Source organism: Mesorhizobium sp. M1142 (genome assembly GCF_040318565.1).
Classification (GTDB): Bacteria; Pseudomonadota; Alphaproteobacteria; order Rhizobiales; family Rhizobiaceae; genus Mesorhizobium.
Window position 1 is genome coordinate 54121 of sequence record NZ_JAMYMK010000010.1, and the last position, 57671, is coordinate 111791.

The 57671-nt window shown below is 61.6% G+C and carries 53 protein-coding genes, 1 tRNA gene and 1 pseudogene (2 of these 55 only partly in view); 32 read left to right on the forward strand and 23 right to left on the reverse strand.

From position 1 onward, the window contains the following. From eno to NKH42_RS17880, 10 genes are all read left to right on the forward strand, one after another. Positions 1–1172 carry the 3' portion of a phosphopyruvate hydratase gene (gene eno, locus NKH42_RS17835; protein ID WP_352507421.1) on the forward strand. 103 nt of this gene lie to the left of the window's left edge, so 1172 of the gene's 1275 nt are visible here — the last part of the coding sequence; the start codon falls outside the window, past its left edge; the stop codon is at positions 1170–1172. Positions 1173–1306: 134 nt separating this feature from the next. After that, on the forward strand, positions 1307–1627 hold the full coding sequence (locus NKH42_RS17840) for an FtsB family cell division protein (protein ID WP_352507420.1): 321 nt from the start codon (positions 1307–1309) through the stop codon (positions 1625–1627). 171 nt (positions 1628–1798) lie between these two features. Beyond that, a complete protein-coding gene (gene pdhA, locus NKH42_RS17845; protein WP_352507419.1) occupies positions 1799–2839 on the forward strand; it encodes a pyruvate dehydrogenase (acetyl-transferring) E1 component subunit alpha in 1041 nt (346 codons plus the stop codon). A gap of 15 nt (positions 2840–2854) precedes the next feature. Next, positions 2855–4258 (forward strand): pyruvate dehydrogenase complex E1 component subunit beta, encoded by a 1404-nt coding sequence (locus NKH42_RS17850; RefSeq protein WP_352507418.1) that lies wholly within the window; start codon positions 2855–2857, stop codon positions 4256–4258. Positions 4259–4275: 17 nt separating this feature from the next. Further along, positions 4276–5652, forward strand: coding sequence for a pyruvate dehydrogenase complex dihydrolipoamide acetyltransferase (locus tag NKH42_RS17855; RefSeq protein WP_352507417.1), 1377 nt, complete (start codon positions 4276–4278; stop codon positions 5650–5652). Between the two features lie 137 nt (positions 5653–5789). After that, positions 5790–6428, forward strand: a complete 639-nt coding sequence (locus NKH42_RS17860) for an SGNH/GDSL hydrolase family protein (protein ID WP_352507416.1) — start codon at positions 5790–5792, stop codon at positions 6426–6428. An 11-nt stretch (positions 6429–6439) separates the two neighbouring features. Beyond that, the gene (gene lpdA / locus NKH42_RS17865) at positions 6440–7885 is read left to right on the forward strand and encodes a dihydrolipoyl dehydrogenase (RefSeq protein ID WP_352507415.1); all 1446 of its coding nucleotides are present in this window, start codon (positions 6440–6442) and stop codon (positions 7883–7885) included. A gap of 98 nt (positions 7886–7983) precedes the next feature. Further along, positions 7984–8241 carry a GlsB/YeaQ/YmgE family stress response membrane protein gene (locus NKH42_RS17870; protein WP_023675081.1) on the forward strand — a complete coding sequence of 86 codons (258 nt, stop codon included), beginning with the start codon at positions 7984–7986 and terminating at the stop codon, positions 8239–8241. Between the two features lie 137 nt (positions 8242–8378). Next, the gene (gene lipA, locus NKH42_RS17875; RefSeq protein ID WP_352507414.1) at positions 8379–9344 is read left to right on the forward strand and encodes a lipoyl synthase; all 966 of its coding nucleotides are present in this window, start codon (positions 8379–8381) and stop codon (positions 9342–9344) included. A 12-nt stretch (positions 9345–9356) separates the two neighbouring features. Next, positions 9357–9818 (forward strand): type II toxin-antitoxin system RatA family toxin, encoded by a 462-nt coding sequence (locus NKH42_RS17880; RefSeq protein WP_352689293.1) that lies wholly within the window; start codon positions 9357–9359, stop codon positions 9816–9818. Here the strand turns inward: NKH42_RS17880 and NKH42_RS17885 are convergent. Both NKH42_RS17885 and NKH42_RS17890 read right to left on the reverse strand, forming a co-directional pair. Continuing rightward, positions 9794–10303: a CinA family protein gene (locus NKH42_RS17885; protein WP_352507412.1), complete on the reverse strand. Its 510-nt coding sequence runs from the start codon at positions 10301–10303 to the stop codon at positions 9794–9796. The genes NKH42_RS17880 and NKH42_RS17885 overlap by 25 nt on opposite strands. Beyond that, positions 10300–11520, reverse strand: coding sequence for a bifunctional 2-C-methyl-D-erythritol 4-phosphate cytidylyltransferase/2-C-methyl-D-erythritol 2,4-cyclodiphosphate synthase (locus NKH42_RS17890; protein WP_352507411.1), 1221 nt, complete (start codon positions 11518–11520; stop codon positions 10300–10302). Before NKH42_RS17890 ends, NKH42_RS17885 begins: the two co-directional genes overlap by 4 nt. Positions 11521–11700: 180 nt before the next feature. Here NKH42_RS17890 and dusB point away from each other — a divergent pair, with 180 nt between their 5' ends. The 8 genes from dusB to hflX all read left to right on the forward strand — a co-directional run bounded on the left by dusB (position 11701) and on the right by hflX (position 21836). After that, positions 11701–12729, forward strand: coding sequence for a tRNA dihydrouridine synthase DusB (dusB, locus tag NKH42_RS17895; RefSeq protein ID WP_352689294.1), 1029 nt, complete (start codon positions 11701–11703; stop codon positions 12727–12729). Continuing rightward, a complete protein-coding gene (locus NKH42_RS17900; protein WP_352507408.1) occupies positions 12726–13868 on the forward strand; it encodes a two-component system sensor histidine kinase NtrB in 1143 nt (380 codons plus the stop codon). Before dusB ends, NKH42_RS17900 begins: the two co-directional genes overlap by 4 nt. Beyond that, a complete protein-coding gene (gene ntrC / locus NKH42_RS17905) occupies positions 13865–15325 on the forward strand; it encodes a nitrogen regulation protein NR(I) (protein ID WP_352974332.1) in 1461 nt (486 codons plus the stop codon). The genes NKH42_RS17900 and ntrC overlap by 4 nt, the downstream gene beginning before the upstream one ends. Positions 15326–15453: 128 nt before the next feature. Further along, on the forward strand, positions 15454–17748 hold the full coding sequence (locus NKH42_RS17910) for a sensor histidine kinase NtrY-like (RefSeq protein WP_352689296.1): 2295 nt from the start codon (positions 15454–15456) through the stop codon (positions 17746–17748). Continuing rightward, positions 17738–19099 (forward strand): nitrogen assimilation response regulator NtrX, encoded by a 1362-nt coding sequence (gene ntrX / locus NKH42_RS17915; RefSeq protein WP_352689297.1) that lies wholly within the window; start codon positions 17738–17740, stop codon positions 19097–19099. The genes NKH42_RS17910 and ntrX overlap by 11 nt, the downstream gene beginning before the upstream one ends. Positions 19100–19189: 90 nt before the next feature. Continuing rightward, entirely contained in the window at positions 19190–20053 is an 864-nt protein-coding gene (locus tag NKH42_RS17920) for a D-amino-acid transaminase (protein WP_352689299.1), read from the forward strand. Positions 20054–20198: 145 nt separating this feature from the next. Next, complete coding sequence (hfq, locus tag NKH42_RS17925) at positions 20199–20444, forward strand: RNA chaperone Hfq (protein WP_006202172.1); 246 nt, start codon at positions 20199–20201, stop codon at positions 20442–20444. Next, positions 20445–21836, forward strand: a complete 1392-nt coding sequence (hflX, locus tag NKH42_RS17930; RefSeq protein WP_352689300.1) for a GTPase HflX — start codon at positions 20445–20447, stop codon at positions 21834–21836. Between the two features lie 6 nt (positions 21837–21842). Here hflX and mazG read toward each other — a convergent pair whose 3' ends face one another. Further along, entirely contained in the window at positions 21843–22667 is an 825-nt protein-coding gene (mazG, locus tag NKH42_RS17935) for a nucleoside triphosphate pyrophosphohydrolase (RefSeq protein WP_352689302.1), read from the reverse strand. 136 nt (positions 22668–22803) lie between these two features. Continuing rightward, positions 22804–23988 (reverse strand): amino acid aminotransferase, encoded by a 1185-nt coding sequence (locus tag NKH42_RS17940; RefSeq protein WP_352689304.1) that lies wholly within the window; start codon positions 23986–23988, stop codon positions 22804–22806. Positions 23989–24199: 211 nt separating this feature from the next. Here NKH42_RS17940 and NKH42_RS17945 point away from each other — a divergent pair, with 211 nt between their 5' ends. The 4 genes from NKH42_RS17945 to NKH42_RS17960 are packed head-to-tail and all read left to right on the forward strand — an operon-like array spanning position 24200 to position 26822. After that, positions 24200–24730: a sigma-70 family RNA polymerase sigma factor gene (locus NKH42_RS17945; protein ID WP_352876799.1), complete on the forward strand. Its 531-nt coding sequence runs from the start codon at positions 24200–24202 to the stop codon at positions 24728–24730. Continuing rightward, positions 24730–25503 (forward strand): anti-sigma factor family protein, encoded by a 774-nt coding sequence (locus NKH42_RS17950; protein WP_352736446.1) that lies wholly within the window; start codon positions 24730–24732, stop codon positions 25501–25503. The genes NKH42_RS17945 and NKH42_RS17950 overlap by 1 nt, the downstream gene beginning before the upstream one ends. Positions 25504–25527: 24 nt before the next feature. Beyond that, positions 25528–26235: a Bax inhibitor-1/YccA family protein gene (locus tag NKH42_RS17955; protein WP_254817208.1), complete on the forward strand. Its 708-nt coding sequence runs from the start codon at positions 25528–25530 to the stop codon at positions 26233–26235. A 32-nt stretch (positions 26236–26267) separates the two neighbouring features. Further along, positions 26268–26822 carry a DUF2076 domain-containing protein gene (locus tag NKH42_RS17960; protein ID WP_352689307.1) on the forward strand — a complete coding sequence of 185 codons (555 nt, stop codon included), beginning with the start codon at positions 26268–26270 and terminating at the stop codon, positions 26820–26822. 102 nt (positions 26823–26924) lie between these two features. Here NKH42_RS17960 and NKH42_RS17965 read toward each other — a convergent pair whose 3' ends face one another. The 10 genes from NKH42_RS17965 to NKH42_RS18010 all read right to left on the reverse strand — a co-directional run bounded on the left by NKH42_RS17965 (position 26925) and on the right by NKH42_RS18010 (position 37522). Beyond that, the gene (locus NKH42_RS17965; RefSeq protein ID WP_352689308.1) at positions 26925–27515 is read right to left on the reverse strand and encodes a hypothetical protein; all 591 of its coding nucleotides are present in this window, start codon (positions 27513–27515) and stop codon (positions 26925–26927) included. A 94-nt stretch (positions 27516–27609) separates the two neighbouring features. After that, the gene (locus NKH42_RS17970) at positions 27610–28512 is read right to left on the reverse strand and encodes an agmatinase (protein WP_352689309.1); all 903 of its coding nucleotides are present in this window, start codon (positions 28510–28512) and stop codon (positions 27610–27612) included. 252 nt (positions 28513–28764) lie between these two features. Further along, positions 28765–29583 carry an MBL fold metallo-hydrolase gene (locus tag NKH42_RS17975; RefSeq protein ID WP_352478841.1) on the reverse strand — a complete coding sequence of 273 codons (819 nt, stop codon included), beginning with the start codon at positions 29581–29583 and terminating at the stop codon, positions 28765–28767. Between the two features lie 3 nt (positions 29584–29586). After that, entirely contained in the window at positions 29587–30381 is a 795-nt protein-coding gene (locus NKH42_RS17980) for a TatD family hydrolase (protein WP_352689311.1), read from the reverse strand. After that, a complete protein-coding gene (metG, locus tag NKH42_RS17985) occupies positions 30381–31967 on the reverse strand; it encodes a methionine--tRNA ligase (RefSeq protein ID WP_352689351.1) in 1587 nt (528 codons plus the stop codon). Before metG ends, NKH42_RS17980 begins: the two co-directional genes overlap by 1 nt. Before the next feature lie 120 nt (positions 31968–32087). Continuing rightward, complete coding sequence (locus tag NKH42_RS17990) at positions 32088–33143, reverse strand: DNA polymerase III subunit delta' (RefSeq protein ID WP_352974333.1); 1056 nt, start codon at positions 33141–33143, stop codon at positions 32088–32090. Beyond that, entirely contained in the window at positions 33140–33814 is a 675-nt protein-coding gene (gene tmk / locus NKH42_RS17995) for a dTMP kinase (protein ID WP_352689313.1), read from the reverse strand. Before tmk ends, NKH42_RS17990 begins: the two co-directional genes overlap by 4 nt. 64 nt (positions 33815–33878) lie before the next feature. Further along, on the reverse strand, positions 33879–35012 hold the full coding sequence (locus NKH42_RS18000; RefSeq protein ID WP_352689353.1) for a D-alanyl-D-alanine carboxypeptidase family protein: 1134 nt from the start codon (positions 35010–35012) through the stop codon (positions 33879–33881). A gap of 130 nt (positions 35013–35142) precedes the next feature. Beyond that, the gene (locus tag NKH42_RS18005; protein ID WP_352689315.1) at positions 35143–36366 is read right to left on the reverse strand and encodes a septal ring lytic transglycosylase RlpA family protein; all 1224 of its coding nucleotides are present in this window, start codon (positions 36364–36366) and stop codon (positions 35143–35145) included. A 271-nt stretch (positions 36367–36637) separates the two neighbouring features. Next, positions 36638–37522: a GNAT family N-acetyltransferase gene (locus NKH42_RS18010; protein ID WP_254817218.1), complete on the reverse strand. Its 885-nt coding sequence runs from the start codon at positions 37520–37522 to the stop codon at positions 36638–36640. 307 nt (positions 37523–37829) lie between these two features. On the opposite strand from NKH42_RS18010, the gene NKH42_RS18015 reads away from it, so the two are divergent. From NKH42_RS18015 to rimO, 4 genes and pseudogenes are all read left to right on the forward strand, one after another. Next, a tRNA-Ser gene (locus NKH42_RS18015) sits at positions 37830–37919 on the forward strand. A 168-nt stretch (positions 37920–38087) separates the two neighbouring features. Then, positions 38088–38243 (forward strand): annotated as a pseudogene (locus tag NKH42_RS18020) (DUF930 domain-containing protein); the annotation flags it as partial. A gap of 171 nt (positions 38244–38414) precedes the next feature. Next, on the forward strand, positions 38415–39074 hold the full coding sequence (locus NKH42_RS18025; RefSeq protein ID WP_352689318.1) for a TerC family protein: 660 nt from the start codon (positions 38415–38417) through the stop codon (positions 39072–39074). A 149-nt stretch (positions 39075–39223) separates the two neighbouring features. Further along, the gene (gene rimO / locus NKH42_RS18030) at positions 39224–40537 is read left to right on the forward strand and encodes a 30S ribosomal protein S12 methylthiotransferase RimO (RefSeq protein WP_352508442.1); all 1314 of its coding nucleotides are present in this window, start codon (positions 39224–39226) and stop codon (positions 40535–40537) included. Between the two features lie 61 nt (positions 40538–40598). Here the strand turns inward: rimO and NKH42_RS18035 are convergent, their stop codons facing one another. The 8 genes from NKH42_RS18035 to NKH42_RS18070 all read right to left on the reverse strand — a co-directional run bounded on the left by NKH42_RS18035 (position 40599) and on the right by NKH42_RS18070 (position 48493). Continuing rightward, positions 40599–41666, reverse strand: coding sequence for a BMP family ABC transporter substrate-binding protein (locus NKH42_RS18035; protein WP_352508441.1), 1068 nt, complete (start codon positions 41664–41666; stop codon positions 40599–40601). 47 nt (positions 41667–41713) lie between these two features. After that, positions 41714–42634, reverse strand: a complete 921-nt coding sequence (locus NKH42_RS18040; RefSeq protein ID WP_352508440.1) for an ABC transporter permease — start codon at positions 42632–42634, stop codon at positions 41714–41716. After that, on the reverse strand, positions 42634–43746 hold the full coding sequence (locus NKH42_RS18045; protein ID WP_352478850.1) for an ABC transporter permease: 1113 nt from the start codon (positions 43744–43746) through the stop codon (positions 42634–42636). Before NKH42_RS18045 ends, NKH42_RS18040 begins: the two co-directional genes overlap by 1 nt. Next, positions 43743–45335 carry an ABC transporter ATP-binding protein gene (locus NKH42_RS18050; RefSeq protein ID WP_502896087.1) on the reverse strand — a complete coding sequence of 531 codons (1593 nt, stop codon included), beginning with the start codon at positions 45333–45335 and terminating at the stop codon, positions 43743–43745. Before NKH42_RS18050 ends, NKH42_RS18045 begins: the two co-directional genes overlap by 4 nt. A gap of 152 nt (positions 45336–45487) precedes the next feature. After that, positions 45488–46465 carry a quinone oxidoreductase family protein gene (locus NKH42_RS18055; RefSeq protein WP_352508438.1) on the reverse strand — a complete coding sequence of 326 codons (978 nt, stop codon included), beginning with the start codon at positions 46463–46465 and terminating at the stop codon, positions 45488–45490. Between the two features lie 18 nt (positions 46466–46483). Further along, complete coding sequence (gene pcsA, locus NKH42_RS18060; protein WP_502893794.1) at positions 46484–47260, reverse strand: phosphatidylcholine synthase; 777 nt, start codon at positions 47258–47260, stop codon at positions 46484–46486. Positions 47261–47295: 35 nt separating this feature from the next. Further along, on the reverse strand, positions 47296–47910 hold the full coding sequence (locus NKH42_RS18065) for a DUF1326 domain-containing protein (protein WP_352508437.1): 615 nt from the start codon (positions 47908–47910) through the stop codon (positions 47296–47298). Positions 47911–47923: 13 nt separating this feature from the next. After that, positions 47924–48493, reverse strand: a complete 570-nt coding sequence (locus NKH42_RS18070; RefSeq protein WP_352751720.1) for a DUF2182 domain-containing protein — start codon at positions 48491–48493, stop codon at positions 47924–47926. A 428-nt stretch (positions 48494–48921) separates the two neighbouring features. On the opposite strand from NKH42_RS18070, the gene NKH42_RS18075 reads away from it, so the two are divergent. Together NKH42_RS18075 and hspQ are read left to right on the forward strand one after the other, a co-directional pair. After that, the gene (locus NKH42_RS18075; protein WP_352508435.1) at positions 48922–50130 is read left to right on the forward strand and encodes a UbiH/UbiF family hydroxylase; all 1209 of its coding nucleotides are present in this window, start codon (positions 48922–48924) and stop codon (positions 50128–50130) included. A gap of 220 nt (positions 50131–50350) precedes the next feature. Continuing rightward, complete coding sequence (gene hspQ, locus NKH42_RS18080) at positions 50351–50674, forward strand: heat shock protein HspQ (protein WP_023675043.1); 324 nt, start codon at positions 50351–50353, stop codon at positions 50672–50674. Positions 50675–50795: 121 nt separating this feature from the next. On the opposite strand, the gene NKH42_RS18085 is transcribed toward hspQ, so the two are convergent. Continuing rightward, positions 50796–51425, reverse strand: a complete 630-nt coding sequence (locus NKH42_RS18085) for an invasion associated locus B family protein (RefSeq protein WP_352478856.1) — start codon at positions 51423–51425, stop codon at positions 50796–50798. Between the two features lie 231 nt (positions 51426–51656). Between NKH42_RS18085 and NKH42_RS18090 the strand changes: the two genes are divergently transcribed. The 4 genes from NKH42_RS18090 to mgtE all read left to right on the forward strand — a co-directional run. Continuing rightward, positions 51657–53477, forward strand: coding sequence for an extracellular solute-binding protein (locus NKH42_RS18090; protein ID WP_352974335.1), 1821 nt, complete (start codon positions 51657–51659; stop codon positions 53475–53477). Positions 53478–53500: 23 nt separating this feature from the next. After that, positions 53501–54178, forward strand: a complete 678-nt coding sequence (locus NKH42_RS18095; RefSeq protein WP_254817233.1) for a DsbA family oxidoreductase — start codon at positions 53501–53503, stop codon at positions 54176–54178. A gap of 709 nt (positions 54179–54887) precedes the next feature. After that, entirely contained in the window at positions 54888–56777 is a 1890-nt protein-coding gene (locus NKH42_RS18100; protein WP_352478859.1) for an ABC transporter ATP-binding protein/permease, read from the forward strand. Between the two features lie 271 nt (positions 56778–57048). Continuing rightward, positions 57049–57671 carry the 5' portion of a magnesium transporter gene (mgtE, locus tag NKH42_RS18105; protein WP_352689323.1) on the forward strand. The gene runs 742 nt beyond the window's last position, so 623 of the gene's 1365 nt are visible here — the first part of the coding sequence; the start codon lies at positions 57049–57051; its stop codon lies off the right edge, out of view.

The following is a 57671-nucleotide window of genomic DNA, read 5'->3' on the forward strand; positions in this document are numbered from 1 at the left end:
CCGCGGTGCCGTCCGGTGCCTCTACCGGCGCGCATGAGGCGGTCGAACTGCGCGATGGCGGCCCCCGCTATCTCGGCAAGGGCGTGCTCACGGCGGTCGAGGCGGTGAACGGCGAGCTGTTCGAGGCGATCGGCGGCATGGAGGCAGAGAATCAGATCCATATCGACCAGACCATGATCGAGCTCGATGGTACGGCCAACAAGAGCCGGCTCGGCGCCAATGCCATCCTCGGCGTGTCGCTGGCGGTGGCCAAGGCCGCGGCCGAAGCGGCCGACCTGCCGCTCTACCGTTATGTCGGCGGTACCAAGGCCCATGTGCTGCCGGTGCCTATGATGAATATCATCAATGGCGGCGCGCATGCCGACAACCCGATCGATTTCCAGGAATTCATGATCCTGCCGATCGGCGCGCCGACGCTGCGCGACGGCGTGCGCTGGGGCTCGGAGATCTTTCATACGCTGCGAAAGAAGCTGAAGGACGCCGGCCATAACACCAACGTCGGCGACGAGGGCGGCTTTGCTCCCAACCTGAAGAGTGCGCCGGCCGCGCTCGACTTTATCATGGAATCGATCGAGCAGGCTGGCTTCAAGCCTGGCGAGGAGGTTGCGCTAGGTCTCGACTGCGCGGCGACCGAATTCTTCAAGGATGGCAACTACGTCTATGAAGGCGAGAGGAAAACCCGCGACCCGAAGGCACAGGCCAGATATCTGGCCAAACTTGCTGCCGACTACCCGATCATCACCATTGAGGACGGCCTGGCGGAGGATGACTGGGACGGTTGGAAAATACTGACCGATCTCATCGGCAAGCAAACGCAGCTGGTTGGCGACGATCTGTTCGTCACCAACACGGCGCGGCTGCGCGACGGCATCCGCATGGGTGTCGCCAATTCGATCCTGGTCAAGGTCAACCAGATCGGCTCGCTTACCGAAACGCTCGACGCCGTCGAGACCGCGCACAAGGCCGGCTATACCGCGGTGATGTCGCACCGCTCGGGCGAGACCGAGGATTCGACCATCGCCGACCTCGCCGTTGCCACCAATTGCGGGCAGATCAAGACGGGCTCGCTGTCGCGCTCGGATCGCATGGCCAAGTACAACCAGCTCATCCGCATTGAGGAGGAGCTCGGCAAGCAGGCGCAATATGCCGGCAAGTCGATCGTGAAAAGCTGATTTCGAGAGAAAATCCGTGGCGGCGAGGGCGGGGACATTCCCGCCCTTTTTTGCTTCCTGGCTCTGAATCCAACAGGCTGTAACCGTCCATTAAGCACAATCGGGCGACAAAGGCGGCGTAGAGGATTCGGACCATGTGGACACGCCAGCACAAGCAAAGAAACACCGGCCGGCTGATCATCCCCTCGCTCTGCGTGGTGTTCCTGACTTATTTCGGTTTCCATGCCTATCATGGCGAGTTCGGCATCTATTCCAAGTATCAGCTCGAAGCTGAGACTGCCGAATTGCAGGGCAGGCTCGATACCGTCAAGGCACGTCGGATCGATCTCGAGCGCCGCGTTCAGCTGATGCATGAGGGCACGCTGGAGAAGGACATGCTGGACGAGCAAGCGCGCAAGGCGCTTAATCTGTCTCACGCCGACGAGATCACCATCATGTTGCCGGTCGCAAGATAATCCGATTTCAGTTAATCGGCGATATTTGCAATGATTTTAATTGCTTAGATGCATGACAGCCATGCGTTTTCGGCATGGCGAAAGCCTTCCCTGCATGTTAGCCTGCCTCAAATCGGTGGGAGAACTGATCTCCCTCGCTGTCCGCCAAGAGACGCCAACAGGGAGTGATGCATGGCCACCGCCACCAGAAAAGCGCCTGCCAAATCCAAATCAGACGGTAAAACGCCGGGCCTTTCCACCCCGAAGCCTGTTGAATTCACCAAAGACCAGGAGCTTGCCGCCTACCGGCACATGCTGCTCATCCGCCGCTTCGAGGAAAAGGCCGGCCAGCTTTACGGCATGGGCTTCATCGGCGGTTTCTGCCACCTCTACATCGGCCAGGAAGCGGTCGTTACCGGCATGAAGATGGCGCTGATCGATGGCGACCAGATGATCACCGCCTATCGCGACCATGGTCATATGCTGGCCATGGAGTTGTCACCGCGCGGCGTCATGGCCGAACTGACCGGGCGCCGTAGCGGCCTGTCGAGAGGCAAGGGCGGCTCCATGCACATGTTCTCCAAGGAGAAGCATTTTTACGGCGGCCACGGCATCGTCGGCGCGCAAGTGTCGCTCGGCACCGGCATTGCCTTCGCCAACCGCTATCGCGGCAACAACAATGTGACGCTGACCTATTTCGGCGATGGCGCCGCGAACCAGGGCCAGGTCTACGAAAGCTTCAACATGGCCTCGCTGTGGAAGCTTCCGGTGATCTACATCATCGAGAACAACCGCTACGCCATGGGCACCTCGGTCTCGCGCTCTTCGGCCGAGACGGATTTCTCGCACCGCGGCGCCTCCTTCAAGATTCCAGGCATCCAGGTCGACGGCATGGATGTGCGCGCCGTTAAGGCCGCCGGCGACCTCGCCGCCGAATGGTGCCGCGCCGGCAACGGGCCGCTCATTCTCGAAATGCAGACCTATCGTTACCGCGGCCATTCGATGTCGGATCCGGCAAAATACCGCTCCAAGGAAGAAGTGCAGAAAATGCGCTCCGAACGTGACCCGATCGAGCAGGTCAAGGCGCGGCTGCTCGACAAGAAATGGGCAAGCGAGGACGAACTCAAGGCCATCGACAAGGAAGTCCGCGACGTCGTCGCCGACGCCGCGGAATTTGCCCAGAACGACGCGGAGCCGGATCCGTCCGAGCTCTGGACCGACATCGTACTTTAACGAGAGGGCAAGGACATGCCGATCGAAATTCTCATGCCCGCCCTCTCGCCGACCATGGAAGAGGGTAATGTTTCCAAATGGTTGAAGAAAGAGGGCGACAAGGTCGCGGCGGGTGACGCCATTGCCGAGATTGAGACCGACAAGGCAACGATGGAAGTCGAAGCCGTGGACGACGGCACGCTTGCCAAGATCGTGGTTCCTGCCGGCACCGAGGGTGTCAAAGTCAACACGCTGATCGCCGTGCTGGCCGTCGATGGCGAAGACATCGACGAGGCAGGCGAAGGTATCGGCGAGGAGGCTGTTGAGTCGCAAGCGGAAGCGCCCGCGGCTGCTCCGCCCCCCGCGGCTGCTCCGGCCAAGAACGAAGCGGCAGCACCTGTTGCCGCCTCGCCCAAGCTGGAAATTGCCGCCGATCCCGACATCCCGGCCGGCACCGAAATGGTCTCGACCACAGTGCGTGAAGCCTTGCGCGATGCAATGGCGGAGGAAATGCGCCGCGACGGCGACGTCTTCGTCATGGGCGAGGAAGTCGCCGAGTACCAGGGCGCCTACAAGATCACGCAAGGCCTGTTGCAGGAATTCGGTCCGAGACGCGTGGTCGACACGCCGATCACCGAGCACGGCTTTGCCGGCGTTGGTGTTGGCGCGGCGATGGCCGGCCTGAAGCCGATCGTCGAATTCATGACCTTCAACTTCGCCATGCAGGCGATCGACCAGATCATCAATTCAGCCGCCAAGACGCTCTATATGTCCGGCGGCCAGATGGGCGCCCCGATCGTCTTTCGCGGCCCGAACGGCGCTGCTGCCCGCGTCGCCGCGCAGCATTCGCAGTGCTATGCCGCCTGGTACAGCCATATTCCCGGCTTGAAGGTGGTGATGCCTTATACCGCCGCCGACGCCAAGGGTCTGCTCAAGGCGGCGATCCGCGACCCGAACCCGGTCATCTTCCTCGAGAACGAAATCCTTTACGGCCACTCCTTCGACGTGCCGAAGATGGACGATTTCGTGCTGCCGATCGGCAAGGCGCGCATTCACAAATCCGGCAAGGACGTGACCATCGTCTCGTTCGGCATCGGCATGACCTACGCGATTAAGGCCGAGGCGGAGTTGCGTGGCATGGGCATCGATGCCGAGATAATCGACTTGCGCACCATCCGCCCGCTCGACTTCGACACGATCATCGCCTCGGTCAAAAAGACCAATCGCCTGGTGGTGGTCGAGGAAGGCTTTCCGCAGAACTCGGTCGGCGACCATATCGCCAATCAGGTCTCGCAGCGTGCCTTCGATTTCCTCGACGCACCGGTCATCACCATTGCCGGCAAGGACGTGCCGATGCCCTATGCAGCGAACCTCGAAAAGCTGGCGTTGCCCAATGTCGGCGAGGTCGTCGAGGCGGTCAAAGCCGTCACATATCGCTGAGCAGGGCGGAGGACAAAATGCCTATCAACATCACCATGCCGGCGCTGTCGCCCACAATGGAAGAGGGCAACCTTTCCAAGTGGCTGGTCAAGGAAGGCGACAAGGTCTCGCCGGGAGACGTGATTGCCGAGATCGAGACCGACAAGGCAACGATGGAAGTCGAAGCCGTCGACGAAGGCACGGTCGCCAAGCTGGTGGTTCCGGCGGGCACTGAAGGCGTCAAGGTCAATGCGCTGATCGCGGTGCTGGCGGCTGAGGGGGAGGATGCGGCGGCCGCCGCGAAAAGCGGTGACGGCGCTGCGCCGGCAAAGGCTGAGGCTCCGAAAGCGGACGCCTCCAAAGCTGAAACACCAAAGCCCGAAGCGCCGAAGCAGGAGCCTGCCGCACCTGCAGCTAAGGCGGAAGCGGCGCCGGCCGCCAACGGCCATGCAAACGGTGAGCGCATCTTCGCCTCGCCGCTGGCCCGGCGCATTGCCAGCGAAGCTGGTATAGATGTCGCGGCGCTGACCGGCTCCGGCCCTCACGGCCGCGTGGTAAAGGCCGACGTCGATGCCGCGATTTCCAGTGGCGGCGCCAAGGCGGCACCAGCAGCAAAAGCGGCGCCCGCCGGCGCTGCGGCACCTGCGACCGCAGCACCCAAGGCGATGCCGGACGAGCAGGTGCTCAAACTGTTTGCCGAAGGCTCCTACGAGCTGATCCCGCACGACAATATGCGCAAGACCATTGCGCGGCGGCTGGTCGAGGCCAAGACCACCATTCCGCATTTCTATCTGACGCTCGACTGCGAACTCGATGCACTTCTGGCCCTGCGCACACAGATCAATGCGGCCGCCCCGGTGAAGAAGACCGAGAAGGGCGAAACGCCGGCCTACAAGCTGTCGGTCAACGACATGGTCATCAAGGCTCTGGCCATGGCGCTGATGGCGGTTCCGGACGCCAATGCGTCGTGGACAGAAAACGCCATGATCAAGCACAAGCACGCCGATGTCGGCGTTGCCGTGTCGATCCCCGGCGGCCTCATCACCCCCATCATCCGGCGTGCCGACGAAAAGACGATGTCCGTCATCTCCAACGAGATGAAGGATCTTGCCGGCCGCGCCCGCAGCCGCAAGCTGAAGCCGGAAGAATATCAGGGCGGTACCACGGCGGTGTCCAATCTCGGCATGTTCGGCGTCAAGGATTTTTCTGCCGTCATCAACCCGCCGCATGCGACGATCCTGGCGGTCGGCGCCGGCGAGCAACGCGCGGTGGTGAAGAACGGCGAGATCAAGATCGCAACAATCATGTCGGTGACGCTGTCGACCGATCACCGCGCAGTCGACGGTGCGCTCGGCGCCGAGCTGCTCGTCGCCTTCAAGCGCATGATCGAAAATCCGATGGGCATGCTGGTCTAAGCAGGGAACAGGGCGGTGCGGAAATTCTACACCAGCCTTTTCGCCTCCATCCAATCCGGCTCGTAAACGATTATCGTACATTGGCTGTTCGGGCGGTAGCGATTGCGGATAGGTCTTTGTTGGAGGGGGGAAAACGCATGAAAACGGTCCTCTGCTATGGCGATTCGCTGACCTGGGGCTATGACGCGGCAAGCCTCGGCCGGCACCCGCTGGAAGATCGCTGGCCGAGCGTGCTGCAGGCGGCATTGGGCAGCGGCGTCGAGGTCGTTGCCGAAGGCCTGAATGGCCGAACCACCGCCTTCGACGATCACTTGGCCGGGGCGGACCGCAATGGCGCAAGGCTGTTGCCAACAATCCTGACGACGCACGCACCGATCGATCTGATCGTCGTCATGCTCGGCGCCAACGATATGAAGCCGTGGATTCACGGCAATCCTGTCGCGGCAAAGCAAGGCATGCAACGCCTGATCGATATCGTGCGCGGTCACGATTACCCGTTCAATTGGCCGGCGCCGCAGATCCTGATCGTCGCGCCGCCCGTAGTCAGCCGCACGGAAAACGCCGAGTTCAAGGAAATGTTCGCTGGCGGCGATGACGCGTCAAAGCGGCTGGCGCCGCAATATTCCGCCCTTGCCGACGAGGCCGGCTGTGGCTTCTTCGATGCCGGCACGGTGGCCAAAACCACGCCGCTCGACGGCGTCCATCTCGATGCCGAAAACACGCGGAACGTCGGGCAAGCGCTGGCGCCGCTCGTGCGCCTCATGTTGGAATTGTGAAGGAGAAAGCCGTGGCTGAGAACTACGACGTCATCATCATCGGCTCCGGCCCCGGCGGCTATGTCACTGCAGTGCGTTCGGCCCAGCTTGGCTTCAAGACGGCGATCGTCGAGCGCGAGCACTTGGGCGGCATCTGCCTCAACTGGGGCTGCATTCCGACCAAAGCGCTGCTGCGCTCCGCCGAGATCATGCACTATTCGGATCATCTGAAGGACTACGGCCTGAAGATCGATGGCAAGGTCGGCGTCGACACAGCCGCCGTCGTCGATCGCTCGCGAAAGGTCTCGCTGCGGCTCAACGGCGGCGTCGGCTTCCTGATGAAGAAGAACAAGGTCGACGTCATCTGGGGCGAAGCCAAGCTGACCAAACCTGGCGAGATCGTCGTGTCGAAATCGTCGAAGAAGCCGATGGAGCCGCAGCCGCCGGCGCCCAAGGGCGTCAAGGGCGAGGGCACCTATAGCGCCAAGCACATCATCCTGGCGACCGGCGCCAGGCCGCGCGCCCTGCCCGGCATCGAGCCTGACGGCAAGTTGATCTGGACCTATTTCGAGGCGATGGTGCCGAAAGAGATGCCGAAATCGCTGCTGGTGATGGGCTCGGGCGCCATCGGCATCGAGTTCGCCTCATTCTACCGCACCATGGGCGCCGAGGTGACGGTGGTCGAACTGCTGCCGGCTGTGATGCCGGTCGAGGACGCCGAGGTCTCGAAATTCGCGCAGAAGCAGTTCGAGAAGCAGGGCATGAAGATCATCCTAGAAGCCAAGGTGACCAAGGTCGAGAAGGGCACTAACTCGGTCACCGCGCATGTCGAGATGAAGGACGGCAAGGTCGAGAAGATCACCGCCGATCGCATGATCTCGGCCGTCGGCGTACAAGGCAATATCGAGAACCTCGGCCTCGAGACGCTCGGCGTGAAGACGGACCGCGGTTGCGTCGTCGTCGACGGCTACGGCAAGACCAATGTGCCGGGCGTCTACGCCATCGGCGACGTTGCCGGACCGCCGATGCTCGCCCACAAGGCCGAGCATGAGGGCGTGGTCTGTGTGGAAAAGATCGCCAATTTCCCCGGCGTGCATGCCATCGACAAGCTGAAGATCCCGGGCTGCACCTATTGCAATCCGCAAGTCGCCTCGGTCGGACTGACGGAAGCCAAAGCGAAAGCCGACGGAAAGGACATCCGCGTCGGCCGCTTTCAGTTCGCGGCAAACGGCAAGGCGATTGCGCTCGGCGAGGACCAAGGCTTCGTCAAGACCATTTTCGACAAGAAGACCGGCCAGTTGCTGGGTGCCCACATGGTCGGCGCAGAAGTAACCGAACTGATCCAGGGCTTCGTCGTGGCGATGAATCTGGAGACCACCGAGGAAGAGCTGATGCACACGATCTTCCCGCACCCGACGCTGTCGGAGATGATGAAGGAGAGTGTACTCGACGCCTATGGCCGCGCACTGAATGCATGATAAATTAGTTGGGCGAGTCTCACACGGAAGACACAAAGGAACTCGACGGCAGAGCAATTCGTTTCGCAGGCATCATCCATCATACAAGGAGAGGGCATATGGAAATGAACGGCGTGGGCTGGGTTGCAGCCATCATCATCGGCGGCCTGGCGGGATGGCTCGCCGAGATGGTCATGAAGAGCAATACCGGCATCCTCATGAACATCGTTCTCGGCATTGTCGGCGCAATCGTGTTGAACGCCATCTTGCAGGCCCTGAACATCGGCATCTTCGGCGTCGGCTGGATAGCCTATCTGATCACCGGCTTCATCGGTGCCTGCATTCTGATTGCGGTCGGACGACTGGTGCGCCGCTAACCTCTGTCGGCACTTGCTATGCGAAAAAGGCCACCGCGGCATGCGTGATCGCGGCCTTTTTCTTTTCGCCGAAAAGTCCTAGATGACGTGGGTAGAGCGAGCGCTGGACAAGCGCTTGCCAATGAGCCGGGTTTCACATGGTCACCGTCCTCGACACGATTGCCAATGCGCCGCGCCTGCGGCATCCCGAAAAGGCGCACAAGCCGGATCAGGACGTACTGCGCAAGCCTGACTGGATCCGCGTCAAGGCGCCGATGTCGAAAGGCTATGCCGAGACGCGCGAAATCGTGAAATCTCACAAACTGGTGACGGTTTGCGAAGAGGCGGGCTGCCCCAATATCGGCGAGTGCTGGGAGAAGAAGCACGCCACCTTCATGGTCATGGGCGAGATCTGCACGCGGGCCTGCGCCTTTTGCAATGTCGCCACCGGCATCCCGACCGCACTCGATCCCGACGAGCCGGCGCGTGTCGCGCATGCGGTCAAGCAGATGGGGTTGAGCCATGTCGTCATCACCTCCGTCGATCGCGACGATCTCGCCGATGGCGGGGCCCAGCATTTTGCCGATGTCATCCGTGCGATCAGGGCAGCGACCCCATCGACGACGATCGAAATCCTGACGCCCGATTTCCTGCGCAAGGACGGTGCACTGGAGATCGTCGTGGCGGCCAAGCCGGACGTTTTCAACCATAATCTCGAGACCGTGCCGTCTAACTATCTGACTGTTCGGCCGGGTGCGCGCTATTTCCACTCGATCAGGCTCTTGCAGCGGGTCAAGGAACTCGACCCCTCGATCTTCACCAAGTCCGGCATCATGGTCGGCCTTGGCGAGGAGCGGAACGAAATCCTGCAGCTGATGGACGATTTGCGTTCGGCCAATGTCGACTTCATGACCATCGGCCAATATCTGCAGCCGTCGAAGAAGCACCATCCGGTGATCCGCTTCGTCACGCCGGAGGAATTCAAGTCCTTCGAGACGATCGGCAAGACCAAGGGCTTCCTGCTGGTGGCGTCAAGCCCGCTGACGCGCTCGTCGCACCATGCCGGCGACGATTTCGCCAGACTACGCGCGGCGCGCGAAGCGTTTCTCAGGAAGTCCGCCTAACACACTGGTTTCATGCCACAATTCGAAGCCCATCGCCGCGTTGCGCATACGCCGGAGCAGATGTTCGCTCTGGTTGCCGATATCGAATCCTATCCGCAATTCCTGCCGCTTTGCGAGGCACTGACGGTTCGTTCGCGCAAGGAACGCGACGGACGCACCTTGCTCATCGCCGACATGAGCATCGGCTACAAGGCGATCCGCGAGACCTTTACCACGCAGGTGCTGCTGAAGCCGGACGAGAACGCCATCGATGTCAAATATATCGACGGCCCTTTCAAATATCTGAGCAATGTCTGGCGCTTCGACCCGGCGGACGGCGGCGGTTGCAACGTCTGCTTCTTTATCGACTACGAGTTCAAGAGCCGCATTTTGGGTGCGTTGATGGGAACCATGTTCGACCGCGCCTTCCGCATGTTCTCCGAGGCGTTCGAGAAACGGGCCGAAATCACCTACGGCGCGCCATCGGCAGCCTGATCCGCAGCGAGCGCGCGTAGACCCAGTTCAAGCGCATGCCGCACCGTCTCCCGGCGGATGAAATCACGGCCCTTGTCGGCGAACAGCTGGCATTCGCTGACTACCGGCCGGCCAGCCACGGCAACGCCGAACCAGACCAGGCCGACAGGTTTTTCCGCAGAGCCGCCGTCCGGACCGGCGATGCCAGTCACCGCCAGGGCGAGCCCGGCCGGCGAATGCGCCAAGGCTCCGGCCGCCATCTCCACCGCAGTCTCGCGCGAGACTGCGCCGTGCGCCTCGAGCGTAGCGGCCGAGACGCCGAGCATCTCGGTCTTGGCCTGGTTGGAATAGGTGATGAAGCCGCGATCGACCACCGCGGAAGAGCCGGCGATGTCGGTCAGCGCGGCGATGATCATGCCGCCGGTGCAGCTCTCCGCCGTCGCCAGCATGATGCCGCGCTGCTGGCAGGCCTGAAGCAGGGCATCTGCGAGATCGCTATTGCTCACTCGGGGACATCCCCTGGAAACACAACGCTGGCGGTCGCGATGGCCGCTATGCCTTCCTCACGGCCGACGAAGCCGAGCTTCTCATTGGTTGTCGCCTTGATCGAGATGCGATTGCGCGAAATTCGCAGCATTGCCGAAAGCGCTTCGGTCATTGCCTCGCGATGTGGGCCGACGCGCGGCGCCTCGCAGATCAGGGTGATGTCGGCGTTGGCAATGCGCCCGCCGCCCTCGCGCACCAGCTTCACCGCGTGTTCGACGAAGATGCGTGAAGCGGCCCCTTTCCACTGCGGGTCGGAGGGCGGGAAATGCGTGCCGATGTCACCGGCGCCGCAGGTGGCCAGCAGGGCGTCGGTCAAGGCATGGAGACCGACATCGGCATCCGAATGGCCGGATAACTTCCTGTCGTGTGGAATGGCGACGCCGCACAGGGTGACATGGTCGCCGGGCTCGAACGCATGGACGTCATAGCCATTGCCGGTTCGGATGTCCGGAAAACGTGCCCCCCCGGAAAGCCGCTGATCCGCCATCGCAATATCCCTTGCCCAGGTCAGTTTGACATTGTCCGGCGAGCCGGGAACGATCTTCACCGGAATATGCGCCCATTCGGCGATTGCCGCATCGTCGGTGAAATCCGCCTTGCCCAGATGATGAGCCTTTTCGTGCGCAGCCAGGATCGGCCAGAACGGAAAGCCTTGCGGTGTCTGTGCGGCATGGAGCCCGGCCCTGGACACTGTTTCGCCGATCATGCCTTCGGCCGTTTCGCGCTTCAGCGTATCAGCAACGGGCAAAGCAGGCAGCGCTCCCTGGCGCTCTTCAATGGCGGCGATCGTACGGTCTATCAGTTCCGCATCGACAAACGGCCGAGCCGCATCATGGATCAGGACCCGGCCCGGCGCATGGCTTCTCAACGCCAGCAGTCCAAGGCGGACGGACTCCTGCCGTGACGTACCGCCGGTGACCGCGACGACACGGTCGGCGTTCGCACCGGCCGCACGGCGAAAAAGCGCGCCGTCGTCGGCATGGATAGCAACGACGACAGCTCCAATTTTTGGATGCGTCAGAAAGGCGTCGAGCGTGCGTGCGATAACGGCGCCGCCGCCAATCTGCTGGTACTGCTTCGGCCCATTGGCCTGTCCGGCGCGCGCGCCGCGGCCGGCGGCAACGATGACCACCGCGACCTTGTCGTCCGCAGCTTGCTTTTCGCTCACATCTCTCATGCCGAGACGCTTAGCGCATGATCCCGAAAAGTGGTATCGCTTTCGGAAGACCCAGGATTGATGCGGTCCGGCGATCCTTTTTTTCCCAAATGCGCCTTAATGTCACGACATTGCGCGTTGCACATTGCCGTCGTTCTGGCTAGAGAATGTGCAGCAATAGAAGATGCTTGGTTTTTGTGCATGCCTGATGTGACCAAATTGGCTTCACCGCTGGACGTGGGTGGCGTGAGAATCCACAACCGCGTGTTTCTCGCGCCGATGTCGGGCATTACCGACGAACCGTTCCGGCAGCGCGCCCATGCGCATGGCGCCGGGCTGGTAGTTTCGGAAATGGTGGCGAGCGGTGAGCTTGCAAAGGGCAGGGCTGGCTCGGGCCTGCGCATCCGTCATTCCGGGCTGCCTGTCCACATGGTCCAGCTTGCCGGCCGCGAAGCGATGCACATGGCCGAGGGCGCGCGAATCGCGGTCGGCGAAGGCGCCGACATCATCGACATCAACATGGGCTGTCCGGCCAAAAAGGTGACGGGCGGCTATGCCGGTTCGGCACTGATGCGAGACCTCGACCACGCGCTGTCGCTGATCGAAGCGGTAGTCGGCGCGGTCGACGTGCCGGTCACGGTCAAAATGCGGCTCGGCTGGGACGAAGGCGCGCTCAACGCGCCGATGCTGGCGCGACGCGCCGAGCAGGCCGGGGTGATGATGGTGACGGTGCACGGCCGCACACGTTGCCAGTTCTATCAGGGCACGGCCGACTGGCGTGCCATCGCACGTGTCAAGCAGGCCGTCTCGATCCCCGTCGTTGCCAATGGCGATGTCGGCTCGCCGGCGGAGGCAGCGTCGATCCTCGACCAGTCCGGCGCCGACGCGGTGATGATCGGCCGCGCGCACTATGGCGCGCCTTGGACGGCCGGCAGCATTGTAGCGGCCGCGCTGGCCGAGCCGGTAGCCGGCATGCCGGCCAGCCCGCAAGCGCTGGGCGACTACGTCATTGCCCATTACGAAGACATGCTGACGCTCTATGGCGTGGAAAGCGGATTGCGCCAGGCGCGCAAGCATCTCGGCTGGTATCTCGACCGCCACGCCGGCGGCACAAGCGACGACCGGCGCAAGGCCATACTCACGTCTTTCGAGCCTGGGCGTGTCATTGCGTTGCTGCGTGACATGTTTTCAACCGCTCCCGAAGCGGCGAACCTGCGGAGTGCGGCATGAACGCCACCGTCACACAGAGCACGGATATGGCGGACGCCGCGCATATTGTGCTCAACACCATTCGCCGGCCGGTGATCATGGTCGATCCGCAAGGTTTCATCACCTTCGCCAATGCCGATGCCGAGGATTTTTTCCGGTCGAGCGCCACGATGCTCGCCCGCAACACGCTGCACAAGCTCATTCCTTTCGGCAGCCCGCTGCTGACGCTTGTCGACCAGGTGCGCGAGCGCCGGGCGCCGGTCAACGAATACCGGGTCGACGTGTCGTCGCCACGTCTCGGCATCGAGAAGGTGGTCGACCTCTACGTCGCACCAGTGACGGAATTTCCAGGCTCGGTCGTGGTGATGTTCCAGGAACGCTCAATGGCCGACAAGATCGACCGGCAGATGACGCATCGCGGCGCGGCACGCTCGGTTACCGGCCTCGCCGCGATGCTTGCCCATGAGATCAAGAACCCGCTGTCCGGCATTCGTGGAGCCGCGCAGCTGCTTGAACTGTCGGCGTCCGACGAGGATCGCGCACTGACCAGGCTGATCACCGACGAGACCGACCGCATTGTCTCGCTGGTCGACCGCATGGAGGTGTTTTCGGACGAGCGGCCGATCGACCGCTACCCTGTCAACATCCATGTCGTGCTCGACCATGTCAAAGCAATCGCCAAGAACGGTTTTGCCAAGCGGATCAAGATATTAGAGGATTATGATCCATCATTGCCTCCGGTCTTTGCCAATCGCGACCAGCTCATCCAGGTGTTTCTCAATCTGGTAAAAAATGCCGCCGAGGCGATCGGCAGCGATCCGCAGGGCGAGATCATGCTGTCGACCGCCTTCCGCCCGGGCATCCGTGTTTCCGTGCCCGGAACGCAGGACCGCGTGTCGCTGCCATTGGAATTCTGCGTGCGTGACAACGGTTCGGGTGTCTCCGAAGATATCCTGCCGATCCTGTTCGATCCCTTCATCACCACCAAGCCGAACGGCTCCGGTCTCGGTCTGGCGCTGGTCGCAAAGATCGTCGGCGAGCATGGCGGCATCATTGAATGCGAATCGACCCCGCGCGGCACCACTTTCCGCATCCTGATGCCGGCGTGGAAAGAAACCCAGTTTGGCACGGAAGACGACGGTGAAGGAGACCGCAAATGACCGTTCGCGGCAATATTCTCGTCGCCGACGACGATGCGGCCATCCGCACTGTCCTCAACCAGGCGCTTTCGCGCGTCGGCCACGACGTGCGTGTCACCTCCAACGCTTCGACGCTGTGGCGCTGGGTTGCGGCGGGCGAGGGCGATCTGGTTATCACCGATGTTGTCATGCCTGACGAGAACGCCTTCGACATGCTGCCGCGCATCAAGAAGGCGCGACCGGAACTGCCGGTCATCGTCATGAGCGCGCAGAACACGTTCATGACAGCAATTCGTGCCTCCGAAACCGGGGCCTACGAGTATCTTCCGAAACCGTTCGACCTGACGGAGCTGCTCAACATCATCAACCGCGCTCTTTCCGAGCCGCGGCGGCCGAAGATCGATACGCGGGCCGACGAGCCGCCGGAAACGATGCCGCTGGTCGGCCGCTCGGCGGCCATGCAGGACATCTACCGCATGCTGGCGCGCATGATGCAGACCGACCTGACGGTCATGATCAGCGGCGAGTCGGGTACCGGCAAGGAACTGGTGGCGCGCGCGCTGCATGAATACGGCCGCCGCCGAGGCGGTCCCTTCGTCGCCATCAACATGGCGGCGATCCCGCGCGACCTGATCGAATCGGAATTGTTCGGGCACGAGAAGGGTGCCTTTACCGGCGCGCAGAACCGCTCCACCGGCCGTTTCGAGCAGGCCGAAGGCGGCACGCTCTTCCTCGACGAGATCGGTGATATGCCGATGGAAGCGCAGACGCGGCTGCTGCGTGTGTTGCAGCAGGGCGAATACACCACGGTCGGCGGCCGCACGCCGATCAAGACCGACGTGCGCATCGTCGCTGCCACCAACAAGGACCTGCGCACACTGATCAATCAGGGGCTTTTCCGCGAGGACCTGTTCTACCGCTTGAACGTTGTGCCGCTCAGGTTGCCGGCGCTGCGCGAGCGGTCGGAGGACATTCCGGACCTCGTCCGCCACTTCTTCAAGCTCGGCGTCAGTGAAGGCTTGCAGACCAAGCGCATTTCCACCGGCGGCATCGAGCTGATGAAGCGCTACCCATGGCCCGGTAATGTGCGCGAACTCGAAAACCTCATTCGCAGGCTGGCCGCACTGTATTCGCAGGACGAGATTTCCGCCGAGATCATCGAGGCGGAGTTGAAGACCGGCGAAAGGCCTGTCGTTCCAGGTGGCGGCAACCTCATTCCCGACGACCTTTCCATCGGCCAGGCGGTGGAGCATTTCCTGCAACGCTATTTTGCCTCGTTTGCCGGCGACCTGCCCCCGGCCGGGCTCTATCAGCGAATCCTCTCCGAGGTCGAATATCCGCTGGTCCTCGCCTCGATGACCGCAACGCGCGGTAACCAGATCAAGGCTGCCGAATTGCTGGGGCTCAACCGCAACACGCTGCGCAAGAAGATTCGCGAACTCGGCGTCAACGTCTACAAATCGTCCAGGCAGGTCTAGACGAATCCCTTTACGAGCGCTTTCCAGGGGATCGATTGCCGAAAGATTTCCGTCTCGGCCACAATTGTTGCATAATCGCCACAATGCGTTGCATACATCCGACGCAATCACTGGCTCTAGACGGCGACATGGCCCTGCACGCACCGACACTGAGCAAATCGCTTTTCAGCAATACGGGCGCGCGAGACGGTCGCCGGCTGCTTGCGCTGCCGGGCGTGATCGCCATTGCCGGTGCGCTGGTGACGGCAGCGATCTCCTTCGCCATTCTGGTCGGCGCGACGCCGATCACACCCGACGCGAGGACGACGCTGGCGCTGATTGCACTTAATGCGGCGTTCGTCCTGTTTCTGATCTTGCTGGTCGGCCGCGAGGTGCACCGCATCCTGATGGCACGACGACATGGCAAGGCTGCGTCGCGCCTGCATGTGCGCATAGTAGCGATGTTTGCCCTGGTCGCCGCCATCCCCGCGATCATGGTGGCGATCATCGCGTCGATCACGCTCGACATCGGCCTCGACCGCTGGTTCGAGATCCGCACCAAGACGATCGTCAATTCGTCGTTGTCGATCGCTGACGCCTATGTGCAGGAAAACGCGCGAAATCTTCAGGGCACGACGTTGTCGATGGCTTACGACCTCGACGCTTCGCGCACGCTTTACGGCCTCGATCGTACCGGTTTCCTCGACCTCATGAACAAGGAGGCGGTGGGTCGCTCGCTGGCGCACGCAGCACTCATCAAGCCCGATGGTTCCTTCGTCATGAGCGCCAAGACCGACGCGGACTTTGCCATGCCAGAGCCGCCTGAGGGCGCCGTGGCAAGCGCTGCAGACGGCAAGCCGGTGCTGATAGAACCGCGCACCCGTAACATCATGGGTGCCATCGTCAAGCTGCGCGAGATCGACGGCCTCTATCTTTACACCATCCGCCTCGTCGATCCCGAGGTGATCAAGGCGCGGCAGATCGTCAAATCCAACACAGCCGAATATCGCGGTCTCGAAGACAATCGCCGCACCTCGCAAGTGGCTTTCGCGCTTCCCTATTTGTCGCTGACGCTGATCATTATCCTGTCCGCCATCTGGACCGGCATTGCGGTGGCCGACCGCCTGGTGCGGCCGATTCGTCAGCTCATCGGCGCCGCCGACGAGGTCGCTACCGGCAATCTCGACGTAGCCGTGCCTGTCCGCCCCTCCGACGGTGACGTCGCCTCGCTCGGCGACACCTTCAACAAGATGCTGATGGAGCTGAAATCGCAGCGCAACGAGATCCTGTCGGCCAAGGATTTGATCGACGAGCGGCGGCGCTTTTCGGAGGCGGTGCTTGCCGGCGTCACCGCCGGGGTCATCGGCGTCGATCCATATGGCATCGTCACCATCGTCAACCGTTCGGCCGAAACGATGCTGGCCATATCCGCTCCGGCAGCGCTTGGGCAGAACCTTTCCGCGGTGCTGCCGCATGTCGGCCGCGTTTTCGAGATCGGCCGCAAATCGGGCAAGCCGGTCTATCGCGAACAGGTCACCTTCTATCGTGCCGGCACCGAACGGACCTTCAACGTGCAGATCACTATTGAAGCCGGCGACGACGGTTCGGAGGATTCGGAGGATAAGTCCTACGTCGTGACAGTCGACGACATTACCGATCTGGTCCAGGCACAGCGTTCCTCTGCATGGGCCGACGTGGCGCGGCGCATCGCCCACGAGATCAAGAACCCGCTGACGCCGATCCAGCTTTCGGCCGAGCGCATCAAGCGCCGTTACGGCAAGGTCATCACCGAGGACCGTGAGGTTTTCGATCAATGCACCGACACCATCATCCGGCAAGTGGAGGACATCGGCCGCATGGTCGACGAGTTCTCGGCGTTCGCCCGCATGCCGAAACCGGAAATGAAGGCAATCGATCTGCGCGATTCGTTGCGCGAGGCCTCGTTCCTGGTCGAAGTAAGCCGCGCCGACATCACCTTCGAGCGCGTCTTCGGCAATGAGCCGCTCAAAGGCACGTTCGACAGCCGCCTGATGGCGCAGGCGTTCGGCAACGTCATCAAGAATGCTGCCGAAGCCATCGACGGACTTGATGCAGAGGATCGTCCGCACGGCATAATCCGGATTCAAGCCGGGCGTCAGAATGGCGCGATTCGAATCGACGTCATCGACAACGGCAGGGGCTTGCCGCGCGAAAACCGGCAGCGCTTGCTCGAGCCTTACATGACGACACGCGAGAAAGGCACCGGGCTTGGCCTCGCTATCGTCAAGAAGATCGTGGAGGACCATGGCGGGCGACTCGAATTGCACGATGCACCAGCGGACTTCCACGATGGGCGGGGTGCAATGATCAGCATCATCCTGCCGGTTGCCGCCACAGTTCCGATACGCGGCGAGGGCAAGACAGAACACGAAAAAGAAACTGAAAAGGTCGGTAATGGCGTCTGATATTCTCATCGTCGATGACGAGGAAGACATCCGCGAACTCGTCGCCGGTATCCTGAGCGACGAAGGTCACGAAACACGCACGGCGTTTGACGCCGACAGCGCGCTGGCGGCGGTCGCCGACCGAGCACCCCGGCTGATCTTCCTCGACATCTGGCTGCAGGGCTCGCGGCTCGATGGCCTCGCTCTGCTGGACGAGATCAAGACGATGCACCCGAACCTGCCGGTGGTGATGATCTCGGGCCACGGCAATATCGAAACGGCGGTCTCGGCCATCCGCCGCGGCGCCTATGATTTTATTGAAAAGCCGTTCAAGGCCGACAGGCTGATCCTTATTGCCGAACGGGCGCTTGAAACGTCCAAATTGAGACGCGAGGTTTCGGATCTCAAGTTGCGCAGCGGCGAGACTTTCGACCTCATCGGCATGTCGTCCGCAATGAGCCAATTGCGCCAGACCATCGAGCGCGTCGCGCCGACCAACAGCCGCGTCATGATTATCGGCCCCTCCGGCTCGGGCAAGGAACTGGCGGCGCGCGCCATCCACGCATTGTCGGCGCGCAAGAGTTCACCTTTTGTGACGCTGAGCGCCGCCAACATCACGCCTGAGCGTATGGAGATCGAGCTGTTCGGCACCGAATCGAACGGCGTCGAACGCAAGGTCGGCGCGCTGGAGGAAGCCCATCGCGGCATTCTCTACATCGATGAAGTGGCCGACATGCCGCGCGAGACGCAAAACAAGATCCTGCGCGTGCTGGTCGAACAGCAGTTCGAGCGGGTAGGGGGCACCAAGCGGGTCAAGGTCGACGTGCGCATCATCTCGTCGACCTCGCAGAACCTCGAAGCCATGATCGCCGACGGCCGTTTCCGTGAGGACCTTTATCATCGCCTGGCCGTGGTTCCGGTCATGGTGCCGGGACTGGCCGAGCGTCGCGAGGACATTCCTTATCTGGTCGACAATTTCATGAAGCAGATCGCTCGCCAGGCCGGCATCAAGCCGCGTCGCATCGGCGACGACGCGCTGGCGGTGCTGCAGGCGCACAACTGGCCGGGCAACGTTCGGCAGTTGCGAAACAATGTTGAGCGTCTGATGATCCTGGCGCGTGGCGACGATGTCGATGCGCCGATCACCGCCGACCTCTTGCCTGCCGAGATCGGCGACGTCATGCCGCGCACTCCAAACAAGTCCGATCAGCACATAATGGCGCTGCCGCTGCGTGAAGCACGCGAACAATTCGAAAAGGATTATCTGATCGCCCAGATCAACCGTTTTGGCGGCAACATCTCGAAGACGGCAGAGTTTATCGGCATGGAACGCTCTGCATTGCACCGCAAGCTGAAGTCGCTGGGCGTCTGACAGCCAAACCAGTCGTGGCCCACGCAATTATCGGTTACTGCGGTCCTTGGAATCGCATAAGAAAGCTGGGACTTCTTCCAGGGATTTGCCATGCCGCGCATTGCCTATGTTAACGGGCGCTATGTCGCTCACGCCGAAGCTTCGGTGCATATCGAAGACCGTGGCTATCAATTCGCCGATGGCGTCTACGAGGTCTGCGAGGTGGCACGAGGCTTCATCGTCGACATGCCGCGCCATCTCGCTCGATTGAACCGCTCACTTACCGAACTCTCGATCGATTGGCCGATCACGCGCGGCGTGCTGCCGCTCGTCATGCGTGAGGTGGTGCGCCGCAACCATGTCGTCGACGGTCTGATCTACGTCCAGGTGACACGCGGCGTCGCCAGCCGCGAGTTTTTCTTCCCGCCGGCGGGCACGAAGCCGTCACTGGTGGTGATCGCCAAAAAAGCCGATCCTGCAGTTGCCGCGAAGCGGGCCGAGAGCGGGATCCGGGTCATCACGGTGCCGGAGAACCGATGGGATCGGGTCGATATCAAGTCGGTCGGCCTGCTGCCGAACGTGCTGGCCAAGCAGAAAGCCAAGGAAGCCGGCGCTCAGGAGGCCTGGTTCGTTGATGTTGACGGTACCGTCAAGGAAGGTGGATCGTCGAACGCGTGGATCATCACCAGGGACGGCGTGCTGGTGACACGGCCCGCCGAGCACGGCATCCTGCGCGGCATCACCCGCACGACACTGTTCGATGTCGCCGCCAAGCTTGGCCTGAAGATTGAGGAGCGCGGCTTTTCGGTTGCCGAAGCCAAGGCCGCGCGCGAGGTTTTCATCAGTTCTGCAACCACGATTGCCATGCCGGTGGTGGCGATCGATGGCGCTCCCGTCGCCAACGGCCACCCGGGCTCGATAACAGTTTCATTACGGCAGGCCTTTTTTGACGTTGCGGAAAAAAGTCCAGCCTGATAACCGCACAGATGGAATGAACATCAATATATCTCGTTCTGCTTGTCGTTACTGACGGCAAGATGGTGTTTGCGTGCTTGACATGTGCCGGCTAATTTGGCGCATTGGCCTGCAAACCGAAGGGGATCGGCGAAAGACAAGAACAATGGCGGAACGATCGCAAAATCTTCAGGACCTGTTCCTGAATTCAGTTCGCAAGAGCAAAAACCCACTCACCATCTTTCTCATCAACGGCGTGAAGCTGACCGGCGTGGTCACTTCGTTCGATAATTTCTGCGTTCTGCTGCGTCGCGACGGCCATTCCCAGCTTGTCTACAAGCACGCTATTTCCACGATCATGCCGAGCCAGCCGGTTCAGATGTTCGATGGTGAGGAAAGCCAGGGCGCCTGATTGGCACGTGAGAAAGACGCGGACCGCAGCGTTCGCGGAAAACCAGCACATCAGACCGGGACAGAGGCGAACGGTCCGACCCGGGCGGTCGTCATCGTGCCGGTGCTTACCCGGCAGCCGCGTGGCGACGACGATACCAATCGTCCGCGCCTGACCCGTTCCGCCGAGGCCCGTCGCGACGAGGCGGTCGGCCTCGCCAGCGCCATCGACCTTGACCTGGTCCACACGGCGGTGGTGACCGTCAACGATCCACGTCCGGCGACCCTGCTCGGCAGCGGCAAGGTCGCGGAGTTCGCCGAGATCGTCAAAGAGGGCCACGCGGAAGTGGTTATTGTCGATCATCCGCTGACCCCGGTACAGCAGCGCAACCTCGAAAAAGAGTTGAACGCCAAGGTGCTCGACCGCACCGGGCTGATCCTGGAGATTTTCGGCGAGCGCGCCCGCACCAAAGAAGGCACGCTGCAGGTCGACCTTGCCCATCTCAACTACCAGAAGGGCCGGCTTGTCCGAAGCTGGACCCACCTCGAGCGCCAGCGCGGCGGCGCCGGCTTTCTCGGCGGTCCTGGCGAGACCCAGATCGAGTCGGATCGGCGTGTGCTGCAGGACAAGATCACCAAGCTGAAGCACGAGCTCGAAACCGTGCGCCGCACCCGCGACCTGCACCGCGCCAAGCGCAAGAAGGTGCCATTTCCGGTGGTGGCGATCGTCGGCTACACCAATGCCGGCAAGTCGACGCTGTTCAACCGGCTAACCGGAGCAGGGGTGTTGGCCGAAGACATGCTGTTTGCCACGCTCGACCCGACGCTGCGCCGCGTGCGCCTGCCGCACGGTACGCCGATCATCCTTTCCGATACGGTCGGCTTCATTTCCGACCTGCCAACGCATCTGGTCGCGGCCTTCAGGGCGACGCTGGAGGAAGTGGTCGAGGCAGACCTCGTCATTCATCTGCGCGACATCTCCGATCCCGATACGGCCGCGCAGGCCGGAGATGTCGAGCGCATCCTTGCCGATCTCGGCGTCGATGCCCGCGATAGCAAGCGAGTCATCGAAGTATGGAACAAGATCGACCGGCTCGACGAGGGCAACCGGGCGCGGCTGCTTGCTGATGGTGCTGACGGCAAGAAGGCACCGCCAATCGCCATATCGGCGGTGACCGGCGAGGGCATCGATGCGCTGAAGGCGATCATCGAGACGATGATGTCGGGCGAACTGGAGACGTTCACCGTCACGCTCAAGCCCGACCAACTCGCCGTCGTCGACTGGCTTTACCGCAACGGCGACATCGTCTTGCGTGATGACAATGAGGATGGCAGCGTGACCATCGCGCTCAAGGCCACGCACAGCGCCCGGCAGGAGATCGAAAGCCGATTGCGCCGTCAAAACAACGGGTAGGGACCTTTACTTCGCACTTTTTGCTTGCTGCCAGAGCGCTTCCATCTCGTCCAGCGTCGCCTCTTCGAGGCTGTTTCCCGACGCTTGCAGCGTCCGCTCGACATAGTGGAAGCGCGACCGGAATTTTTCGTTGGTGCCGCTGAGTGCCGCTTCGGAATCAATTCTGAGGTGCCGGCCGAGATTGACGACCGCAAACAGCATGTCGCCGAACTCATCCTTGATCGGCGCGCTGTCGCCTTTGGCCAGCGCTTCGCGCAATTCGCCGATCTCCTCCTCTATCTTTTCGAGGATCGGTGCCGCCTCGCTCCAGTCGAAGTCGACGCGGGCGGCCTTTTCCTGCAGCTTGAGCGCCCGGGTCAGCGCGGGCAGCGCGACCGGCACGCTGTCGAGAAAGCCCTTGCCATGGTCTTCCGGGTCGAGCCCACGGGTGAGGCGCGCACTGCGCTTCACCGCCTTTTCCTCTGCCTTGATCTTTTCCCACATGCCCTTGGCCATGCCGGCGCTGCGCGCCTTGTCGTCGCCGAAGACATGGGGGTGGCGGCGGATCATTTTTGTGGTGATGGCCTGGACCACATCGCCGAATGAAAATTCGCCGGCCTCCTCGGCCATTTGCGCGTGGTAGACCACTTGCAGCAGGAGATCGCCGAGCTCATCCCGCAGATCGTCGAGGTCGCCGCGCGCAATGGCGTCCGCCACTTCGTAGGCTTCCTCGATCGTGTATGGCGCGATTGTCGAAAAGTCCTGCTCGATATCCCACGGGCAACCGGTTTCCGGCGCCCGCAGCGCTGCCATGATCTCGATCAGCCGGGAAATATCTTTCGAGGGTTTCATCTGGGAAACGCTATCCTGTACACGGCTGTGCGGCCAACGGCTTCAGCCGGTGAGGGCGCCTTGTCCACAGATGGGTCGCCAGACCATGATACGAAAGTGGAAGCCGGTTTCCGGAAGATCCTAGTTAGCAAAAGCATCAGTCGAGCACGGAGACGATCGCCTTGGCGAGCGCATCCATGCCGTCCTCGGGCAGCCCGGCAACGTTGATGCGGCTGTCGCCGACCATGTAGATGCCATGCTCGGCGCGCAGCCGCTCGACTTGCTCTTCCGACAGGCCGAGCCGGGAAAACATGCCGCGATGGCTGGCGACGAAATCGAAACGGTCGGAGTTGGACTGCCGCCGCAGCGCCTCGGCGAACTGGACGCGCAGCCGCAGCATGCGCAGCCGCATCTCTTCAAGCTCTGCCTCCCAATCGGAACGCAATGCGGAGTCTTCGAGCACGATGCGCACCGCCGCCGCGCCGTGGTCCGGCGGCATCGAATACATGGCACGTGCCGCCGACAGCATCTGGCCCATCGCCAAATCCGCCTGCGCGCCGTCTTTCGCCATGATCAGCGCTGCACCGACTCGGTCGCGATAGACGGCAAAGTTCTTCGAGCAGCTCGAGGCAACGACCATTTCCGGAACTTTTGCCGCCAGAAGGCGCAAGCCGGCGGCATCCGCATCAAGCCCGTCGCCAAAGCCCTGATAGGCGATGTCGACAAAAGGCAGCAGACCACGCTCAACGACAAGATCGGCAATGGCAGCCCATTGCGGGATGTCTAGATTGGCGCCCGTCGGGTTATGGCAACAGCCATGCAACAATACGACGTCGCCAGGATTCGCGGTTCTCAATGCATTCAGCATGTCGTCGAAGCGAACCGCACCAGAAGCAGCGTCGAAATAGGGATATTCGCGTGTCTGCAGGCCAGCGGCGCGCATGACCGGCGTGTGGTTCGGCCATGTCGGATCCGACAGCCAGACCATCGCGTCGGTGCGGGTCCTTTTCAGCAGCTCTGCCACCAGCCGCAGCGCGCCGGAGCCGCCAGGCGCCTGTGCCGCACAAATGCGTGTCATGTCGGCGGCTGGGCCGAACACCAACCTGGCCAGCGCCGCGTTGAAGGCGGTATCCCCGGCGAGGCCGAGATAGGTCTTGGTATCCTGGCCCTGCAGCAACCGCTTTTCGGCTTCGCGCACCGCGCGCATCACCGGCGTCTTGCCGTCGCGATCCTTATAGACGCCGACCCCGAGATCGACCTTGTCGGGACGCGGGTCGGCGCGATAGAGGCCGATCAAGGCCAGGATCTTGTCGGCAGGCGCGGGCTGGAGATTTTCGAACATCGATAAGTTTCCGTTGGCGGCGGAGTGATACGCAAACCGGCCGTGCTTTGCCAGCAGTTTCATATGCGCCAACGCGGCGTCGGTTTGCCTCGAGGGCGGCCGATACTATCTGCCGGGCGAGGGCAGGCGCGATATCTCCCAGAGAGAGCGCGGCGAGCCGAAAAATTCGGGCGAGCGGGATTAAAATTCCGACCTGCTCCGTAAACAGGACATGAAACGGCCGATGCCACGCTTCGACATTCTGGGACAGCTCGGTTCACTGCGCCGCTATGCACGCTCGCTGACACGCGACAGCGCCGATGCAGAGGATCTGGTGCATGATGCGCTGGTGCGTGCCTATGAGCGACGCGGCAGCTTCCGCTCCGGCGGAAACCTTCGCGTATGGCTGCTGTCGATCGTCCACAACGCGTTCATCGACGGCTTGCGATCCCGCAAATCCGAAGCAATGCGCATCGAACAGGCCGGCTATCTCGCCGAGGCCAGCGTCCAGGCTGCGCAGGAACATTCGGTCCGTCTGGCACAGGTGCGCGACGCTTTTTTCACATTGCCGGAAGAGCAACGTTGCGCGCTGCATCTCGTCGCCATCGAGGGGCTCAGCTACAGCGAGGCGGCCGAGGTTAGCGGCGTGCCGCTTGGCACGCTGATGTCGCGCATCGGCAGGGCACGTGCGGCACTCCGCGAGATGGAGGACGCGGCACCGGCACGGGCGAAAGGCCATCTGAAGATCGTCGGAGGTCGATAATGAACCAACTGCGCGATCCCGTGACCGACACCGATCTCGACGCCTATGTCGACGATCAGCTGGACGTGGCACGCCGCATCGAGGTCGAGGCGTTCCTTTCGGCCCGCCCGGACGCGGCCGCGCGGGTGATGTCCGACCTGCGGATGCGTGACGAATTGCGCGTGGCGCTTGCCGGATCGAAAGGCATGGCGCGGCCCTCGACGGCCGAGGCCGCACGGCGGCTGGAGCGGGGATTGGCGCGCGGCCGCGTCCTTGGTGCTTTGCAGCGAGCGGCGGCAGTCGCTGTCTTCGTCGCTGCCGGCTGGCTTGCGAACGGGCTCATCGGACCGATATCGGTGACGGAAGTCGTCGCTTCGACCCATCCGCCCGCCTATGTGGAGGACGCGGTCCGGGCGCACCGCACGACGCTCGTGCGCGAGGCGATGTCGTCGCAACCCGAAGCGCCCGGCTACAATGCCGACGAAGTTCGCGCCGCGACGGCGATCATTATGCCATCGCTGCCAGCGGACTGGACGGTCCGCGACGTGCAGATCTACCCATCGCAGTTCGGCCCGAGCGTCGAGATGGCTGTCGAGACGAAAGAGATGGGGCTGGTCTCGTTGTTCGCAATCAGGCCCGGGACATTCGACGTCGTCAAGCCGACTGTCGTTCCCTCGGGCGACGTTTCCTCAGCTTATTTCCAGATCGGCGAGGTCGCCTACGCGGTCGTCGCACGTAGCGACATCCAAGGCATAGATCTCACGGCCGAAGCGCTCGCCAAGACGCTTTACTGATCGACCTTCAAGAAGGAGAACCACATGAACAATCTCGGATATATCGGGGCCGGAGCCCGAGCCGGAGCCGTCTACGACGAAGGCCTGCGCCGGCACATGCTGCGCGTCTACAACTACATGGGCCTTGGCCTCGTCGTTACGGGCGTGATCGCGTTCGTGGTGGCTTCCACACCCGCGCTTTACGTGCCGATCTTCTCCACACCGCTGAAATGGGTGGTTATGCTGGCACCACTGGCTTTTGTGCTCTTGTTCTCCTTCCGGATGCAGACGATGTCGGCGGCCGGCGCCCAGGCGATGTTCTGGGCATTCTGCGCGGTCATGGGGCTGTCGCTGGCTTCCGTGTTCCTGGTCTTTACCGGCACCAGCATCGCACGCACCTTCTTCATCGCCGCCACCATGTTCGGCGCGACCAGCCTTTACGGGTACACGACCAAACGCGACCTGACGCAGTTCTCGTCGTTCCTGATCATGGGCCTGATCGGCGTGGTGATCGCCAGCATCGTCAATATCTTCCTGGGCTCGACCGCGCTCCAGTTCGCGATCTCGGTGATCGGCATCGCCGTCTTCATCGGCCTCACCGCCTGGGATACCCAGACTATCAAAGAGCAGTATGCGGAAAACTTCGGTGCGGAATCACAGCAGAAGCTCGCTGTCTTCGGTGCATTCTCGCTCTATCTGAACTTCATCAACATCTTCCAACTGCTGTTGAACTTCACCGGCGAGCGCGAATAGCCGGCGTCGGACCACGACCGGAGGCGGATATCATGGACAGAAACGATCAACAGGCGATCGGACGCCTCTTCGAGAAGTTGGCAAATGTCGAGCGCCAGGCGTCGCCGCGCGATGCGGAAGCAGAGCGCTTCATCCAGGATCAGATCGGCCAGCAGCCTGGCGCGCCATATTACATGGCCCAGACGATCGTGGTTCAGGAGCAGGCCTTGAACGCAGCTCAGGCGCGCATCGAAGAACTGGAAGAGCAGGCGCAGCAGCCCGCCGGCGGTGGACCGCTCAGCAGCTTCTTCGGCCGCAGCGGCGGCAGGCGCTCGGGCTCGGTTCCGCGGGTAGGGCGCGCCGCCTCCGTTGCAACTGAAGGGCCGCAGGACACGCCACAGCGGGCAGGCGGCGGTTTTCTTGCTGGCGCTGCGCAGACCGCGATGGGCGTGGCCGGCGGAGTGCTGCTCGGCAACGCGATCGCCGGCATGTTTGGCGGCAGCGAAGCGAAGGCAGCTGAACAGCCGACGCCGCAGCCGGACGAAGCCGATCAGGCAGGCGATGCCAGCTCCGACAATGGCGGTGACTTCGGTGATATGGAGTTCTGACGAGCGACCCAGACTGTGCCTGTGCCGGCGCTGGTGACGATTGCGGGCCAGCATAGGCGAGATGGCGAGGGCAGCATCCGGGAAGCGAGCCCTCGCCGGCGGCTAATAACCCAGGCGCTTCAGTTCAGTCTTGACCGCTGCGATCGTCTTGAAGCGGAAGTGCTTCGTTGTGCCGTCGCGCCAATGGCAGTCGCATGTGGCGTCGAACTTCCGGCTCGCTTTCAATTGAGTCAGCGCCTTCTGGCCTGGCTTGGGGCCATCGAAGATGCGAACTTCGTAGAGCGTCCCTTCGACATCGTAGTGCATCTGAGCCCAGGAAAGTATCACGATCAGTTCCTTTGCCGGGTCGTGGTCGGCGTTGGCGAGGCCGAGCGCTATGTCCGGCGTGTCGCCCTCTTGTTCACCGATCGTGACCTGGATTGTGCGATATCTGTTGTCAGCTAGCCGTTGCAGCGCGACGAGCGGGCGTTCCGGATAGTCCTCAGCGGTCTGGTAATCGACGAAGAGTGTCTGGAGGCCGCTCCAGCTCACGGCTGTGGTGTGCGGATCAGCATTGTCGGCGAACCCGACAACACGTTTGGCGAAAGCCAGGTCGTTCTCGCCTGGCGCACGATCAAAGTCCTGCGCTCGCGCGCCAGTGAGCACGCAGGCGAGGGTGAGGACGAAACTTGTGAAGAGCCCAAGTCGCTTCATGATTCGCAACCCTAGCATGCCGGTTGAGAATCTTCGCGCCTGGCCGGCAGCCGATGAAATCTTGTCTGGCCATCATGCGTGAGGAAGCCGGCTTTCAAACTTGACGGACGATGGTGCCGATTACATTGACGAGAAGGCGCGCGGCGGTCATCGCCGACAGGCCGTCAATGTCGGCGGGAGGATAGAGCTCGACAAGGTCGAATCCTGCGATCTTGGCCCGCCTGCCGAGGCCCGCGATCAGGTCGATCACTTGCGTATAGGTGAGGCCGCCGGGTGTACGCGCAGCTACGCCAGGCATGATACCGGGATCGAGGCCATCGCAGTCGAGCGTGATGACGATCCGCGCTCCTTCCGGAATGTATCGGAGAGCGGCTTCGACGCCCTGGGCGTGAACCTCGCGGGCGGTCACGAAACGGCTGCCATAGCGCCGCGCAGCTTCGATTTCGGTGATGCGTGCGCTACCGACGCCACGGATGCCGACCTGCACGATGCCGGCAACATGCTGCATCTCGCTCGCCCGGCGCATCGGGTTCGAATAGCCGTATCGTTCGCCATGCAACTCGTCGCGCCAGTCGATATGGGCGTCGATCTGCAGGATCCAGACCGGGCCGTGATCCGCAAATCCGGCGAGGAAGGGAATGGGCACGGAGTCGTCGCCGCCGAGCAGGATCGGCACGGCCGGCAATGCCAGGACCTCGCGCGTCTTCGCCTCGATCTTGGCCCGGTTGCCGGCATTGTCATGCATGGTGGTCGGGATGTTGCCGGTATCGATGCAGCAGATCGGCCTGCCGTCGAACAGCGGGCCACCAAGATCGAAATCCCAGTGCTCGATGAGCGTGGCATCGACCCGGCTTGCAGCGCGGATGGCGTCGGCTGCCAAGGCATAGCCATGACTGTCCTCGCTGGGATACGTGCTGCCGTGACCGGCTCCGAAGATCACCGCACGAGGCATGCGGCCATCGGCGAGGTGATCGGGAAAGCCGAGAAAGTGGGTCATTTGCTGGTTGTAATGCTGCGGTTCGTCAGACGCACGACAAATGTCGCATCTCTAATTTGCTCAACCGTCGCATTCCTAAAATGGCTGCTACAAGCTTCAGTCGCATAAGATAGGTTATGGAACTGAAATGGCGGATAAGAATGTGGCGTGGAAGTGGCACCAGCGAGCCGCTGGGCCGGCTTTAGAGCGAGAATTGGTTTCACGCACCTTGCGAGACCCCACTCAGAAACCCAACCGTAAAAACTCGATCCTTCACGCTGATTCGTAAGGGATTTCGATCGTCATGCCATCATAAGCAGGCTCGACGTTGGCCGGCGTCTCGGCCATTACCGTTGCGTAGTCGAGTGGCACATGCATATGCGTCAGCACCGCGTTCTTCGGCGCCAGTCTTTCGATCCAGCCAAGCGCCTGGCCAAGCGACAGATGGCTCGGATGGACGGTGTATTGCAGCGCGTCGATGACCAGCACGTCCAACCCGCGCAAGCGCTCGGCGGTCGCGTCCGGAAAGTCGCTGACATCAGGGCAATAAGCCAGCCCGCCGATGCGGAAACCCAGCGAGGTGATGTCGCCATGAAGCTGCACCAGCGGTTCGAGGGTGAGGGCGCCGCCCTCGCCCTCGATCACCACCGGCCTGTCGTGGTCGATGATATGGGCGTTCACGATCGGCGGATACGAACTGCCTTTCGGTGTTTCGAAACAGTAGCGGAACGCCTCGCGTAAGCGCAGCATGGTGGCCTGATCGGCATGGATGTCGATCCGGTGGCGCTGCTCCAGTACGAAGCCGCGCAAATCGTCGATGCCGTGGATATGGTCGGCATGCGGATGTGTATAGACCACCGCATCGATGCGCCTGACCGATGCCAGCAGCATCTGCTCGCGGAAATCCGGGCCGGTGTCGATGACGACCGTGGTCCGGACGCCATTCGCCGCGATCCGCTCGACGAGCGCTGCGGTGCGCGTGCGCCGGTTTCGGGGGTTCGCGGGATCGCAACTGCCCCAGTCGCCGGTGATGCGTGGCGTGCCCGGCGATGAGCCGCAGCCGAGGACGGTAAGACGTAACCGGTCGCTCATGCGTCAGGCGCCCGGCGCGCTCGGGCGCGGCATTTTCCTGAACAGCCGGAAGAAATTATCCGTGGTGATATCAGCGATCTCGGCCTCGCTGAAGCCGATCGTCTCGGCCAGCACCTTGGCTGTATGCGCGACATAGGCGGGCTCATTGCGCTTGCCGCGAAACGGGATCGGCGCAAGGTATGGCGCGTCGGTTTCGACCAGCAGACGGTCGCGCGGCACATCGGCGGCGACGGCGCGCAGCTCGGCGGAGTTCTTGAAGGTCAGGATACCGGAAAACGAAACGTAGCCGCCGAGCGCGACACCGATCTCGGCTAGCCTGCGCCCAGACGAAAAACAGTGCAGGATGAAGGGGAAGGCGCCCTTCCCTGTTTCTTCTTCGAGGATGTCAGCCATGTCGTCGTCGGCGTCGCGCGAATGGATGACCAGCGGCAGACCGGTCACGCGCGCCGCGGCGATGTGGGTGCGAAAGCCCTGAGCCTGTGCGTCGCGCGGCGCATGATCGTAGAAATAGTCGAGCCCGGCCTCGCCGATCGCCACCACTTTGCGATGAGCAGAGAGCCGCACCAGATCATCGACAGCGACGTCAAGCTCTTCCGCCGCATTGTGCGGATGGGTGCCCACCGAGCAATAGACCTCATCGAAAGTCTCTGCAATCTCAAGCACTTGGCTAAATCGCTTCACCCTCGTCGAGATCGTCACCATACGGCCGACGCCGGCCGCGAGGGCGCGGGCGACGATGGTCGCCCGCTCTTCGGCGAAATCCGGAAAGTCGAGATGGCAGTGACTGTCGACCAGCATCAGGCGCTTGTATCCGTTTGCTCGACATAGCGTGGAAATACTGGTTCCGGCGCCGGCAGCGCCGTACCGGACACCAGCGCATGACGTTCGGCGACATGCGCGAAGTCGCGGCTGTCCGCCGGCACTGCCAAAAGATCGAGCAGCTTGGCCGCCGAGCCTGGAATGAAGGGCTGGCACAGCAATCCGACACGCCGGATCACCTCTGCCGTCGTCCACAGCACCGTTTCCATGCGTGCCGGATCGGTCTTCTTCAGCGCCCATGGCTCCTGCCCAGCGAAATAGCGGTTGGCTTCGGCCACCACGCCAAAGATCGCCGCCAGCGCCAAATGGATGCCCTGGTCGGCCATCGTCCTGCGCGCCGTGACAAGGGCAGCATCTGCCTGATCGAGGATCGCCTTGTCGGCGTCGCTCAATTCGCCACGCTTCGGCACCACGCCGCCGCAGTTCTTGCCGATCATCGACAGCGAGCGCTGCGCCAGATTGCCAAGATCGTTGGCAAGGTCGGCATTGGTGCGGTTGACGATCGCATCATGGCTGTAGCTACCGTCCTGACCGAACGGCACTTCGCGCAGGAAGAAATAGCGCACCTGGTCGAGACCGTAGTGCTCGATCATGGCGAACGGGTCGATGACGTTGCCGACCGACTTCGACATTTTCTCGCCGCGGTTGAACAAAAAACCATGCGCGAACACGCGCTTCGGCAATTCGATGCCAGCCGACATCAGGAAAGCCGGCCAGTAGACCGCGTGAAAGCGCACGATATCCTTGCCGATGACATGAACGTTTGCAGGCCAGAAAGACCATCTCTCGCTGGCCGGATCCGGATAACCGGCAGCGGTGATGTAGTTGGTCAGTGCATCGACCCAGACATACATCACATGCTTGTCGTCGCCCGGGACCGGCACGCCCCAGTTAAACGTGGTGCGCGAGATGGACAGATCCCTGAGGCCGGATTTGACGAAGCTGACGATTTCATTGCGCCGCTCCGCTGGCCCGACGAATTCGGGGCTGTTCTCGTATAGTGCGAGCAGCCTGTCCTGATAGGCGGAAAGCCGAAAGAAGTAGCTTTCTTCTTCGGTCCATTCGACAGGCGAGCCGAGCGGTTCGCGGCGCACGCCGTCGTCGCCGACCTTGGTTTCGGCCTCATCGAAATAGGCTTCCTGCCGAACCGAATACCAGCCGCTGTAGCGGTCGAGGTAAATGTCGCCATTCTCAGCCATGCGTGTCCAGATCGCCTGGCAAGCCTTGTAGTGCCGCTCCTCGGTAGTTCGGATAAAAACGTCGTTCGAGCAGCCGGTCGCTTCGAGCATCGAACGGAAGATCGCCGAATTGCGATCGGCAAGCGCCTTCGGCGTCAGGCCTTCGGCGTCCGCCGTCTGCTGCATCTTCAAGCCGTGCTCGTCGGTCCCCGAGACGAAGAAGACGTCCTTGCCGTCGAGCCGCTGGAAGCGGGCAAGCGTGTCGCTGGCGATCACATTGTAGGCATGGCCGATATGCGGCTTTCCGTTCGGATAGAAGATCGGCGTCGTGACGTAGTATTTTTCGCGTGACATGGATGAGCCGTCATGAATGTCTGAATGAAAGATGTCGCGGTGAGATATCGCATCGAAACGGCAATTGCCATCCGACGCCAATGTGGTGGCTTCGAAGTTCCTGCGATTGATTGGGATCAATGCTCAGGGGCTTCAAAGCCACGCCAGCGGCCGTCACATTCGCATTGCAGAATTCAGGCGGTCGATCATGGTCAGGGCGTGCTGCTTTTTGTCGAGATTGTAGGTCTCGGTTTCAGATATAGCGTTCAAAGCCTCGTGCCAAGTATCCGACAGCGTTTTGGCCCGCGCGAGATCGCCGGCGAGCGCGGCCTGGCTGGCGCCGGCCGACAGCAGGTCGAGCGCGCGGCGATTGAATATCTCGAACGGGATTGCCTGGTCGCGGCCGGCGACCGCCTCGGCAAGACGGTAGGCGCCTGCGACATGTATCTTTTTGGACATCACCAGGGCATCGAGGGTCGCGGCGATTTCAAGCCCGCCATACTGCGTCAACAGGATCGCGTTGCGCGCGCTGCCCCCTGCCCGCTCCGCCAGCGCCGCGCGCGCCGCAGGATCCTCCGGTGGCGGCGGCTCGATGCCCTCCAGAACCGCCATCAAGCTCTTGGCATCGAGCGGGGCTAATCGCACCATCTGGCAGCGCGACCGGATCGTCGGCAGCAAACTGCCCGGCGCATGGACGATGAGGATGAACAAGGTGCGCGCGGGTGGCTCTTCAAGATTCTTCAGCAAAGCATTGGCAGCATTGGTGTTCATGTCGTCGGCGGGATCGACGATAACCACCCGGTAGCTGCCGTCGTGCGAGGTCAGTGACAGAAAGCGGCTGACCTTACGGATTTCGTCGACCGTGACCACTGTCTTGAAGCTCTTGGTCTTGTCATTCGCGGGGCGTGTAAGATGCAGAACCGAAGGATGTGCCCCGGTGGCGATCTGGCGAAACAGCGACGAAGCCGGATCTGGAACGGCAAGGCTTTCCAGCGCCTGCTCGAAGGCCGGGTGCTTCAACAGATGATGCGCCAGATGAAAGGCCAGCGTCGCCTTGCCTATGCCCACCGGTCCGGCAAAGATCAGTGCGTGCGGCAGCTTTCCCGAGCGGTAAGCGGTGGCGAGCATGTTGGCTGCCTGCGGGTGACCGACAAGACGCGGCGTCTCGGATGGCTCGGGCACCCCGTCCAGCGTATCGTGCTGTTCCGGCGCGATGCGTTCGAAAATCATGCCGGCGCCGCCTGCCTTCTTTGCGCCGGCATCATCCTCTCGAGAGCCGCGAAGACGATGGCGGTAAAGATATCCTCCACGGTGTCGGGGTCGGCTGACGCATCGACGACGACGCAGCGTTCGGGTTCAGCTGCGGCGATCGCGAGAAACGCCTCGCGCCGGCGTTGGTGGATGGCCAATCTTTCCTTCTCGAAGCGGTCCGGTCCGTCACTGCTCCCCCGCCGGGCGGTAGCGCGCCTCAGGCCCTCGGCGGGGTCGATATCGAAGATCAGCGTCATGTCCGGCACCATGCCGTTGATGGCGACCTTCTCCAACGCGTCCATGAATGCCGGGTCGAGGCCGCCGGTGACGCCCTGGTAGACGCGCGAAGAATCCATGAAACGATCGCAAAGCACGACCGAACCGCGCTCGACCGCCGGCCGGATGACCTGTTCGACATGGTCGGATCGCGCAGCGGCGAAAAGCAACGCTTCCATCTTGGGGCCGAACGGCTCGGCTGCGCCTGAAAGCAGGACATGCCTGACCGCCTCCGCCCCCGGCGAGCCACCCGGCTCACGCGTCACCAGCACATCGTATTTCTTGGCGCGCATCTTCTTTGCCAGCCGCTCGATCTGCGTCGACTTGCCTGCTCCTTCGCCGCCTTCAAAAGTGATGAAAAATCCGCGCGCCAAAGCCTTTGTCCATACTTCGGGGACCGTATAGTCCCGGCGGGAAAAAAGGTCCACCGCGACGGTGCTAACGCAGCCAGCCGACGGCCAGTTCCTTGGCGGCGTCGAGCGCGCGCTGCGGCAGGGAACCGACACCGATCGACTCGGCGGCAAACAGCGGCGTCTCCTGGCTCAGAGTATCGCCGATCCAGACGCGCAGCGTACCGACCGGCTGCCCCTCCTCCACCGGCGCGGCAACCGGTCCGTCATAGACGATCCGGGCGGTGAGCTTGTCGCGGTTGGTGATCGGCAGGAAGATCTGCACCGGTCCTTTTGCCTTTAACGCGACTCCGGACTTGGCGCCGCCAAAGACCTGGGCTTCGCCAACCACTTCGTCCTTGGCGAATATTTCAGCCTTCTCGAAGGAGCGAACGCCCCAGTCGAGCAGCTTTCGCGCTTCCTCAGCACGCTCGCGGTCGTTTGCCAGGCCGCCCATCGCCGCGATCACCCTTGTGCCGTTGTGGCTGGCCGAGCCGACAATGCCGAACCCGGATTGCTCGCTGGCGCCGACCGCGAGCCCGTCGGCGCCTATATCCATGGCCAGCAGCGGATTGCGGTTTCTCTGGGAAATCTTGTTCCAGGTAAAATCCTTCTGGCCGTAATAGCGGTAGAGATCCGGGTAGTTGCGCCACATATGCAGCGCCAGAAGCGCGAGTTCGCGAACGCTCGTTTGCTGCCCATCTGCCGGCAGACCGGTGGAGTTGACGAAGGTCGATTTCTGCAAGCCGATCTGGCGGGCACGCTCGGTCATCTGCGCCGCGAAGTTTGCCTCGGACCCCGCGATTCCTTCAGCGATGACGATACAGCCGTCATTGGCCGCCTGCACGGTCACGCCCTGGATCAGGTCTTCAAGCCGGATCGTCGACTTGAGTTTCGCGAACATAGTCGATGTCCCCGAAGGAGCGCCGCCCTTGCGCCAGGCGTTTTCGCTCACCACGAAGGTGTCATCGAGCGTCATGCGCCCCGATTTGATGGCGTTGAAGACCACTTCCATCGTCATCAGCTTGGCCAACGAGGCCGGCGGGATCAACCTGTCGGCGTCCTTGGAAAACAGCACGGTTCCGGTTTCGGCATCGATCATGAAGGCCTGCGCGGCCTTGGTCTCGAAAAGCTGTGCTGAGGCCGGCGCAAGCGAGAGCAGCAGCAGCAGGCCGAGCGCCATAAGCCCAGTGAAAGGGTGAAAAAATTTCATCAGATTCGACCAGTGAGCCGGCGCTCTTGCACGTTGGCAGAAGCTATCAGGCTTTTGCCTGGCGGATCAATCGCGCACGAAAAACCAGGCAGCCCCGAGCTCAATTGCGTACAGCAAGCGCATCCGGCGCACCGTGCGACCACGCTGCCTGCAGCATCTCGTCCAGGCTGCCACGGCCGTCGGCATAGAGGTTGACCGAGTACCAGTCCTTTCCTTCAAGTTCCGAGCGCTGGATTTCGGTCTTGCCGAAGCTGGAAAGCTGGGTCGCCACCTGCTCGGCTTCGGCGGCATCCTCGAACGAACCCGCCGCGACATAGTCCGTGGGCGACTGGATTGGAGGAGCTTGCCGCTTCCACGATTGAAGAAGCTCGGCGGGCGACATGCCGGTGTCGTCCAGCTCGGCAAACGCGTTGGAGGCGCGCTGCACGCGCTCGTCGGCGTAAGACAGCGACGCCATGGTGAATGGAGATTGCGCCGGCAGGTTGATCTCCGGACGCTCCGGCACGATCGGGCCGAAATCGGGCAGTACAATGTCTCCCGAAGCAGACGCTTGCACCGCTATGACAGGCCCTGCATCGGATCCCTGCCCGGTATTCGTCAGCTGACCGGGGAACGGCACGGCTGCAGCGCTCACCGCCAGGCTTGGCGACGGCCCATTCATGGCGACCATGACACCGCTGGGCAGACCGTCCGACGGATCCGGCGCCCTGTTGCCTGGACGATACGAAGCCATAAGATACTGCCCGTCATTGCCTTCGAGCGGCGCACGGCCGACATATTCGACCTTCACCTCGGCCGTACCGATATTGGCATAATCGAGCATTTCAGCAGCGCGCTTCGACACATCGATGATGCGTCCATCATGATAGGGTCCGCGATCGTTGACGCGCACGATCACCGAGCTGCCGGTCTTCATGTTGGTGACCCGCGCATAGCTCGGGAGCGGCATAGTCGGATGCGCCGCCGTCAGATCTGCCATGTCGTAGACTTCGCCATTGGCGGTCAACCGGCCGTGGAACGCCTCACCATACCAGGACGCTAGGCCAACCTTGGCGTAACGTTTGTCTTCCTTCGGATAATACCACTTGCCGCGCACCTGATAGGGCTTGCCGAGCTGGTCGCGCCCCCGAGACGTCTTGAACATCACGCGCGGGCTGGCTTTCACGCCATATTCGGCTTCGGAAAAATATTCCTTGGAGCGAGGTTTCTTGTTGACCATCGCCTTTTGCTGCGGCGCGGCACATGCCGCAAGAAACGCTGCCGACAAGGCCAACAGCGCGAAAGCGAAAGCGCGACGAAGACGCGGGCGCGCCGTGGTCTGCATATTTTGATTGCCCCTATAGCATCGACGAAGGCACCGCAGCATAAACGTCAGCGATGCCAAAGCACCCACTCCAGAAACGCCGGCAACGCCCTACCCCAATGCTTTTTGTGCGCAGGAATTGTTTATCACCGTATTAACCGATTGTGGTCGGAACCGGGCGAGATTGTGGCGCGGACCGTCTCGCCGGTCGGGATGAAGCCATCGCTTAGATCAGCAAAACGCCGTTCGTGGCGGGCTTTGAACCTCGCCTGGCGTGTCTGCGAGCGCAGACTCAGGGACCGAAGATCACGAGCTCGGTGAACGTCAGATCTCCAGGTGTGGGTGGTCTGGGACCCTTGAAGTATTTCAGCCCCTTGTTGGGGCGGTACCATCCCACCAAACCTGGAATCGGCTCCTTGGCGTCGACAAAGCAAACCAGGATTCCGCTTCGCAAGAGAAAGCGCCCCATGGCACCGGCGCAGCGGCTCAAATCCGCGAGCGAGCGGCAATAGATGACCTGATGGCAGCGGATAAGACCGTGCAAAATCCGGCGCGGCATCAACACCAGGGGGAACGCTGCTCCGTCGCAGATGCAGATCAACGACAGGCACCCCAGCGCGGCGTGTTCCGAGAGTATGTATCTCTCACTCTCGGGAAGCATCGCCAGTTCCGGAAGATCGGGACGCACTTCGACCACGCGACATGGCCGCGGCGCCGAACTTAAAGCCGGCAAGAAGGTAAATTGTCCGCTGGAGAAGAGCCGAAAGCCGAGCGCCCGGTTGGCTTTCAATGTCGCTTGCGCCGGCGAAATGTTCGTGTAGGTCACGTCCTTCCGCTTGAGAACCGCCGCAACCAACATGGCGCCATAGGAACGGAATTCTGCGTCGACTGACCAGCTCGAAAGATTGCAGCGGATTTCCTCGCTCTCCGACCCCTGGTAGCGCGCATAAAGGGTGAGCACAACGCCGACGATCCGATCGGCATGCTCCAAAGCAAAGCCATATTGTGGGAACTCGGCAACCGCAGGCCGCTTTGACAAACGCGTCAGAGCCCGGATCCAGTAACTTCGGTTACGCGCCGGAAAGCCCCTGCACAGACAATCGACCACTCCCTCCCAGTCGGTTTCACGAATTGGTCTGCAGCGAAGACCGGGCGGGAGAGCGCCAAGTACGGCCAAAATTCAACTCCAGAAGACGATTTTACTTACATGTGCCTAATGCGCCCAACATATCAGCGCGCAACGATTAATAGTCCGTGCGGGTTTTAAAAACGATTTTCCACACTCAGCACAAACAGCTCGCCATGACGCTGCTCACCGTCCTGGATCGCGCCGAAAGGTGCGGCCGCCACGGTTGACTTGGCGTTGAATGCGGCTTTACAGGAATGGAGCGCGAACCGATCGGGGACCGTCCTGGTGCCAATCCGGTACCGACAGCTCGAACCCGCTCCTCTCGCGATATCCTAAGTGATTGAAAAATCACCCTGGAGGGATGGCCGAGCGGTTTAAGGCACCGGTCTTGAAAACCGGCGTGGGTGCAAGCCCACCGTGGGTTCGAATCCCACTCCCTCCGCCAGTGACGCTCTTTATCCCGAAAGCAATCTCCCGGGCTTGCATCGAGATGACCGGGACGCGAGCGAGCCCCCGATCGGATTGATTTTTGCGCCGAAATATGGTGCTTCTCCCGCCCATGAATAGGTTATTTTTTGCGCTCCTCGCATGGATGGCGCTGCCTTGGCCGGCCAGCACGGGTGCTGCGTTTCGCAGCAAACGACAATGGTACCGGCTGAAATTCAAATGCGAGACAGCGCCGGACCATATGGAAGTCCTGCAGCTCCGCTACCGGATCGGTGATAAAATTCCGGAAAGCGACTGGCCCAAATACAATCTCTATAACTAGGCATTCGCGACCTGTGGCCGCATTTTGCCGGTGTTTCGGGCCGATCGTCGCAAACTCTGTATATTGCCGACCTTGTTCCAACCAGTCCCTTGACGCGCGGGAACCATACACGTTAGGCCCTCCAGGCATTCGACGCGAACGGTCGGCCAACCAGCAAGGGACTTCCAGTCGATGGAAATTTTCACTGCCGCGGGCTTCTCTGCCCTGCTCCAGGTCATCGCCATCGACCTCGTGCTTGCAGGCGATAACGCCATCGTCATCGGCCTGGCCGCAGCGGGCTTGCCGGTCGAGCAGCGCAAGAGAGCGATTCTCATCGGCGTGGTGGCGGCAACGGTGCTGCGCATCGGTTTTGCCGCGATCACCGTCACCCTGCTGCAGATTGTCGGCCTGCTGCTGGCCGGCGGCATCTTGCTGCTGTGGGTGTGCTGGAAGATGTATCGCGAGCTGCGCACGTCGCATGCCGACGAGATGGAGGCGACCGAAGCGCTGTCCAATTCCGATATCAACAGCGATGACATGGTGGCCGGCAAGGCGCGCAAGAAGACCTTGGGTCAGGCGGCATTGCAGATCGTCATCGCCGACGTTTCGATGTCGCTCGACAACGTACTGGCGGTCGCCGGCGCGGCGCGCGATCACTTCCAGGTGCTGGTGATCGGCCTCGTCCTGTCGATCGCGCTGATGGGCCTTGCCGCGAGCTTCATCGCCAAGCTGCTGCACCGCCATCGCTGGATCGCCTATATCGGCCTTTTGATCATCTTCTATGTCGCACTCGATATGATCTATCGAGGCGCGGTGGAAGTCTTCCCGCATGTCAGCAGTGCGGTGAGCTGACGCATCGACTCGAATTCGCATCGGCCGCGACTTCGATTTCGGCGAGCCTTCGGCGATGCCGGCGGTTGCGTTTCGCCGCAGCCGCTGCCCATACCAATGCGGCAACAACTGTGGTACTGCGCCGCCAATCCTGAATCCGGAAAAGCTTGATGTCCGCCCCTCGCGTCAGTTTCGTCAGCCTTGGATGCCCGAAAGCCCTTGTGGATTCCGAGCGCATCATCACGCGCTTGCGGGCTGAAGGCTACGAGATCGCCCGCAAGCACGACGGTGCCGACCTTGTCGTCGTCAACACCTGTGGCTTTCTCGATTCGGCCCGCGACGAATCGCTCAGCGCTATCGGCTCGGCACTTTCGGAGAACGGCAGGGTTATCGTCACCGGCTGCCTCGGCGCCGAGCCGGACGTCATTCGTGAAAGACACCCCAACGTCCTCGCCATCACTGGTCCACAAGCCTATGAAAGCGTTATGGCGGCAGTGCATGAGGCAGCACCGCCGAGCCACGATCCCTACGTCGACCTTTTGCCGCCGCAAGGGGTCAAGCTCACGCCGCGCCACTATGCGTATCTCAAGATTTCGGAAGGCTGCAACAACCGCTGCACCTTCTGCATCATCCCGGCGCTGCGTGGCGACCTCGTATCGCGGCCGGCCGCCGACGTGTTGCGCGAAGCCGAGAAGCTGGCCAAGGCCGGGGTCAAGGAGATCCTCGTCATCTCGCAGGATACCAGCGCCTACGGCATCGATATCAAATACCAGACCAGCATGTTCGGCGACCGCGAAGTGCGGGCGAAGTTCCTCGATCTATCGGAAGAACTGGGCAAGCTCGGTGTCTGGGTGCGCATGCACTATGTCTATCCCTACCCGCATGTCGCAGACGTCATCCCCCTGATGGCCGAAGGTAAGATTCTTCCCTATCTCGACATTCCGTTCCAGCATGCCTCGCCGCAGGTGCTGAAGAACATGCGCCGGCCCGCTCATGGCGAAAAGACGCTCGAGCGCATTCGCAGCTGGCGCGACGTCTGCCCGGACCTTGCCATCCGCTCCACCTTCATCGTCGGGTTCCCCGGCGAGACGGACGACGATTTCGAGATGCTGCTCGACTGGCTGGACGAGGCGAAGATCGACCGCGCCGGCTGTTTCAAATACGAGCCGGTCAGAGGCGCCCGCTCCAACGAGCTCGGCCTCGAGCAGGTGCCGCAGGAGATCAAGGAAGCCCGCTGGCACCGCTTCATGCAGCGCCAGCAGAAGATTTCGGCAACGCAGCTCACCAGGAAAATTGGCAAGCGACTGCCGGTCCTGATCGACGAGGCGCATGGCAATTCGGCCAAGGGCCGGACCAAATACGACGCGCCCGAAATCGACGGCTCGGTCCATATCCAGTCGCGGCGGCCACTGCGCGCCGGCGACATCGTCACGGTCAAGATCGATCGCGCCGACGCTTACGACCTCTACGGCTCGGCCGTCTGATTCAGTCCGAAATGAAAGGGCGCCTCGCGGCGCGCTTTCGTTACGATGTGCTTCCGGTTGCTTATTGCGGCAGCTTGTCGTCGACGCCCTTCACGTAGAAATTCATGCCGAGCAACGTGGCGTCGTCGGCGACCTCGCCCTCCTTCAGCCAAGGTGTGCCGTCCTGCTTGGCGATCGGCCCGGTAAAGGGGTTCCAGCCGTCGGCGATCTTCTTGGTGGTGGCTTCGGCCATCGCCTTGACGTCGTCGGGCATGTTGGTGAACGGCGCCAGCTTGACGGCGCCGTCCTTGATGCCGAGCCATACATTGTCGGGCTTCCAGGTGCCGTCGAGTGCCGCCTGGACCCGGCTGATGTAGTACGGGCCCCATTCGTCGGTCAGTGCGGTCAGCTGCGCGTGCGGTGCGAACTTGATCATATCGGAGGACTGGCCGAAGCCGTGCAGCTTGCGCTCCTCCGCCACCTGCAACGCAGCGGTCGAGTCGGTGTGCTGGACGATGATGTCGGCGCCTTGGTCGAACAATGCCTTGGCGGCGTCGGCTTCTTTGCCCGGATCGAACCAGGAGTTCACCCAGACGATTTTGGCTTTGAAGTTCGGATTGATCGACTGTGCGCCTAGCATGAAGGAATTAATACCCATCACCACTTCCGGGATCGGGAAAGAAACGATGTAGCCGGCGACCCCCGACTTCGATTGCTTGGCGGCGATCTGACCAAGTACGTAACGGCCTTCATAGAAACGCGCATTGTAGATGCCGAGATTTTTGGCGGTCTTGTAGCCAGTGGCGTGCTCGAACATCACCTTGGGGAATTTTTTGGCGATCTTCACTTCCGGGTCCATGAAGCCGAAGGATGTGCCGAAAATGATCTTGCATCCCTCGCGCGCCAGGCGCTCGAAGGCGCGGTCGGCATCGGGGCCTTCGGAGACGTTTTCGAGATAGGCGGTCTCGACCTTGTCGCCGAGTGCCTTTTCCACCTCGAGGCGGCCCTGGTCGTGCTGGTAGGAGTAGCCGAAATCGCCGATCGGGCCGGTATAGACCCAGCATGCCTTCAGCTTGTCCGCCGCCTCAGCTGAGGCCGCCAGCGACAATGCGGCCGTCGTCGCCAGCAGGGCAATAAGCAGTTTTTTCATTTTGTTACCTCTCTGAGTTAAGCCTTGGAGCTTCCGTCTTTTTGTTGTCAACGATCCGGAACGAATGGCTGGCCCAAGGAGGCCGGCGTGTTCATCATCGTCAAACGCTTGTTGCGTGAGATTAGAACGAGAACCACGACGGTTGCCAGATAGGGCAGCGAAGAAAGCAGTTGCGAGGGGACCGGAATGCCGAATGCCTGTGCATGAAGCTGGCCGATCCAGACCGCGCCGAAAATATAGGCGCCGGCCAGCACCCGCCACGGCCGCCAGGAAGCGAAGACGACCAGAGCCAGCGCGATCCAGCCGCGGCCGGCGGTCATGTTCTCCACCCATTGCGGCGTGTAGACCAGCGATAGGTGGCCGCCGGCTAGGCCGGCACAAGCGCCGCCGAAAATCACTGAGAGATAACGATAGCGGATGACATGGATACCAAGCGCATGGGCCGATGCGTGGCTGTCGCCGATCGAGCGCAGCGTGAGCCCGGTGCGGGTTCTGAACAGGAACCACATCACGGCAGCGGTCAGCGCGATCGAGATGTAGAAGATTGGATCCTGGCCGAACAGCAGCCTGCCGACGACCGGGATTGCGGTCAGGCCGGGAATGTCGAGGTTTGGCAGCCTCTCGCCAGGCTGGCCGACAAAATTCGTCCCCATCATGCCGGAAAGCCCGAGGCCGAGCAGTGTCAGCGACAGGCCGGTTGCCACCTGGTTGGTGGCCAGCGACAGCGTCATGACGGCGAACAGAAGCGAGAACACTGCCCCCATGGTGATTGCCGCCAACAGCCCTATCCAAGGCGAGCCGGTGAGATAGCCGGCGCCGAAACCGCCGACGGCACCCATGATCATCATTCCTTCGACGCCGAGATTGAGCACACCCGAACGTTCGACCACCAGTTCGCCGATCGCCGCGATCAGCAGCGGCGTCGCCGCCGTCGCGATCGTCAAGAGGATGTTGACGGTGACGTCCATCAGCGGGCTCCCTCCAGCTTCGGCGCTGCCTCGAGCTTCGGCGCGGAAAAGCCGATCAGGCGAATGCGGTAATGGATGAGCGTGTCGCAGCCGAGCACGAAGAACAAAAGCATGCCCTGGAACACGCGCGCCACCTTGTCGGAGATGCCGAGCGCGCTTTGCACTGCCTCGCCGCCCAGATAAGTCAGCGCCAGCACAAGGCCTGCGGCGACGATGCCGAGCGGATTGAGCCGGCCGAGGAATGCCACGATGATAGCGGTAAATCCGTAGCCGGGCGAAATCACCGGCTGCAATTGTCCGATGGCTCCCGAGACCTCCGAAATCCCGGCAAGTCCGGCCAGTGCGCCCGACAGCAGGAAGGCAAAGAAGACCATACGGTTAAGGCCAAACCCGGCGAAGCGCCCTGCCCTCGGGCTTGAGCCGAGCACGCGGACCTCGAAGCCTTTCAGCATACGGCTCATCAGGATCCAGATCAGTATCGCCGCGACCAACGCGAAGACAAATCCCCAGTTTGCCCGGCCGGATTCCGGGAGGAGTTCCGGCAGTATGGCCGAGTCGTTGAACTGGATGGTTTGCGGGAAACCGTGGCCCTGCGGATCGCGCCACGGCCCGCGTACGAGCCAATCCAGGAAGAGCTGGGCGACATAGACCAGCATCAGGCTGGTCAGGATCTCGTTGGTGTTGAAGCGCGTCTTCAGCAGTGCCGGGATTGCAGCATAGGCAGCCCCACCGACCATGCCGAAAAGAAGCATCAGCGGCAGCACCAATGGGCCTTCGAACTGCGGAAACAGCACAGGGAAGATCGAGCCGACAATGCCGCCCAGGATGAACTGACCTTCGGCGCCGATGTTCCAGATGTTGGCCTTGTAGCAGACCGACAGTCCGACCGCGATCAGGATCAGGGGGGCGGCCTTGATCGCCAGCTCATGCAACTGCCAGACCTGGCTGATCGGTTCGATGAAGTAGATGCGGAACGCAGTCAACGGGTTGACGCCGAGCAGCGCGAACATGATGGCACCGGCTATGATCGTCAAAACGAAAGCGATGAAAGGCGAGAGTGCCGAAAACAGCATCGAGCGCTGCGGGCGTTTTACAAGTTCGAGGCGCATCAAGCCGTCTCCAGCGTATGTTCGGCATGACCGGGTTCGGCGCCGCCCATCAGCAGCCCGATTTTCTCGAATGTCGCTTCAGCTATCGGCAGCGGCTTCGACAGTTCGCCATTGTGCATGACCGTGATCGCATCGGAAATCTCGAACAGCTCGTCGAGGTCCTGGCTGATCACCAGCACCGCCGAGCCGCTGCGCGCCAGTTCGATCAGCGCCTGGCGGATGTGGGCCGCCGCACCCGCATCGACCCCCCAGGTCGGCTGATTGACCACCAAGACGCTTGGCCGGCGGTCGAGTTCGCGGCCGACGATGAATTTCTGCAGATTGCCGCCCGAAAGGGCCGCAGCCTCTGGGTCCGGCGCGCTCTTGCGCACGTCCATTGCCTTTATGATGCGTTGAGCAGCGGTATAGATCGCATCGCTCTTGACCATTCCACCGGCGCCGACAAACATCTTGCCGTCGGTGGCGTGGCGCGACAGAAGCAGGTTTTCCGAAAGCTTCATGCGCGGTGCTGCGCCGTGGCCGAGCCGCTCTTCCGGAACGAAGGCAGCGCCCATCAGGCGCCTGCCGGTGATGGCGAGGCCGCCGGCATCCTTGCCGCGGATGCGGACCGAGCCGGTATCCTCCTGCAGCACCTCGCCGGAAACGGATTCGAAGAATTCACCCTGGCCGTTGCCGGCCACACCGGCAATGCCGATCACCTCGCCGGCCCGGACTTCAAGATTGATGTTCCTGAGCGGGATCGAGAACGGGGTCGCCGGCTTGCGGGTGAGTTCGCGGATTTGAAGCAGCACCGGCGCGGTCTCGATACCCTCGGCCGGCGCCCGCACCACGGCCTGGACCTCGTTGCCGACCATCATCCGCGCCAACGAAGACGCGGTTTCCTGGCGCGGATTGCAATGGCCGACCACCTTGCCGTGACGCAGCACGGTGGCGCGGTCGCAGATGCGTTTGACTTCTTCCAGCCGGTGCGAAATGTAGAGGATGGACTTTCCTTCCGAACGCAACCGTTCGAGCGTTTCGAACAGCTTATCGGCTTCCTGCGGCGTCAGCACCGAAGTCGGCTCGTCGAGGATGATGAGTTGCGGCGTCTGCAGCAGGCAGCGGATGATTTCGATCCGCTGACGCTCGCCGACCGACAGATCACCGACCAGCGATAGCGGGTCGAGAGGCAGGCCGTAACTGTAGGAGAGCGCCCTCGCCTTGGCCGCGATCGTGCTGATCGGCGAGCCGTCATCCAGCGACAGCGCGATGTTCTCCGCCGCCGTCAGCGCTTCGAACAGGGAAAAATGCTGGAAAACCATGCCGATGCCGAGCTTTTTTGCGGTGCCTGGGCTGGTGATCCTGACCGCCTGGCCATTCCAGAAAATCTCGCCAGAATTCGGTTCCAGCGATCCAAAAAGCATTTTCACCAGCGTCGACTTGCCGGCGCCGTTCTCGCCAAGCAACGCATGGATCTCGCCCTTGGCGATGTTGAGATCGACATGGTCGCAGGCTGTCAGCGTGCCGAATATCTTTGTGAGGCCGCGAACCTCAAGCAGGTTTGCGCCGTCCTGATCTGCACTCACGGTGCCTCCATCTGGTTTGCCAGACATGTTCTGTGTTCCCGCAAGCATCGTATGCGCGCCCTGCTCTCTACGGTAAGCGCCTCACGACTTGAAAGAGCTTCAAGAATTTCAGCGGAAACTCAAGCGGTAAAGAGCAGTTCGCAAGAACGGCGGCGTCGGCGGGCCGAAACTGCGGGCGCTCAAGGGATAAGTATCGTTGTCCCGGTGGTCCTGCGCCCTTCGAGATCGGAATGCGCCTTGCCGGCCTCGCTGAGCGCGTAACGCTGGTTGATCTTGATCTTGACGGCGCCGCTGAGCACCACGTCGAACAATGCGGCGGCGGAAGCCTCGAGGTCTTCGCGCCTGGCATTGTAGACGAACAGCGTCGGCCGCGTTGCGAACAGCGAGCCCTTCTGCGCCAGCAACGAGATGCTGAAGGGCGGGATCGGCCCAGACGATTGACCGAAGCTGACGAACGTGCCGAGCGGCCGCAGGCAATCGAGCGAGGCTGGAAACGTGTCGTTGCCGACCGAATCATAGACGACGTCGCATTTCTTGCCACTGGTGATAGCCGCGACGCCGGCAACGAAATCCTGTTCGCGATAGTTGATCACGTGGTCGAAGCCATGCGCCTTCGCGAGTTCGATCTTGTCGGTCGAGCTCGCGGTGCCGATCACCGTCGCGCCGAGATGCTTGGCCCATTGACCGAGGATCAGCCCGACACCGCCGGCCGCCGCATGAAACAGGATCGTGTCGCCGGCTTTCACCTTGAATGTACGGCGCAACAGATATTGGGCCGTCATGCCCTTTAGCATCATCGCCGCGGCCTGTTCGTCGCTGATGCCGTCCGGCACCTTCACCACTCGGTCGGCAGCGATCACGCGCTGCTCGGCATAGGCGCCGGTGGTCACGGCATAGGCGACGCGATCGCCGGGTTTGAGCCAGTCGACATCCGAGCCGACCTTCAAGACCACGCCGGCCGCCTCGCCGCCGGGGATCAGCGGAAATCCGCCCTGCGGCGGATAGAGGCCCGAGCGATAATAGACGTCGATGAAATTGAGACCGATCGCGCTGTGCTTGACCAGGATCTGTCCCGAGCCTGGCTGCCCGGGATCGGCGTCCTCATAGGTCAGGACCTCCGGACCGCCATGGGCATGGATGCGGATCGTTTTGGACATTTTCAGGCTCTCTTGGGATCAGGCTTTCTTGTCCGGCTTGGCGCCGAGATTTGGAAAGAACTGCATGATAGCGCCGATGCAGGCGAGGTAAAGCCCGGTGACCGTAATCCCGATCTTGATGAAATCGCTGACCTGCTCGCCCAGCACGCCGATCTGGTCGTAGAAGGAGGCAAGTGCCGCCTGCGCCAGCGCCAGCGCGCCGAAAGCGCACCAAAGCAGCGTCATGCCGAGATTGATTGGCCGCAGCCGCTTCACCCGCACCGGATGGATGAAATTGATCGGCACGAAGGTGAGAATGCCGGCCACCACGACCACGGCGAAGGAAACCCATTGTCCTGGTTCGATGACGAACAGCGTGAACACCACCATGTTCCAGACGACCGGAAAGCCTTTGAAGAAATTCTCCTTCGTCTTCATGCCGGTATCGGCATAGTAGATCGCGCTCGACACCACGATTATCGCCGCAGACAGGAACGACAGGCGCTCGCCCATGAAGCCGCGCTGATAGAGCGCGAAGGCCGGAATCAACACGTAGGTCACGTAGTCGATGATGTTGTCGAGCAGTTCGCCCGACCATGTCGGCAGGATTTCCTTGACGTCGAGCTTCCTGGCGATCGGCCCGTCGATGCCGTCGACGAAAAGCGCCAGGCCCAGCCACCAGAACATCGCCGTCCAGCGCTGCTCGCTTGCCGCCACCAGCGACAGAAAGGCCAGGAATGAGCCCGACGCGGTCAAGAGATGGACCGAGAACGCCCGCGCCTGAGGCCATGTGACTTTCTTCTTCGGCCGCGGAATCCGGTCGGCGATTTTCCTGGCCGTCGTCTTCTTGCTCACGGGCCCCGCCAATCCAGCTTGCAGATTTCGGCCGAGCGGCCAGCAAAGTTCCAGTTGCGGCCAAAGGCCCGCATCTTGCTCTTGTCGGATTTGGCGACGATGATTTCCGGCGCAATCCAGTATTCCGAATTGCTGATGACCGTATCCTTGTCGCGATCCTTGCCGGTGATCGGCGTCACCGCACCATCGATAATCTTCGGTATCTGGAAGATGCGTGTTTTCTCACGCGTCTCGTAGGTGATCGGCACCTGCTCGACGCCGAGGAACTGTCCGACCAGGATGGAGAGCAGCGATGTGGTTCCACCGGCCTTGCCGGTGAATATCTTCGTCAGTCCCTTCACAGCGTAAACCGAGGCGCGCTTGTCGATGAAAAGGCCGGCCGTCCAGTTGCCGCGGCTCATATAGCCGGAGATTTCCATAATCAACCCAAGATTGAGACCGGACAGGTCGACCTCGCCGAAATGGCCGGCATCGATGCGGAACCCCGCCCAGGTTTGGCAATAGCCTTCCGTAGGCGGATGGTTGCCGAGCGACAGAACGCAAGGGCAAAAAACCGTGCAATTGCAGGAGAGGACGAGTTCTCCCTTCATTGCCCAGTTTTGGTCTGTCATCGAATTGTCCCCCTCATGTCGAGACTACTAGTAGCGCTGCTGCCCAGACAAGCAGTATCGCACCGGCCAGCCGCGTCGGCAGATTGCCTGCCGTCTGTTTTTCGACCAGGCTGAACAAGCCGATCAGCGCCATCGAGAACACGTTCATCACACCGACGGCAAACATTACCAGCATTAGAGCCCAGCAGCATCCAAGGCACCACAGGCCCTGCTTCATGCCGAGCCGCAAAATACGAATGGGCCTGGCGCTCCAGTTGGCGAACAGGACCGAGAACGGATTTCTGCACTTGTCCAGACAGACTCCCTTCAGCCAGCTGAACTGATAGAGACCAGCGATCGACAGCGCGGCTGCCCCGGCAATTCCAACCAGCGGATCGAGCATCTGCCCGGATGAGGCGAATGCATGGATTGCGAGCGTCAGGGCAGCGAACATTGCCGAGGCGACAAGCCAGACGCTCAAATATCCAGCGACCAGGATCAGCGGATGGACGGCCGGCTCCCTCTTGATCCGGGCGGTATCCGCGATCTCGCAATAGGTGCGGATCATCGGCGCCGCGGAGGGCAGCATGGTCGCGATGGCCATCAACAGCCACATCGCGGTGAGTGCCCCGCCTTGCGCGCCTAGGCTTGCGCGAAGCGGCGCCGGCGCAAGGCAGAGGGCGAAGAAACGCGCAAGGAAATCCGGCAACGGCAGTAGCTGCAGGTTTCCAGCACGGCGTCGCCGGGTACGTCGGCGCCCGGGAGCCGGCTCACCGCCCCCCGAACTGCCATTGCGCCGAGAAAGAGCCAGGCAAGGGCAACGCCCATGCCGGCAACAACGCTCACGGTCAGTCGAGGGCTGCGCGCAACGCTCGCCATCGCGCGGCCGGTACGTCGAGGTGGCTGAAATCGTCTTGTTGGCCGGTCATGGCAACCGAATGGGCCGAATCGCCGCGTTGATCAAGCGGCATCACCTGACCTATATGGACCAGCAGGTCGGACAGGCCTCACCTCGCAATCCGGAAGCCGAATTTGAACCACCGGGAAACAGCACGGATACTGGTCGCCGGCAGCGGCCCTGCGGGGCTGATCGCGGCGCTTGGCTTTGCCGAGGCGGGCTTTCCCGTGACGCTCGTCGGACCCGACGCTGCCGGCCCCGACGGCCGGACGACAGCCTTGATGAACCCTGCCCTAAAGATGTTCGAACGGCTAGGGATCTTCGACGGAATCAGGCCGCACGCAGCGCCGCTCAAGGTGATGCGTATCGTTGACGCAACCAACCGGCTGATCCGCAGCCCGACAGTGACCTTTCGCGCCAGCGAGATCAACGAAGAGCAATTCGGGCTGAACTTGCCCAACAGCGTTCTCAACCGCACGCTAGCCGAGGCTGTCGCGCATTCGGGCATCGAATGGCGAAAGTCGATGGTGGAGGCATGGCGCCTCGATGCCGACCATGCACATGCCGTTCTCGCCGACGGTAGCGAGATCGAGGCATCGTTGGCAGTTGCCGCCGATGGCCGTCAATCGCCGGCCCGCGAGGCAGCCGGCATCCGGACCTCGGTCCGATCCTTTCCGCAGGCGGCGCTGGTGCTCAATTTCGGTCACCGCAGCGACCATGCATTCACCTCGACCGAATTCCACACCGAGACCGGTCCGTTCACACAGGTTCCCCTGCCCGGCAACCGGTCCAGCCTTGTCTGGGTGCTCGAACCCGAAATCGCCAAGGATCTTGCAGCACTCGACGAGGCGGAGCTTTCGACGCGGGTCGAACAGCGGATGCAATCGATGCTGGGCCGCGTGTCGGTTGAGCCCGGCCGGCAGGTCTACCCACTTTCAGCGGTGAGCCCGTGGCGGTTTGCGCATCGCCGCGTGGCACTTGTCGGTGAAGCCGCCCACGTGTTTCCCCCAATCGGCGCGCAAGGGCTTAATCTCGGCATCCGGGACATTGACGACCTGATTGGTACCGCAAGCAGAAACCGCTCGGACCCGGGCGCCGCCCAGGCGCTTGCAGCCTATGATTTCAAGCGGCGGCCGGACATTCTGGCGCGCAGCAGCGCGGTCAACCTACTGAACATGTCGTTGCTTTCCGACATGCTGCCGGCCCAGCTGATGCGCAGCGCTGGTCTTGGCGCGCTTGAGGGGTTTGCGCCGTTGCGGGCGTTTTTCATGCGCGAGGGTCTTCGACCCGGCAGCGGTTTTGCGGCGTTTTTTGGCGGATTGCGAAAAGCGGCCGCGCGATAGCGATCGTGGCGCCGCCCTTGATCCGCATCTTGTGATGCTCAAACCGGCATCAGTTGATCGGGATTGAATTGACGCGGCGTCTGCGCCAAATAATGACGATGTCGACCGTAAGGTCTGGGCCGATCTTTGCCTGACCGGTGCGTAAGAATCTAAAGTCCTGGAGCGTTTCCTTGCGTGTTCCAGGATGCGTGGCGTTCAAGAAGTTCAAGTGGTGAGTGCGATGAAGACAGCCAAATTCTCGATCGGACAGGTGGTTCGCCACCGGCTGTTTCCGTTCCGCGGCGTCATTTTCGACGTCGATCCGCAATTCGCCAATACCGACGAATGGTACGAGGCGATCCCCGCTGACGTGCGGCCGCGCAAGGACCAGCCCTTTTATCATCTGCTCGCCGAGAATTCGGAGACGGAATACATCGCCTATGTGTCCGAGCAGAATTTACTCGAGGACCGGTCGGGCGAACCGGTCCGGCATCCGCAGATTGGTGAAATGTTCGACAAGAAGCCCGACGGGCGCTACGAGCCGAAGCACCAATTGAGACATTGACTTAGTCGGGATCTGGCTGGGCTCGGACAGGCTTGAGACAAGTCTGGACCCGATAATCAGCCGATTCAATAAAAAAGCGGGGCATGAACCCCGCTTTTTGTTTTGTTCGAAAACCCGTCGATCAGTTGGCGGCCTTCGCCTTTTCCTGTTCTTCCTTGAGCTTCTTGGCAAAATCCTGATTGTTCTTGGCGACGAACTCCTGGAGCTTCTTCTGTCGGTCCTCGATGTCCGACTGCTGCAGCGGCGGGCCGTCGAAGGCGCCGCTGAAGCCGGTCAGCGCGATCTTGATCGGGTTCGGCTGGTTCTGGAAATTGACCGAGGTCAGCGTCAGGTTCGAACCTTTCTTGAAGGACGCGACGAGCTGATCGGTCAGCGGCACTTCCGCCACGCAGCGATCCGGGAAACAGATCACGTACTCGAGCTTCTGCGCCTTGCCGGCGTCGATCTGGAGGCCGATGCCGGGAGGAACCAAACGGCCGGTCGGAACCGTCACCTGGAACACCTTGCGGTTCACCTTGCCCTTCAATTCGATCAGGCTGACGCCGGTGATGAGCTGACCATTGCCGGCGGTGGTGATGTTCTGGACATTGCAAATGTCGACATCTTCCTGCTTGGTGCAGGCCTTGAACCAGCCTTGCGGAATCTGCTGTTGCTGCTGCGCGACAGCAGCGGGAATCCCGGCGCCCAGAATGCCGACCACGCCAGCGGCCATGACCGACAGGCGGTACGCGTTGCTGTTCAGGCTCGTCATGTCGTGCATTCCTCTCAAATGATCCCGGGACCGGCTTTTTTCATGCCGTGTGGTCCAGCTACCTGTTGCCGAAATGAGGCAACAGAATGACTTCGGACGGCGTGTTACACTGCAAGCGACGCCGAATCCAGCCCGGGCCACGCGAATCTTGGCCGAGGGACTGGGTTGAGGGATTGGCCGGTGCACGACCGGCTCATGTATGCTGCGCATCGAATCGGGAAGGAGACGGTCATGGGCCGCGTTGTCGTTTGGCTGATCGCCACAATCTTGTTTGTCGGCCTTTCCCTGCAGCCGGCCCTGTCGGAACCGAAGCACGCGCTTGCCATGCAGGGCGAGCCGGCGCTGCCGGCCGACTATGATCATTTCAACTACGTCAATCCCGACGCGCCGAAAGGCGGCAGCATTACCTATTGTGTCGTCGGCAGGTTCGAGAATCTCAATCCGTTCATCCTGAGAAGTCTGCGCACCACCGCGCGCGGCATGATGGATCAAGCTTTTGGCAATCTTGTCTTCGAGCCGTTGATGCAGCGCAACTACGACGAGGCCTTCAGTCTCTACGGCCTGCTCGCCGATACCGCCGACATGGATCCCGAGCGCAAGAGCATCGAATTCCACCTCGATCCCAGGGCCAAATGGTCGGACGGCGAGCCGGTGACGCCGGAAGACGTGTTGTTCACCTATGATGTCTTCACCGAGAAGGGTCGGCCACCTTACAGCCAGCGAATGAAAGCGATCGCCAAGCTCGAAAAGACCGGCGACCGCAGTGTGCGCTTCACCTTCAACGAAAAGGCGGACCGCGAATTTCCCCTAATCATTGCGCTGACGCCGATCATCCCGAAACACGCGTTCAACAAGGACACTTTCGACAGGACGACGCTGAAGCCGGTGATCGGCAGCGGGCCTTACACGGTGGCGCAAGTCGTGCCCGGCCAGCGCATCGTGTTCAAGCGCAATCCGGACTATTGGGGCAAGGACGTGCCGTCCAAGCGCGGCTTCGACAATTACGACCAGATCACCATCGAGTATTTCCTCAACGCCAACGCCAAGCAGGAAGCGTTCAAGAAAGGCATCTGCGCCATCGACGACGACAGCGACCCGGTCAAACGCGAGCGCGATCTCGACTTTCCGGCCTTCCACAGGGGCGAGGTCATCGCCGAAACTTTCGATACCGGCATTCCGCCGGTGTTCAACGGTTTCCTGTTCAACACGCGGCTGCCGAAATTTTCCAATCCGATCGTACGGCGCGCGCTCGGCATGCTCTACGACTTCGAATGGGCCAACAAGAATCTGTTCGGCGGCAAATACACGCGCACGATGAGTTTTTGGCAGAATTCCGAGCTGTCCGCGCTCGGCCACCCGGCCAGCGAAAAGGAAAAGGCCCTGCTGGCCCCCTACCCCGGCCGCGTGCCCGCAGATGTCATGGACGGCACCTACAGGCCGCCCGTTACCGATGGCTCCGGCCAGGACCGCAAGGTGCTGAAGGCGGCATTCGAGCTGCTGAAGAGCGCGGGCTATACGGTGCAGGACGGCGCGATGCTCGATCCCCAGGGAAAGCCGTTCGGTTTCGAGATCCTGACCGCCTCGCAGGACGAAGAGCGACTTGCCGCTATCTATCAGCGCACGCTTGAGAAGCTCGGCATCGATGTCAGCATTCGCAGCCTCGACGGCGATCAGATCCAGTCGCGCAAGCAGCGTTTCGATTTCGAGGTGCTGGTCGGCTCGACCGGTTTCAACAACTCGCTGTCGCCCGGTATCGAGCAAGCCGGGCGCTGGGGATCCGCTGCCGCCAAGGCCGAAGGCTCGTTCAACCTAGCGGGTGTCGCCGACCCAGCAGTGGACGCGGCGATCGAGGCGATGTTGAGAGCTCGCTCGAAGGAGGACTATGTCGCTGCTGTCCGGGTCCTCGACCGGCTGCTGATCTCAGGCAATTACATGGTGCCGACCCAGCACAACAACCAGCAATGGCTCGCTTATTGGAACTATCTGGAACATCCGCAAAAGACGCCCATATACGGTTATCAGTTGCCGACCTGGTGGCGCAAACCGAAGTGACCTCTTCAGAACAGGAGATCAAGATGAACGACGAGAACTCGATTACCGTCGATGTGGTCTCCGACGTCGTGTGCCCCTGGTGCTTTATCGGCCAGAAACGGCTCGACAAGGCGATTGCCGCCGTCGACATCGACGTTCACATACGTTGGCGGCCCTTCCAGCTCGACCCGACGATTCCGCCCGAAGGCAAGAACCGCCGCGACTACATGGTAGCGAAATTCGGCAGCGAGCAACGCATCCGCGAGATCCATGCCCGGATCGAGCCGTTGGGCGAGGCTGAGGGGATTTCCTTTGCCTTCGACGCCATCAAGGTCGCGCCCAATACGCTGGATGCGCACCGGCTCATTCGCTGGGCCGGGACGGCCGGCGAGGCCGTTCAGAACCGGCTGGTGCGCCGGCTGTTCCAGCTGAATTTCGAAGAAGGCGCCAATCTCGGCGATCATGCCGTGCTGATCGAAGCCGCCCGCGAGGCCGGCATGGATGCCTCCGTCGTCGAAACGCTTCTGTCGACGGACGCCGATGTAGAGGCGGTGCGCACCGAAATCGCCACTGCTTCGCGCATGGGCATATCGGGCGTGCCGTGCTTTCTGCTTGAAGGCAAATATGCGGTGATGGGCGCCCAGGACGCCGATACGCTTGCCGATGCGCTGCGCCAGGTGGCTGCGGCCAAGGCACGCGGCGAACTGGAGACGGCGAACTGAGCCGGACTATTTTCGACTATTTCACCGTCACCTTGGCCTTGCTGACGAAAAGGCCATGGCCATGCTTGCCGGTTCAGGTCAATCCCTTGGTGGAGGACTGGCAGGAAAACAGCCCCTTGCTCCAGCTGTTGCCGTAGGCCTTGCTCGCCCGGGTTCGTGATCTGTGTCGGAATCGATGTCGGTCCGCATCCTGGACGTAGGGGCAACGTCGTTGCTTGGCTGATTACGGGCTCTCCCGACAAGGCGGCTTCACCCACGAATCATACAGGTCGCGTTCTGGCCGCCAACGAGGTCGGACCTGGCCGTAAGGGCGCGCTGAAGATCGGTTCAGGCTGTGAAGATCGACCGCTGGACGGCGCTTCTACGTTCACAAAGCTGTGTGAGGGCCTTCCCCAAGGGAAGGTCCCTACTTTCTCCGGCGTAGGCAAGTAACGTATTGAAATTGCATTGATATCAAGCGCCTAGAATTCCGACGGCACAGCCCCGTGATCATCCACTCTGTTGCTCCACTGCAACGGCCGGCGAGTTAAGCCGCCCGCGGCTGGTGAAAAGCTAATGGAAAATGATCAATTGGTGTTACTGTCCGTAATAAAAGAAAAATCGTTTGGGCGGGATAGTGATTCGGGTCGATAGACCAACGCGACATTCAATATCGGAAAAATGGCTCCGCGGTGCCGCAAGGCAGTCGCCCCTTACGCCCGTATCGTCGATGCGCAGCTTCTGGGGCCTGATGCGGGCCTACTGGTTTTCGGACAAGTGGGTGGAAGCCTGGACCTTGACGCTGGTGATCGCCCTGCTCACCGCGCTCTCCAGCAAGTCAGGCGTGTGGTTTGCCGTAGCATCCGGAGAGCTGGTCAACTCGATCGCCTTTTTCCATGATGCCGCGAACACCACCCCGCTTCAGACACTGCTGGCCAATGCCGGGATACTTGTCCTCCTGGTCTTGCTCAAGGATGCGGGTTTTACCGGTATCCGCAGCCTGGTGTCCGCAACGTTGCATCGCAAGTGGCGCGGCTGGCTGGACAGCCAGTTCAACGAAGCCCTGCTTGATTCCAATCACACCCATTTCCACGCTCAGCATGGCTCGTCAGGTGCCGCCGCTCCCGACAATATCGACCAGCGCATCCAGGAATCGATCAAGGATATGACGGGCGGCGCCATCGGCCTCGCGATGGGGGTTTTGGCCGTTGCTACTTCATTGTATTTCGTCGGCCAGCAACTGCTTGCACACTCGGCGGAGGTCAAAGGGCTGGAGTTCCTCGGCAGCTATGGCAGCGCCGTCCTCGCCTTTCTGGCAGTCGCCACCTACGTGCCGTTGAACACCTGGATCGCCGTCAAGCTGGGCAGGCTGCTGGAACGGCTCAATGTCAGGATGCAGCAGGCCGAAGGCAGCTATCGCGGCGAGCTGATCACCTTTCTGCGCCGCAGTTTTCATGTCGCCGCATCGCAAGGGGAGAACGTGCAGAAGGCAGTGCACAGCCAGCGCTATGTCGACATCGACCGCACCTGGGCGCGGCTGAACATCGTCAACACAGGCTACAATTCGTTCGAGCTGATCTACAATTTCATCGGTGCCCGCATTGTCGCCTACGGGCCAGGCTTGGTTCCCTTCATCCATAACGGGTTCGATCTCAAGGGCTACATAACCGGCTCCGAGATGGTCAACTCGCTGATCAGTCAATGCTCGTGGTTCATCCATGTCATGCCTGCCATCGCCGCGCTGCGGGCCAACAGCCAGCGCGTCACCGAACTCGCAAACGCGATCGAAAACGTTCAGCACCCGCAGGAATTTTATCAGCAGACCGGCCGCTCCGATTTTCGCTACGACCGCCAAAACCCTGTTTTCGGCCTGACCATCCAGAAACTAGAGCTGGCGCATCAGGGCGAGGACGCAACGCCCTTCCTGAGTGCCGCGAACTTGCGCTTCCGGCGTGGCGAATGGACTTTCCTGAAGGGCGAATCCGGTTGCGGCAAGACCTCGCTGATCAAGGCGATCAACGGCCTTTGGCCCTATGGCCGCGGCACCATCGTCTTCCCGGAAGGGGTCAGGAGTTTCTACGCCGCCCAGGAGGTGAAGCTGCAGCAGGTTTCGCTGAAGCAATTGGTCTGCCTGCCGGGTTCCGAGCATGATTATCCCGACGTGCAGGTCGCATCCGCCCTGCACAAGGCCGGCCTCGGCGATTTCATCGAGCATTTGGCCGATGAGAGCCGTGAAGGAAAGATCTGGGATCAGGTTCTCTCGGGTGGGCAGAAACAGAAGCTGGTTGTCGCCCGTATCGTGCTGCAGCAGCCGGGATTGCTGTTCCTCGATGAAGCCACTGGCGCTCTCGATCCCGATGGACGGATCGCCTTCCACCAGGCGATCAAGGACAATTGCCCTGATGCAACTGTGATCTCGATCATGCATGAGGCGACGCCGCCGAGATCGCTCGCGGGCACCGAATTCTACCACAGCGTCGTTGCGATCGCCGACGGCGTCGCCACCAAGAAGCCGCTGGTTCCGAGCTTGCCGGTCGAGCTCACCACCATCCTCACGCAGCCGACGCGGCCGGCCGAGGACAAGTGGCTGCGCTTTCCCCGCCGGCTTAAGCAGAGATAGCTGCGGCACCGTTGCCAGCATCCAGCCAGCCTGCCACGTAGCCCGATCACAGTCTCGCGATCCAGTCGGTTTGCCGCCGTTTTAACCCGCTCTCGCGATTGACTTGGCAAGGCGCGCTCCTATGTTGCGCCGGCTTGCAGAATCTCAATCCGAACTCGCGAGCAGAAAGGTCACCGCGCCATGCCTGGCGACAGTCACAGTCGAACGCAACCGCCGTCCGCTTGACGTGATCTGACAGGCTCACGTCCTGCCGGACGGCAAGGAGTGAGCCATGAACGAGTTTTCCCCCGTTGCGGGCGGCGACGCCGTCGCCATCGCCCGCGTACTTGCCAACGAACACGTCGCCGACATGGTCGAGGCGCTGAACCAGGAGCCCCGCGAGACGGCATCGGAGCTGCTTTGCGAAGTGCCGTTCGAGCGGCTGGTCGAGATCTTCGACCAGCCGAAGCTCAACGGCGCATCCGAACTCGTCGAGGCACTACCCCGCATCAAGGCAGGCAGACTGCTTGCCGCCATGTCGGTCGACCGCGCCGCCGACATACTGCGCGATCTGAACGAACCGGCTCGTTCCGAGCTGCTCGGCGGCCTGGCGCCACCGCTGCGCGCGACGTTGCTTGCTATTCTCGGCTACCCCGAGGGCAGCGCCGCCTCGCTCATGACGACTGAATATGTCAGCGTGCCGCCGGACTGGAGCGTTGCCCGCACGCTGGATTACATTCGCAAGGTCGAGCGGACGCGCGAAACCGTCTACGCGATCTACATCGTCGATCCGCAAACGCAGGTCCTGTTGCGCTCGACCAGCCTGCGTCGACTGATCGCTGGCGAACCCGACGAACTGATCATGGCAATAGCGCCGGATCGTGCGCCTATCACTGTTTCACCGCTGACCGATAG

What these genes read in the sequence shown, in the direction of transcription:
- NKH42_RS18000 (WP_352689353.1), bottom strand. Translation starts at nt 35,012, where the DNA reads ATGGCGCTCGGCCTGCTGCTGCTGCTCTCGCTTGCGCCGGCCTCAGCA.
- mazG (WP_352689302.1), bottom strand. Translation starts at nt 22,667, where the DNA reads ATGAAACCCTCGAAAGATATTTCCCGGCTGATCGAGATCATGGCAGCG.
- NKH42_RS17910 (WP_352689296.1), top strand. Translation starts at nt 15,454, where the DNA reads ATGGCCCTGCACGCACCGACACTGAGCAAATCGCTTTTCAGCAATACG.
- NKH42_RS17955 (WP_254817208.1), top strand. Translation starts at nt 25,528, where the DNA reads ATGAACAATCTCGGATATATCGGGGCCGGAGCCCGAGCCGGAGCCGTC.
- NKH42_RS17975 (WP_352478841.1), bottom strand. Translation starts at nt 29,583, where the DNA reads ATGAGCGACCGGTTACGTCTTACCGTCCTCGGCTGCGGCTCATCGCCG.
- NKH42_RS17860 (WP_352507416.1), top strand. Translation starts at nt 5,790, where the DNA reads ATGAAAACGGTCCTCTGCTATGGCGATTCGCTGACCTGGGGCTATGAC.
- NKH42_RS17950 (WP_352736446.1), top strand. Translation starts at nt 24,730, where the DNA reads ATGAACCAACTGCGCGATCCCGTGACCGACACCGATCTCGACGCCTAT.
- NKH42_RS17940 (WP_352689304.1), bottom strand. Translation starts at nt 23,988, where the DNA reads ATGTTCGAAAATCTCCAGCCCGCGCCTGCCGACAAGATCCTGGCCTTG.
- NKH42_RS18050 (WP_502896087.1), bottom strand. Translation starts at nt 45,335, where the DNA reads ATGTCTGGCAAACCAGATGGAGGCACCGTGAGTGCAGATCAGGACGGC.
- NKH42_RS18025 (WP_352689318.1), top strand. Translation starts at nt 38,415, where the DNA reads ATGGAAATTTTCACTGCCGCGGGCTTCTCTGCCCTGCTCCAGGTCATC.
- NKH42_RS17840 (WP_352507420.1), top strand. Translation starts at nt 1,307, where the DNA reads ATGTGGACACGCCAGCACAAGCAAAGAAACACCGGCCGGCTGATCATC.
- NKH42_RS17970 (WP_352689309.1), bottom strand. Translation starts at nt 28,512, where the DNA reads ATGACCCACTTTCTCGGCTTTCCCGATCACCTCGCCGATGGCCGCATG.
- NKH42_RS18005 (WP_352689315.1), bottom strand. Translation starts at nt 36,366, where the DNA reads ATGCAGACCACGGCGCGCCCGCGTCTTCGTCGCGCTTTCGCTTTCGCG.
- NKH42_RS17960 (WP_352689307.1), top strand. Translation starts at nt 26,268, where the DNA reads ATGGACAGAAACGATCAACAGGCGATCGGACGCCTCTTCGAGAAGTTG.
- NKH42_RS18095 (WP_254817233.1), top strand. Translation starts at nt 53,501, where the DNA reads ATGAACGACGAGAACTCGATTACCGTCGATGTGGTCTCCGACGTCGTG.
- rimO (WP_352508442.1), top strand. Translation starts at nt 39,224, where the DNA reads ATGTCCGCCCCTCGCGTCAGTTTCGTCAGCCTTGGATGCCCGAAAGCC.
- NKH42_RS17965 (WP_352689308.1), bottom strand. Translation starts at nt 27,515, where the DNA reads ATGAAGCGACTTGGGCTCTTCACAAGTTTCGTCCTCACCCTCGCCTGC.
- NKH42_RS17850 (WP_352507418.1), top strand. Translation starts at nt 2,855, where the DNA reads ATGCCGATCGAAATTCTCATGCCCGCCCTCTCGCCGACCATGGAAGAG.
- ntrC (WP_352974332.1), top strand. Translation starts at nt 13,865, where the DNA reads ATGACCGTTCGCGGCAATATTCTCGTCGCCGACGACGATGCGGCCATC.
- NKH42_RS18085 (WP_352478856.1), bottom strand. Translation starts at nt 51,425, where the DNA reads ATGACGAGCCTGAACAGCAACGCGTACCGCCTGTCGGTCATGGCCGCT.
- lipA (WP_352507414.1), top strand. Translation starts at nt 8,379, where the DNA reads ATGGTCACCGTCCTCGACACGATTGCCAATGCGCCGCGCCTGCGGCAT.
- NKH42_RS18065 (WP_352508437.1), bottom strand. Translation starts at nt 47,910, where the DNA reads ATGACAGACCAAAACTGGGCAATGAAGGGAGAACTCGTCCTCTCCTGC.
- NKH42_RS17900 (WP_352507408.1), top strand. Translation starts at nt 12,726, where the DNA reads ATGAACGCCACCGTCACACAGAGCACGGATATGGCGGACGCCGCGCAT.
- NKH42_RS18040 (WP_352508440.1), bottom strand. Translation starts at nt 42,634, where the DNA reads ATGGACGTCACCGTCAACATCCTCTTGACGATCGCGACGGCGGCGACG.
- NKH42_RS18100 (WP_352478859.1), top strand. Translation starts at nt 54,888, where the DNA reads ATGCGCAGCTTCTGGGGCCTGATGCGGGCCTACTGGTTTTCGGACAAG.
- NKH42_RS18070 (WP_352751720.1), bottom strand. Translation starts at nt 48,493, where the DNA reads ATGGCCATCGCGACCATGCTGCCCTCCGCGGCGCCGATGATCCGCACC.
- NKH42_RS17945 (WP_352876799.1), top strand. Translation starts at nt 24,200, where the DNA reads ATGAAACGGCCGATGCCACGCTTCGACATTCTGGGACAGCTCGGTTCA.
- NKH42_RS17880 (WP_352689293.1), top strand. Translation starts at nt 9,357, where the DNA reads ATGCCACAATTCGAAGCCCATCGCCGCGTTGCGCATACGCCGGAGCAG.
- NKH42_RS17990 (WP_352974333.1), bottom strand. Translation starts at nt 33,143, where the DNA reads ATGATTTTCGAACGCATCGCGCCGGAACAGCACGATACGCTGGACGGG.
- NKH42_RS17980 (WP_352689311.1), bottom strand. Translation starts at nt 30,381, where the DNA reads ATGCTGGTCGACAGTCACTGCCATCTCGACTTTCCGGATTTCGCCGAA.
- NKH42_RS18035 (WP_352508441.1), bottom strand. Translation starts at nt 41,666, where the DNA reads ATGAAAAAACTGCTTATTGCCCTGCTGGCGACGACGGCCGCATTGTCG.
- NKH42_RS17855 (WP_352507417.1), top strand. Translation starts at nt 4,276, where the DNA reads ATGCCTATCAACATCACCATGCCGGCGCTGTCGCCCACAATGGAAGAG.
- ntrX (WP_352689297.1), top strand. Translation starts at nt 17,738, where the DNA reads ATGGCGTCTGATATTCTCATCGTCGATGACGAGGAAGACATCCGCGAA.
- hspQ (WP_023675043.1), top strand. Translation starts at nt 50,351, where the DNA reads ATGAAGACAGCCAAATTCTCGATCGGACAGGTGGTTCGCCACCGGCTG.
- dusB (WP_352689294.1), top strand. Translation starts at nt 11,701, where the DNA reads ATGCCTGATGTGACCAAATTGGCTTCACCGCTGGACGTGGGTGGCGTG.
- hfq (WP_006202172.1), top strand. Translation starts at nt 20,199, where the DNA reads ATGGCGGAACGATCGCAAAATCTTCAGGACCTGTTCCTGAATTCAGTT.
- NKH42_RS18090 (WP_352974335.1), top strand. Translation starts at nt 51,657, where the DNA reads ATGGGCCGCGTTGTCGTTTGGCTGATCGCCACAATCTTGTTTGTCGGC.
- NKH42_RS17920 (WP_352689299.1), top strand. Translation starts at nt 19,190, where the DNA reads ATGCCGCGCATTGCCTATGTTAACGGGCGCTATGTCGCTCACGCCGAA.
- pdhA (WP_352507419.1), top strand. Translation starts at nt 1,799, where the DNA reads ATGGCCACCGCCACCAGAAAAGCGCCTGCCAAATCCAAATCAGACGGT.
- NKH42_RS18055 (WP_352508438.1), bottom strand. Translation starts at nt 46,465, where the DNA reads ATGTCCAAAACGATCCGCATCCATGCCCATGGCGGTCCGGAGGTCCTG.
- NKH42_RS17870 (WP_023675081.1), top strand. Translation starts at nt 7,984, where the DNA reads ATGGAAATGAACGGCGTGGGCTGGGTTGCAGCCATCATCATCGGCGGC.
- NKH42_RS17890 (WP_352507411.1), bottom strand. Translation starts at nt 11,520, where the DNA reads ATGAGAGATGTGAGCGAAAAGCAAGCTGCGGACGACAAGGTCGCGGTG.